The sequence below is a fragment of the Streptomyces sp. NBC_01498 genome, assembly GCF_036327775.1.
In the GTDB taxonomy this organism is placed as follows: Bacteria; Actinomycetota; Actinomycetes; order Streptomycetales; family Streptomycetaceae; genus Streptomyces.
Genome location: NZ_CP109598.1, coordinates 1,490,254 through 1,547,924, shown reverse-complemented (window position 1 = coordinate 1,547,924; position 57,671 = coordinate 1,490,254). Strand labels below are relative to the sequence as shown.

Genomic DNA, 57,671 nt, shown 5'->3' with positions numbered 1-57,671 from the left:
CCGTCCGTCCGGACATACGTCCGTGAGGAGCACCTCCGCCGTCGACGTACGGTGCACCAGCTCACGAGGCACGGTTCGTGACCAGCTCAGCCGGGCTTCACCCGTGACCGCACCCGCCAAATTCTCCATGTAATCAGAAGAACTCATACTCCACGGGTCTGCACTCCAGTCGTTTTCGATCATGACCGCGGTATGGGCTAGATTTCCCTGCGGAAACGCGACGGTGCGGCATCGGGGTGAATGTGCAAGGACGGGCGAAGGCAACACGGCGGTCTCTTCTGGAGACCGCTGCGCACCTGTTCGAGGAGCGGGGTTACGCGGGTACGAGCATCAGTGACATCAGCGCGCTCTCCGGCCGGACGAGCGGAGCGATCTACTTCCATTACGCGGGCAAGGAGAAGCTCGCACTCGCCCTCATGGAGGAGGTCTTCGCGACATGGCCCGCGCTCATCGCGCGCCACCGCGAGGTGGATCTCCCGGCGCTGGAGAGACTCGTCGGTCTGAGTTTCTCGGTCGCGCGCGCCTTCCGGGACGACGTCGTGGTCCGGGGAGGTTCCCGCCTGTGGGCCGAACGCAACTCCGTCGACGCGTCCTTGCCGTCTCCGTTCGAGGGATGGATCGAGACCGTGGTCGGCCTGCTGGAGGAAGCGGACGCCGAAGGCGCGCTCGCCCCGTCGGTCGATCCCCGGAAGGCGGGGAACGCCGTCGTCTACGCCTTCTTCGGACTGCACACCGTCTCCGACGCGTTGGACGGGCGGGAGCACATCGAGGAGCGACTGCACGACCTGTGGCTCCTTCTGCTGCCCGCGCTCCAGGCACGTCCCGACGCCGCCACCCTGCTCGACCGGGTGCGGGCCCACGCCCATGCCGGCGACGACGGAGCGGGGGCGACACCGCCGGGCGATTCCGCGGAGCGGGGCACCGCTCGGGGCGCGGCGGACCGCCGGTCCGCCGAATCGGCCGAATCGGCCGAAGCGGTCAACCAGACGCAATGACGGGCGACTTGCGCGGGCTTACGGCGCCCCCCGGTGCGGCGGCCCGCGGGGACGAGCACGAGCCTCGACCCATGGCGGGGCGGGCGGCGACCCACGCGGCGAGGCGGGGATCGACCCGTGTGACGAGGCGCGCGTCGAACCGTACGGCGAGGTGCGCGTCCTCCCGTACGGCCCCGCGCCGAGGGCGTGTTGGGGCGCCGGGCGCGCCGCCGCCGGGGCCGCGCACGGCTGGGGCACCCCGGGTGTCGGGCCGGGAGCCGGCGGCGTAACCTTGCCAGTGCCATGCCGTACGAACCACCCACCCACACAGTGGAGCGATCGCTCCGCGCCACCACCGGTGCCAGGATCATCGCTGGTGTCGACGAGGTCGGACGCGGCGCGTGGGCGGGACCGGTGACGGTCTGCGCGGCCGTCACGGGACTGCGCAGGGCTCCCGTCGGACTGACCGACTCCAAACTGATCACCCCCGGACGCCGGGCCGACATGGCGCGGGAACTCCGGTCCTGGGTGACCGCGCACGCCATAGGGCACGCCTCGCCGGAGGAGATCGACGACCACGGCATGACCGCGGCGCTCCGCCTCGCCGCCGAACGCGCCCTGAACGCGCTGCCGGTACGGCCCGACGCCGTGATCCTGGACGGCAAGCACGACTACCTCGGCACGCCGTGGCAGGTCCGCACGGTCATCAAGGGCGACACGTCCTGTGTCTCGGTGGCCGCGGCCTCCGTGCTCGCCAAGGTCCGCAGGGACGCCATCATGGCCGAACTGGGCGCCAGGTCCGAGGAGTGCGACGGGTTCGCCTTCCACGACAACGCCGGATACCCCTCGCCGGTGCACAAGGCGGCGCTCGCGGAACGGGGCCCGACCTCGCACCACCGGATGTCGTGGGCGTACCTCGACGCGCTGCCCCGGTGGCGCCACCTCAAGAAGATCCGTCTCCCCGCCGAAGCGGAATCGCCGGAGAGCGAGAGCGAGGGCCAGCTCGGCTTCGACTTCTGACCCCGACGACGTGCCCCCGACGTCCCGGTCCCGAACGGCGCGAGGTGACCGGTCTTTGTCCGATTATGTCCGATGCGGCCCGTGCGCCGCCCCGGTCGTATCCGACAAGGGCAACAGTTGGCACAGATGTGCCCACCCGACGGTGACTTGCGCGCCGACGTTTGATAGACATCCATCCATGCCTCTCATCCCCGAGGAGCCTCAGATTCACGAGAGCGCCCAGGGTCCTCACGCCACTTCGGCCACCGGCCGTAACGCGTCGACCCCCCGTCCCGTACCCGGTCCGCGTCCCCGTCCCGTTCCCGGGCCCCGGACCGCGGCCACACCGCGCCCCGGCCATCCGGGTCGCGGTCCCGCGAGGCCCGCACCGCCGGAGCACTCGCAGGTCCCCGCCGAGCGGCCGGCCGCCGCGGCGCCGGAGACCCGTACCGTCCCCCAGGTCCAGCTCGTCCCCGCCTCGGTGGACGGCGCGCTGGACGCCGCCGAGGAGGCGGTGGACCGGCTGCTGGACTCCGGCCACGCGCCGGGCGACATCCTCGTGCTCACCACGGGCGACCAGCACCCGTGGGCCACGCACGAACTGTCCTTCGGTGAGAACTCCTACTGGGAGCAGCACGACGCCGGCGAGGACGTGTTCTTCGCCGGTGCCCCGGCCGTCGACCGCGCGAAGGCGCGGCCCGTGGTCGTCGTCGCGCTGAACGGTGGCGGCGACGACACCGTCGCGCGTGTGCTGCCGACCGCGCGCGAGCGGGCGACGACGCTGCTCGTCGTGTGCGGTGACTCCGAGCGGGTCAACTCCGTGCTCGGCGCGGGCGTCTGACCCGTTCCCCGCCGGGCGGACCGGGATGACGACCCCCGGCTCCGCCGACCACGACCCGGTCGCCCCGATGCGGGCGGCCGGGCACGAGCCGTGGGACGTGAACGGTCAGCGCGCCGCAGTCCGCCGCAGCGTCTCCACCGCACCGCCTCCGGAGCGCACGGGCGAAGGAGCGGGGTCGGACACCGTGTCGGCCAGACTCTCGGGCACCGACTCCGAGTGGGGCCGCCGTCCGCCCCGGCCCTCACCCAGCACCTGCCAGCCGCCCCGCGTCAGGGTGATGTAGGCGCCGCAGCGCAGACCGTGCAGGGTGCAGGCGTCCCGCAGCCCCCACATCCACGCCCCGTCCTCCTCCGTCCAGCGCTCGTCGCCGTCACGGCAGTAGAGGAGCACGGCGGTACGCGCCGGTGTGCGTCGGCGCAGATCGTGCGGGATGACCCGGCGCAGATGCGCCAGCAGCGCGTTACGGAACTCCCAGCCGTCCACCGGTGCCGCCCGAGGGGTGAACGAGGCGCTGGCCGCGAGCCGTTCCTCGTGATCGAGCACGGCGACGACGGCGGTGGCCGGGAGCGGCCGGTGCCGGGAGTGCAGACCGCTGACGACTTCGCGAGGGTTGCGGAGCAGGGGTATGCCGGCCGCCGCCCACTCGGCGGGTTCGAGCATCCTGGCGAGGCGGGTGACGGAATCGGCTGTCGTGACGGAGGACGCTGTGGACGGAGCGAATCCGAAGGTCACGTTCCTCCCTTCGCATACGCGCCCACGGTGCGGGCAGGGTCGGATGAGGCGCGCCAGGGCACAGTCCCTCCGAACCACGAACGGTCCGACCGTGCGGGGGGCTTCCCCAATTCTTGCGGGCGGTCGGGCATGCGGCAACGAGCAATTGGCGCTCCTGGCCGGAATGGGAGGGAATGGCGCTCATATCCCTGCCCTGATTCTGCCCCGTCCGGGCCCCTCCGATACGTGGTCATGTCTGAACGGCCAGGACCAGCGGGAACACTCCCGCGGCGCCCGCCCGGCGCAGCAGCCGGGTGGCCACGGCCAGGGTCCAGCCGGTGTCGGAGAGATCGTCGACGAGCAGTACGGGCCCCGCCGCCGAGGTCAGGGCACCCGCCAACTCCGGTGACACGACGAACGCCTCGTGCAGCGCACGGACCCGTTGGGCGCTGTTCGTACGGGAGACAGCGGCGCCCTCGGTACCGGGCGCGTACTCCACCTCGCCCAGCAGGGGCATCCGGCCCACCTCGGAGATCCGGCGGCCCAGGGATCCCACGAGCCCCGGCCTGCTCCGCGAGGCCACGGTCACCACGCCCACGGGGCGCGCCGGTGCGTCCTGCGCACCGCTCGCCCAACCACCCGGCCCCCGCGCCCAGTCGGCGAGAACGCTCACCACGGCGTCCACCACGTCGTCGGGGACGGGGCCGTCCGGCGCCTGGGGAGCCAGCATCGGGCGCAGCCTGTTGCCCCACCCGATGTCCGAGAGCCGGCCGAGCGCCCGGCCGGGGAAGCTCCGCTCCCCGGCGGGAACGCGTCCCCTCAGATCGATGCCGATGGCGCTCAGCCCGGTCGGCCACATCTTGCGCGGCTCCACGTCCACGCCGGGCCTGCCCAACTCGCCCCGGGCGGCGTCCAGGGCGCGGTCCGAGACCTTGTCGGTGAACCTGGCCCCCGCGCAGTTGTCGCACCGTCCGCACGGCGCGGCCTCCTCGTCGTCCAGCTGGAGCCGCAGGAACTCCATCCGGCAGGCCGTCGTCGTCGCGTAGTCCCGCATGGCCTGCTGCTCGGCGTCCCGCTGGCGGGCCACCCACGCGTACCGCTCCGCGTCGTACGCCCAGGGCTGTCCGGTGCTGGTCCAGCCGCCCTTGACCCGGTGCACCGCGCCGTCCACGTCGAGCACCTTGAGCATCGTCTCCAGCCGGGTGCGGCGCAGCTCCACCAGCGGTTCGAGAGCCGGCAGCGAGAGGGGCCGGTCCGCATGCGCCAGGACGTCCAGCGTGCGCCTGACCAACTCCTCCGGCGGGAAGGCGACCGACGCGAAGTAGCGCCAGATGGCCTCGTCCTCCTTGCCGGGCAGCAGCAGCACCTCGGCGTGCTCGACCCCGCGCCCGGCGCGGCCCACCTGCTGGTAGTAGGCGATGGGGGAGGACGGGGAGCCGAGATGGACGACGAAGCCGAGGTCGGGCTTGTCGAACCCCATGCCCAGCGCGGAGGTGGCGACCAGCGCCTTGACCCGGTTGGCGAGCAGATCCTCCTCGGCCTGCTGCCGGTCCGCGTTCTCCGTACGGCCCGTGTAGGACGCCACGGTGTGACCGCACTGGCGCAGATACGCGGTGACCTCCTCGGCCGCCGCGACCGTCAGCGTGTAGATGATGCCGGAGCCCGGCAGCTCCACCAGGTGGTCGGCCAGCCACGCCAGCCGGTGCGCGGCGTCCGGCAGCCTGAGCACGTTGAGGCTCAGGCTCTCCCTGTCGAGTGCTCCGCGCAGCACGAGCGCGTCCGTGCCCGCGCCCGTGCCCAACTGCTCGGCGACGTCGGCCGTCACCCGCGCGTTCGCCGTGGCGGTGGTCGCCAGCACCGGGACACCGGACGGCAGTTCGGCGAGCATGGTGCGCAGACGGCGGTAGTCGGGGCGGAAGTCGTGGCCCCAGTCGGAGATGCAGTGTGCCTCGTCCACCACCAGCAGACCGGTGGCCGCCGACAGCGCGGGCAGGACCTGGTCGCGGAAGTCGGGATTGTTCAGCCTTTCGGGGCTGACCAGCAGCACGTCCACCTCCCCGGCGGACACCTCGGCCTGGATCGTGTCCCACTCCTCGGAGTTGGACGAGTTGATCGTGCGGGCGCTGATCCCGGCGCGGGCGGCGGCCTCCACCTGGTTGCGCATCAGCGCGAGGAGCGGGGAGACGATCACGGTCGGGCCGCTGCCCTGCGCGCGGAGCAGGGACGTGGCGACGAAATACACGGCGGACTTGCCCCAGCCGGTCCGCTGGACGACCAGTGCGCGCCGTTTGTCGGCGACGAGGGCCTCGATGGCCCGCCACTGGTCCTCGCGCAGGCGGGCAGCGCCGGTGGCGTCACCGACGAGGCGGGCGAGGACGGCGTCGGCCGAACCCCGGAGAGCTGCGCGTTCTGCGTTGGTCATGCCCCCATGCAACCCGATGGCCGGGACAAAGCGCGAATGCCGGAGCCGGCCTGTGGATAACGTTATCCACAGGGGTCGCGGGATTTCGGGTTCCGCGGGACGGTCGAGCCATGAACAAGCACAGCGAACCGACCCGTCCCGCCGCCGAGCAGCAGGTCACCCTGCGCAGCCCCGGAGAGCTCGCGGACGCCCTGCCGTTCCTGCTCGGCTTCCACCCGACCGACTCGATCGTGCTCGTCGCGCTCCATGGTGACGAGGGCCGATTCGGCGGGCGGCTGAGGCTCGGGATCCCGCGCTCGCCCCGCGAATGGGCTCCCGTCGCCGCGCAGTTGGCCGCCTGCCTGGTGGAGGGGAGCGAGCGGCGCGGTTCCCGCCCGGAGGGGATCGTGGCCTTCCTCTGCCAGGATCCGGAGCACGGTGCCGCAGGCCGGGGCGTACGCGACCGCCTGCGCCCGCTCGCGCAGGAGATCCGCACCAGCTTCGGGCGTCTCGACATTCCCGTGCACGAGGTGCTCTGCGTGTCCGGCGGTCGCTACTGGTCCTACTGCTGCCCGGACACCCGTTGCTGCCCGCCGGAGGGCAGTCCGCTTGCCCTGCCCGGCACATCGGTGATGGCCGCCGCCTCCGCCTACGCCGGAATCCGGGTGCGTGGAACGCTGCGGGAGATGGAGGCACGGCTGGAGCCCCGGCGCGACGTGGCGCACCGGGTGACGAACCAGCGACAGGCGCTCGACAAGGCGGCGGCCACGCTGGTGCCGCTGATCCTGGGCGGTGGCGACCGGGAGCGGATCGCCGCGTCGACGCTTCGCACCGCGCGTGAGCTGATGGACCGGTTGGCGGGGACCCGACCGGCCCCGGCGCGCCCGGACGAGGGCCGGCGGGCCGCCGTGGGCAGCGACGTGAGCCCCGACAGCGCCGACGACCGGCTCATCACCGACGACGAAGCGGCGGCGGTGATCATCGGCCTTCAGGACCGGGAGACCCGGGACCGGGCCGCCCGGTGGATGGAGGGCCCCGACGGTGAACCGGCACTGCGGCTCTGGCAGGCCCTGGCCCGACGCTGCGTCGGGCCCTACGAGGAGCACGCGGTCGCCCCGCTCACCCTGGCCGGCTGGGTGGCCTGGTCCTGCGGAGACGAACCGGAGGCCCGGGTCGCGCTCGGACTCGCCCTGCGCCTCGATCCCACCTACACGTTCGCCCTGCTTCTCCATCAGGCGTTCAACGAGGGGCTCGACCCGGAGACCCTCCGGCGCTGTCTGCGAGGCGACGAGGAGAGTGCGACGAGTCCCCGTCCACGCGCGCGGAGGCGGGCCGCGACGAAGAGGAGTACCCGGAAGCTGACGGAACGGGCGGTGGAACGGGCGGTGAGGAAGAGGGCCGACAAGAAGGCGACCGTCAAGAAGACCGCACCGGGGACGGTGTCGTCGCCGAGGCCCCGTCCGAGCCCGCAGACGGCGCGCGGTCCTGCTGCCGGTCGTGGCGGACAGCGGGAGACGACAACTGGCGGCTGACTGGGGTGCGGAACCGACGCGAAGCAGGACGGAGAAGCGATGGAGAAGCGATGGAGAGGAGGAGGGGAGCGGGGACGGGCGGAGGTGTGGCGGTGGCCGGGCGCCGCCCACCCCTCGGGGCTTGCGGAGCCGGGCCTGCGCCTGCCGTGTCCTCGCTCCGGCGGAGTCGGTCGGCCGGGTCCCCCGGAGCCGGGCGGCGGGGGAGGAGCGGCACCCGTTCTGCCACGGTGAGGGCCGGGACCCGGGGCGGGACGCGGGGGTGGGGAAGAAGTCGGCCGACCTGGCTGGAACGGATGTTTATCGTCAGGCAGACGACTAAGATCACCGGCATGTCGCCCTACGACCCGTCGGCTTACCCCGCGTTCGCAGTCACCGTCGACCTGGTCGTGCTCACCGTGCGGCGTCACGCCCTGTGCGCGCTGGTCGTACGGCGTGGTGAGACACCGTTCCAGGGGCGCTGGGCGCTGCCCGGCGGCTTCGTCAAGGGCGACGAGGACCTGGGCGCGGCGGCGGCCCGTGAACTGGCCGAGGAGACCGGCCTCCGCGCGCAGGACCCGGCGGCGCCCTCTCCCGCCAACGGCGCTCACCTCGAACAGCTCGCGACCTACGGCGACCCGGCACGGGACCCCCGGATGCGGGTGGTCAGCGTGGCGCATCTCGCGCTCGCGCCCGACCTTCCCGCACCTCGCGCGGGGGGCGACGCCAACAGTGCCCGCTGGGCGCCCGTGGAGGCGCTGCTGGATCAGGAGGGCGGCTTCGACCGGGACGGCGAGCAGCCCGTGCCGCTCGCCTTCGACCACGCGCGCATCCTCGGGGACGGGGTCGAGCGGGCCCGGTCCAAGATCGAGTACTCCTCGCTGGCCACCGCCTTCTGCCCGCCGGAGTTCACGGTCGGCGAGCTGCGACGGGTGTACGAGGCGGTGTGGGGCGTCGTGCTCGATCCCCGTAACTTCCACCGCAAGGTCACCGGCACCCCCGGCTTCCTGGTGCCGTCCGGGGGCACCACCACACGGCAGGGCGGGCGGCCCGCCCAGCTGTTCCGGGCGGGCGGGGCCACCGTGCTCAACCCGCCGATGCTGCGCCCCGAGGTCTGAGTTCGGCGCTCCGGGCCTGCCGAACGCCCGAGCCCGAACGCCCGAGCCCGGAGGACTCGGTCCGTGGCCGGGAGAGTCCCGCCCGGCGCCCGGCACGCGGCGCCCGGCACCTCCCCACCGACCACGGCGGAGCACGCCAAGGCGCTCGACGCCGGTAGTCCTCTCCGGCAGTCCTCTCCAGCGCGCCACGCCGCCACAGCGCCTCGCGAGGCGGCCCGGGGCGGCGGCGGAGCGCGCCCGCTTCGCCCCGTACGAATCCGTCCGCCGCCCCGCCGCCCCACCCCGCACCCCCGTCCCGTCACGCACCCCCCGTGACCCATGGCGTCGGCCGAACCGGTCCGCGTCCGGCGTCGGACACCCCCTGCCGAAGCCCTGCGCCGTAAGTCGGACATGTCGCGTTATCTTGCTGCGGTACCCATCCTGCCGCCGAGCGGTCCCACCTCCCGCGAGAGAAACGATGCTCCAGGCCATCGGACTCACCAGCACCTCCCGCCGCGACCTCCCGCCCGCCGTGGACGATCTGACCTTCGAGGCGCGGGCCGGACACGTCACCGCACTGCTCGGTGCGGACGGCGCCGGCAAGACCACCACCCTGCGGCTCATGCTCGAACTCGAATCCGGGCGCGGCATCACCTACTTCCGGGGCCGCCCCCTCCACCGCATCGCCCATCCCGCCCGCGAGGTCGGCGTCCTGCTCGGAGACGTGCCGGGCCATCCCGCCCGCACCACGAAGGGGCAGCTCCGCATGCTCTGCGCCGCGGCCGGTCTGCCCGCCTCGCGCGCCGACGCCCTGCTCGACCTGGTGGGCATCGGCGCCCTGCGCGACGAGCCGCTCGGCACCCTCTCCCTCGGTATGGACCGCAGACTCGGCCTCGCCGCCGCCCTGTTGGGCGACCCGCACACCCTCGTCCTCGACGAACCCGCCGCGGGCCTCTCCCCCCGCGAGAGGAGCTGGCTGCACGGGCTGCTCCGGGCGCACGCGGCCCACGGCGGCACCGTCCTCTGCGCCACCGGCGATCCCAAGGAGGCGGCCCGTATCGCCGATCGCGTCGTCACCCTCCACGAGGGCCGCCTCGTCGCCGACCAGGACGCCGCCGACTTCGCGCGGACCCGGCTGCGCCCGCGCGTCGTCATCCGCACCCCGCACGCGGCGCGCCTCGCCGAAGCCGTCAACCGCGAGGCCCGCGCGGACCGCCGTTCCGTCGAGGTCGTCACCGACGCGGGCGGACGGCTGACCGTCTTCGGCAGCAGCTGCGCCGAGTTGGGCGAGACCGCCTTCCGGCACGGCATCCTCGTCCACCAACTCGCCGACGAGACCGGCGACACCGGCCCGAGAGCGGCCGCGCATCTGGTGCCCCCCGCGCGCCCGGCGTCGGCGTCGGAGGCGCCACCACCGCCCGCCGGGCCGCGGAACGGCCTCCCGCCACCCCCGCTCGCCGCGCGCCCCGTACGAAGCCCGCTGCGCCCGTTCCGCTACGAGCTCCGACGCTTTCTCGGCGTACGGACCCCCTGGCTCGTGACCGCCGCCGTCCTGGTCGCCTCCGTCGCCCTGACCCTGCCGCTCGCCCGTACCGGCACCACCCCACTGCCCGGTCTGCTCGCGGCCTGGCCCGACTTCCTCCCACTGCCGCCCGCCGCCCTCGGCGCCGGTCTGCTCGGCGCGTTCGCCTTCGGTGACGAGTACCGCTACCCCGCCCTCGCCGCCGGGCGGGGCACCGTCCCGCGCCGTCTCGGCCTGCTGCTGGCCAAACTCACCGTCACCGGCACCGCCGCCCTGCTGCTCGCGGCCCTCACCGTCGTGGTCGCCTCACAGTCGATGCGACTGGTGTACGGCGCTGGAACGGACGTACTGCCACCGGACTGGCCCGCGCTCGCCGTCAGTTGGGCCGGACTCACCGTCGGCTGCGCCTGGGCGGGCCTGCTCGGGGCCGGGATCTTCCGGGTCACCGGCGCCGGGGTCGCCGCCGTCCTCGCCGTACCGGTCGTGGTCGTGCCCCTCGTACGGAAGGGACTCGCCGTTCCGTCGGCCCGTTCGATCGCCGGACTTCCGGCCCGGCTGCGCGAACTGGCCTGGCCGCGATGGCCGGAAGCGGCCGACCGCTGGCTCGTGGCGACCGGCCACGTCCTCGCCCAGCCCGTCGCCGCCGCGCTGACGTTGTCGTTGACGGGCCTGCTCTGCGCGTATCTGTTCACGAGCCTTCGCCGGAGGGCCCGTTGGTGATCGCCTGACGACCGAAGGAGGCACGCCCGCCCATAACTCCCCGATTACGCCCGCTTCTTTACGATAAGTCGTCAATCGAAGGGCGGGCGCCGATCACCCTTTCGTGTGCTTTTCACCAAAGACCTCAAGGGGCCGACGGACGGAGCCGACAAAGGATGCGTGAGTACCCTTGCGCACACCATGATGACCGCCGCCCGCTCCGTCGACTCCGGCCTCTCGGCCCCGGGTGGAATCGACCGCTACCCCTACGCGGAGGCGCCCGGCGCCGACCGCGTCCCCGTCCCCGCATGGGACGGCGGGGACAACGAGTTGGGCCGGGTGGGCCGGCGCTCGGCGGGGAGCCGGGGCCGTGGACTGCACGGCCAACTCGTCCAGCAGCTCGGCCAGATGATCGTCTCCGGCGATCTGGGCGCCGACCGCCCCCTCGTACCGGAGGAGATCGGCCAGCGCTTCGAGGTCTCCCGCACGGTCGTCCGTGAGTCGCTGCGCGTCCTGGAGGCCAAGGGCCTCGTCAGCGCCCGCCCCAACGTCGGCACCCGGGTCCGGCCGGTGAGTGACTGGAATCTGCTGGACGCCGACATCATCGAATGGCGGGCCTTCGGGCCCCAGCGGGACGACCAGCGCCGTGAGCTGACCGAGATGCGCTGGACGATCGAGCCCCTCGCCGCCCGGCTGGCCGCCGGCCACGGCCGCGAGGACGTCCAGCAGAGGCTGGCCGACATGGTCGAGATCATGGGGCACGCCATCGCCCAGGGCGACTCGATCACCTTCTCGCGCGCCGACGCCGAGTACCACTCGCTGCTGATCCAGCTCGCGGGCAACCGGATGCTGGAGCACCTCTCGGGGATCGTCTCCGCCGCCCTCCAGGTCTCCGGTGGCCCCGTCACCGGCTGTGACCGGCCCACCGACGTGTCGCTCTCCCACCACGCCCGGATCGTCGAGGCGCTGGCCGCCGGTGACGGGCAGGCGTCCGAATCCGCCATGCGGCAGCTCCTGATGGTGCACCCGGAAGTGGAACGCGTCGTTCCCGCGCCTCGCGAGCACTGAGCGCGTCCGGGTGCCGCGCCCGGACGCCGGACTCGGGTCGCGTACCCGGAGGCGCGACCCGGCCGCCGAGCCCGAGCCGCCCTGCGTGTGTTCCCCGCCGCCGAGCGGGAAGAACAAGGTCAGGACGGTCGGACGCGTACGTGTGGCGTGCCGCCGGCCCCCGGGTCCGGCGGCACGGACGTGCGATAGGACCGTTCTGGCCGCTTTGCCGCAAATGGGGTGTGACTCGGGCCACGTGGATTGGGCGTAACGCTCCACGAGGCAGGGCGATGACCTAAGAGGTGACAGCCACGGAGGGACAGCCGCCACGACAGTGGCGCCGACTCCGCTCCGAGGTCAAGCCCGCGCCGTCGGCACATCCCCAGTCGACGGTCGTCGGTTCCGCCCCGATCCTGGGGGGAGCCGGAAGCCGTTTCCATCGTTCCGAGAGGTTGTTCGTGTCGGCCAGCACATCCCGTACGCTCCCGCCGGAGATCGCCGAGTCCGAGTCTGTGATGGCGCTCATCGAGCGGGGAAAGGCTGATGGGCAGATCGCCGGCGACGACGTGCGTCGGGCCTTCGAGGCTGACCAGATTCCGCCAACCCAGTGGAAGAATGTTCTGCGCAGCCTCAACCAGATCCTCGAGGAAGAGGGTGTGACGCTGATGGTCAGTGCCGCGGAGTCGCCGAAGCGCGCCCGCAAGAGCGTCGCTGCGAAGAGCCCGGCGAAGCGCACCGCCACCAAGACAGTCGCCGCCAAGACCGTTCATACGAAGACCGTCGCGGCCAGCGCGGCCCCGGCCGCCGAGTCCGTGGAGACCCCCGCCGACGAGGCCGCCGCGCCCGCCAAGAAGGCGGCGGCGAAGAAGACCGTGGCCAAGAAGGCGGTGGCGAAGAAGGCCGCCGTCAAGAAGGTCGCGGCGAAGAAGACCGCCGGCAAGAAGGACGCCGACGACGCCGTGGACGGCGACGAGGCGGTCGAGGAGGTCCAGGCGGGCAAGGGCGACGAGGAGGAGCCCGAGGGCGAGAGCAAGGGCTTCGTCCTCTCCGACGACGACGAGGACGACGCGCCGGCCCAGCAGGTCGCCGTCGCGGGCGCCACCGCCGACCCGGTCAAGGACTACCTCAAGCAGATCGGCAAGGTCCCGCTCCTCAACGCGGAGCAGGAGGTCGAACTGGCCAAGCGCATCGAGGCGGGTCTGTTCGCCGAGGACAAGCTGGCCAACGCCGACAAGCTCGCCCCCAAGCTCAAGCGCGAGCTGGAGATCATCGCCGAGGACGGGCGCCGCGCCAAGAACCACCTGCTGGAGGCCAACCTCCGTCTGGTGGTTTCCCTGGCCAAGCGCTACACCGGCCGCGGCATGCTCTTCCTGGACCTGATCCAGGAGGGCAACCTGGGTCTGATCCGCGCGGTCGAGAAGTTCGACTACACCAAGGGCTACAAGTTCTCCACGTACGCCACCTGGTGGATCCGTCAGGCGATCACCCGCGCCATGGCCGATCAGGCCCGCACCATCCGTATCCCGGTGCACATGGTCGAGGTCATCAACAAGCTCGCGCGCGTCCAGCGCCAGATGCTCCAGGACCTGGGCCGCGAGCCCACCCCGGAGGAGCTGGCCAAGGAACTCGACATGACCCCCGAGAAGGTCATCGAGGTCCAGAAGTACGGTCGCGAGCCCATCTCGCTGCACACCCCGCTGGGCGAGGACGGGGACAGCGAGTTCGGTGACCTCATCGAGGACTCCGAGGCCGTCGTCCCGGCGGACGCGGTCAGCTTCACGCTTCTCCAGGAGCAGCTGCACTCGGTGCTCGACACGCTCTCCGAGCGTGAGGCCGGCGTGGTCTCCATGCGCTTCGGTCTCACCGACGGCCAGCCCAAGACGCTGGACGAGATCGGCAAGGTCTACGGAGTGACGCGTGAGCGCATTCGTCAGATCGAGTCGAAGACGATGTCCAAGCTCCGCCACCCGTCGCGTTCGCAGGTCCTGCGCGACTACCTGGACTAGTCCGCTTCTCCGCCCCTCGCGCGGCCCCTTCCTGAGGGCCCGGTATCCCGGTCGGGATACCGGGCCCTCAGGCGTTGCGGGGATGCGTTTGTCGGCTCAATGGGTGACTCTGTGTCAGTAGGTGTCACCGGAGAGTCAGGAGCCCTGTATGCGTCGCCCTATTGCCCGAGTGCTCACGGGAGGACTGGCCACGATCGCCGCGGGGGCGGTGCTGCCGCTCGTCTCTCCCGTGCCGGCCGCCGCCGACCGGGTGGTCGTCGGCGGCGAGCCGGCGCCGGCCGCGGAGAGTCCCTGGGTCGTGGCCCTCTCCAGCAGGGAACGGTTCGGGGACACCCGGGCGGGCCAGTTCTGCGGCGGTGTGGTGGTGGCGCCGACGAAGGTGCTCACGGCCGCGCACTGCATGGGCCGCGACGTGCTGGGGGTCAAGCCGGAGGACGTCACCGACCTGCGGGTCATCGCGGGCCGGGAGGAGCTGCGCGGGAAGGGCGGGTCCGAGGTCCGGGTCGGTTCCGTACGGATCGACCCGGCATACGACCCGGCGAGCCACGTCTCCGACCTCGCGGTGCTGACCCTGGCGCGGCCACTGCCCGCGCGTTACGCCGTCCGGCCCGCCGATCCGGGGACGGAGGCCCTGGCTCCGGGTACCTCCGCGACCGTGTACGGCTGGGGCGACACCACCGGTCAGGGCGCGTACGCCCCCTCGCTGCGCTCCGCCGCCGTGACGGTCCTGGCGGACTCCGACTGCGAGCGGGCCTATCCGGGGGGCTCAGGGGGCCGCTACGCGGCTTCCACGATGCTCTGCGCCGGCGACCCCCGGGGCGGGCGCGACGCCTGCCAGGGCGACAGCGGGGGGCCGCTGGTGGCCCGTGGGCGGCTCATCGGGCTCGTCTCGTGGGGCAGCGGCTGCGGGCGGGCCGGGAGTCCGGGGGTCTACACCCGGATCACCTCGGCGGTCGAGGAGGTGGCCGCGGCCACCGGGGAGCCCGGAACCGGCTGAACGGCGCCCCCGGCCCCGTGAGAGGGCCCGCGGGAGGGGTCCGCGGCGCAAGAGAACGGGCCGCCCTTCCGGTTTCCCGGAGTGGCGGCCCGTCGGCCGGTCCTGGATCGGCCCTCGGCTCGTCGTGGATGTCGAGGTGTCAGTGTTCCTCTTCACCGGCGGCGGCCTGCGCGGCCGTCAGTCGGTCGGTCTCATCCTGTATTTCCGCGGCGATCTTCTTGAGTTCCGGCTCGAACTTACGTCCGTGGTGGGCGCAGAAGAGCAGTTCACCACCGCTGGTCAGGACGACGCGCAGATATGCCTGGGCGCCGCAGCGGTCGCAGCGGTCAGCGGCCGTCAGCGGGCTCGCGGGGGTCAGAACAGTAGTCACGTCGCCTCTTCTCTAGCTCGACGAGCTGTCGTACCAGGGTCAACATCCAACCAGGCCGAAAACGTTCCCGCTCGCGGCCTTTCCTCGAAACTTCTTCCCGAGGCGGCTGTCTGTTGCCGGTTGGCGGCGAATGAGCCGTATTGCTTCGCTTTACGGTTTCGCGTTGCTTGTAGGGGTCGATCCTCCCCGGCCGGCTTGCCGGTTGTTCATGAGGACGTGCCCGGAGCCTAAATGGTTCATGCCTGGAAGGGAACGTGATGTGTGCTTCACTCCATCGAGGGATCGAACACCCATACGAGCCTCGGCTAGCATGAGAATTCAATAGGGTGGCGCTACAACGGCTCTACCAGGCCTCTGTACCCTCTGAGCGGCGACCGACGCCGGGCCCTTACCCAGCGGGCCAGATTTCAAATTCAGCGAGGAGCGAACCGCGTGACCGCCGATACGTCCCTGCCGTCGAGTGCGCTGCTGACAGCAGACCGTGACGGTTCCAACTACACCGCGCGGCATCTGCTCGTCCTGGAAGGGCTCGAAGCGGTCCGGAAGCGACCCGGCATGTACATCGGGTCGACCGACAGCCGGGGCCTGATGCACTGCCTCTGGGAGATCATCGACAACTCCGTCGACGAGGCCCTGGGCGGCTACTGCGACCGTATCGAGGTCACCCTCCACGAGGACGGTTCGGTCGAGGTCAGGGACAACGGCCGCGGCATCCCCGTCGACATCGAGCCCAAGACCGGCCTCTCGGGCGTCGAGGTCGTGATGACCAAGCTGCACGCGGGCGGAAAGTTCGGCGGCGGCTCGTACGCGGCCTCCGGCGGGCTGCACGGTGTGGGCGCCTCCGTCGTCAACGCGCTCTCCGCCCGGCTGGACGTCGAGGTGGACCGCAACAGCGCGACGCACGCGATCAGCTTCCGCCGGGGTGTCCCCGGCATGTTCACGGAGTCCGGCCCCGACGCCCCCTTCGACCCGGCCAACGGGCTGCTCAAGGGCAAGCGGGTGCCCAAGACCCGCACCGGCACCCGCATCCGTTACTGGGCGGACCGGCAGATCTTCCTGAAGGACGCCAGGCTGTCGCTGGAGACGCTGCACCAGCGCGCCCGCCAGACGGCCTTCCTCGTCCCCGGCCTGACCATCGTCGTCCGTGACGAGCGGGCGCCCGGCGAGAGCGAGGGCGACGGCACGGTCGAGGAGACGTTCCGCTTCGACGGCGGGATCAGCGAGTTCTGCGAGTACCTGGCGCGGGACAAGGCCGTCTGCGACGTGCTGCGTCTGTCCGGACAGGGGGTCTTCAAGGAGACCGTGCCCGTCCTGGACGACCGCGGGCACATGACGCCCACCGAGGTCACCCGTGAGCTCGGTGTCGACGTCGCGATGCGCTGGGGCACCGGGTACGACACCACGATGCGCTCCTTCGTCAACATCATCGCCACCCCCAAGGGCGGCACGCACATGACAGGTTTCGAGCGCGCGGTGACCAAGACGGTCAACGAGGCCCTGCGCTCGGCGAAGCTGCTGCGCGTCGCCGAGGACGACGTCGTCAAGGACGACGCTCTGGAGGGCCTCACGGCGGTGGTCACGGTGCGGCTGGCCGAGCCGCAGTTCGAGGGGCAGACCAAGGAGATCCTGGGGACGTCGGCGGCCAACCGGATCGTCGCCAATGTCATCGCCAAGGAGCTCAAGGAGTTCCTGACGTCGACCAAGCGGGACGCCAAGGCACAGGCCCGCGCGGTGCTGGAGAAGGCCGTCGCCGCCGCCCGTACGCGGATCGCCGCCCGGCAGCACAAGGAGGCGCAGCGCAGGAAGACGGCGCTGGAGACCTCGTCGCTGCCGGCCAAGCTCGCCGACTGCCGCAGCGACGACGTGGAGCGCAGCGAGCTGTTCATCGTGGAGGGCGACTCGGCGCTCGGCACGGCCAAGCTCGCCCGCAACAGCGAGTTCCAGGCGCTGCTGCCGATCCGGGGCAAGATCCTCAACGTCCAGAAGTCGTCCGTCTCCGACATGCTGAAGAACGCCGAGTGCGGCGCCATCATCCAGGTCATAGGGGCCGGGTCGGGCCGTACGTTCGACATCGACGCCGCGCGCTACGGCAAGATCGTGCTCCTGGTGGACGCCGATGTGGACGGGGCCCACATCCGCTGTCTGCTCCTCACCCTGTTCCAGCGCTACATGCGCCCGATGGTGGAGGCCGGCCGGGTCTTCGCGGCGGTTCCGCCCCTGCACCGGGTGGAGCTGGTGCAGCCCAAGAAGGGCCAGGACAAATACGTCTACACGTACTCCGACAACGAGCTGCGGCAGACGCTCCTGGAGTACCAGCGCAAGAACGTGCGCTACAAGGACTCCATCCAGCGCTACAAGGGCCTCGGTGAGATGGACGCCGACCAGCTGGCCGAGACCACGATGGACCCCCGCCACCGCACCCTGCGGCGGATCAACATCGGGGACCTGGAGTCGTCCGAGCAGGTCTTCGACCTGCTCATGGGCAACGAGGTCGCGCCGCGCAAGGAGTTCATCACCAGTTCCGCCGCGACGCTGGACCGTGCCCGGATCGACGTCTGACATCCGCCCTGTTCCACCGAAACGTCACCTGAAGGGGTGAAGCCGGGGGAGACCCGAGCCCGGCATCCCACTCTTCCGCCCATCCTTGGGGCGCGGCCGAAACGGCCAGCCGACAAGGAGAGTTGACCGGTGGACAAGCAGGACGGGCGTGACGCCGCGACAGTGCGGACCGACGACCCCTGGTACGACGCCCTCGCCTCGGGCTGGGGCGAACCGGACGGCGTGGGCATAGCGAGAAGCCCCGGAGCCGCCGTCGGCTCCGGGACCGCCGGGGCCTCCGTCGGCCCGGCGGGCGTGGGCGAGCACGGAGCGGGGCCCGGCGCGGCCGAGATCTACCGGGAGATCCAGCGCGGCGCCGCCTTCCAGGAGGTACGCCGCCGCTACCGCCGGTTCGTCGTCCCGGCCACCCTCGCCTTCCTGGCCTGGTATCTGGCGTACGTCGTCGCCGCGACCACCGCGCCGGGACTGATGGCACACCCGGTGGCGGGCGCCCTGAACGTGGCGATGGTAGCCGGGCTCGCCCAGTTCGCCACCACCTTCCTGCTGACCTGGGCCTACTCCCGGCATGCCCGGCTGTACCGGGACCGGGACGCGCTCGACCTGCGCTGGAGCGTCTTCGACCGTACGAGGAACCGGGACGGGGACGCCGCACGGGCGGAGGCGCGGCGATGAGAGGAGACCACCAGACGGCGGCCCTGCTGCTGTTCAGCGCGTTCGTCGCCGTCACCCTCGGCATCACCACCTGGGTGAGCCGCCACCGGCACGGCTCGGCGGACGAGTTCTACACGGGCGGACGCCTCTTCTCCCCCATGGAGAACGGTTTCGCCATCGCCGGTGACTACATGTCGGCCGCATCCTTCCTCGGTATCTCCGGCGTGATCGCCCTCTTCGGCTACGACGGCATGCTCTACTCCGTCGGATTCCTCGTCGCCTGGCTCGTCGTCCTGCTGCTGGTGGCCGAACTCGTCCGCAACTGCGGCCGGTTCACCCTCGCCGACGTCGTCGCCGCGCGGATGCGGGAGCGCCCGGTCAGGATCGCCGCGGGCACCTCGTCGATCGCCGTCTCGGTGTTCTACCTGGTGGCGCAGATGGTCGGCGCGGGCAGTCTGGTCGCGCTGCTGCTGGGCGGCACCAGCGAGGCGGCGCGCACCTGGACGGTGATCGGCGTGGGCGCGCTGATGGTCGTCTACGTGACGCTGGGCGGAATGCGGGGCACCACCTGGATCCAGATCGTCAAGGCCGTGCTGCTGATGGCCGGGACGCTCGCGCTGACCGTGCTCGTCCTGCTCCGTTTCCACGGCGACGTCAACGCGCTGCTCACCACCGCCGCCGAACGCAGCGGCCACGGCGCGGACTTCCTGTCACCCGGTCTCGCCTACGGCGGCGGCTGGACCGCGCGCCTGGACTTCATCAGCCTGGGTCTCGCGCTGGTCCTCGGTACGGCCGGGCTGCCGCACATCCTCTCCCGCTTCTACACCGTGCCCACGGCCCGCGCCGCCCGCCGCTCGGTCGTCTGGGCCGTCGCGCTGATCGGCGGCTTCTACCTGATGACGATCGTGCTCGGCTTCGGCGCGGCGGCCGTGGTCGGCACCGACGAGGTGCGCGCGTCGAGCGCGGCGGGGAACACGGCGGTGCCGCTGCTCGCCCTCGACCTGGGCGGCGGCGCGGGCTCCACCGGCGGCACGGTCCTGTTCGCCGTGGTCGCCGCCGTCGCCTTCGCGACGATCCTCGCGGTCGTCGCGGGCATCACGCTCGCCTCGTCGGCCTCCGTCGCGCACGATCTGTACGCCTCGCTCAAGCGGCCCACCTCCCGTGTGAAGTCCCGCGTCCGGAGCCGTACCGGTGCGCGGGCCGGCCGACGCGCCGGGCCGCGCGGCGAGGTCACGGTCGCCCGGTACGCGGCGGCCGGCATCGGCGCCGTCGCCATCGCGCTCGGACTGCTCGCCCGCGATCTCAACGTGGCCTTCCTGGTCGGCCTCGCCTTCGCCGTCGCCGCCTCGGCCAATCTGCCCGTGCTGCTCTACTCGCTGTTCTGGCGGAACTTCACCACGCGCGGAGCGGTCTGGTCGGTGTACGGCGGCCTGGTGCCCGCCGTGCTCCTCGTGGTGTTCTCCCCCGTCGTCTCGGGGAGCCCCGAGGCCATCTTCCCGGGGCGTGACTTCCAGCTCTTCCCGCTCCAGAACCCCGGCCTGGTCTCGATCCCGCTCGGCTTCCTGGCGGGTCTGCTGGGCACGGCCTTGTCGCGCGAACGCCCGGACGAGGCCCGTTACGCCGAGTCCGAGGTGCGGTCACTCACGGGCGCGGGAGCGGTCTGAGAGACCGTCCGGTCCCGCCGGATCACGGCCCGGGGGACCGGCCGACGCCCCCGGGCCCCGTACGAAACCGCCCGCCGGATCGCCCACGGGACCGGGACCGCCCGGCAGCTCGGATACGGCGCCGCCCGCCGGGTCGCGTACCAGGAGCCCGCCCGCGTCTACGGCGTCCCGTGGCACCGCCGCGCCCTCCGCCGCGCCGGCCAGGGCCTCGGGCAGGACGACGGTGAACTCCGCGCCCCCGTGGGCGGACGCGCCGACCCGCGCGCTGCCGCCCTGCCGTTCGGCGAGCCGGCGCACCATGGCGAGGCCCAGCCCGCGCCGGCCGTGCGCGGGGAGCTTCTTCGTCGTCCAGCCCTCCGTGAAGACCAGTTCGCGCAGGTCGGGCGGAACGCCGGGGCCGCTGTCGGAGATCCGCAGGACGACCGTACGGCCCTCGGCCCGTACCTCCACCTCGACCGTCGGGTCCTCGGAGCCGCCCGCCGCGTCCAGCGCGTTGTCCACCAGATTGCCCAGCACCGTGACGAGCCCCTGCGGGTCGACGACCCGGTCGGGCAGCAGTGTGGCGGGGGAGATGCGCAGCGACACGCCCCGTTCGGCGGCGACGGTGGCCTTGCCGACCAGCAGGGCGGCGGGCAGCGGGTCGTGGATCCGCTCGGTGACCTGCTCGGCGGTGGCCCGGTGCACGCCCACCACCTCGTTCACGAACTCCACGGCCTCCTCGTGCAACCCGAGCTCCAGCAGCCCCATCACCGTGTGCATCCGGTTGGCGTGCTCGTGGTCCTGGGCGCGCAGGGCGTCGATGAGACCCCGGGTGGCGTCCAGTTCCCGGCCGAGCCGTTCCACTTCCGTACGGTCACGGAGGGTGGCGACCGCGCCGCCGTCGTCGGTCGGCATCCGGTTGGCGATGAGCACTCGGCCGCCGCTCACGGTCACCAGGTCGTCGCCGGCCACCCGGCCCGCGAGCACGTCGGTGGTGCGCCCCGGTCCGAGCACCAGGTCGAGCGGCCGGCCGGTGGCCTCCGGCCCGAGGCCCAGCAGCCGCAGCGCCTCGTCGTTCATCAGCCGGATACGGCCCGCGCGGTCCAGGGCGATGACTCCCTCGCGCAGGCTGTGCAGCATCGCCTCGCGTTCGGCGAGGAGCGCCGCGATGTCGGAGAAGGCCAGGTCATGGGTCTGGCGCTGGATCCGCCGGGAGATCAGATACGCGCCGAGCGCGCCGACGGCGAGGGCGCCGCCCGCGTACGCGAGGAGTCCGGGGATCGTGGCCATCAGCCGTTCGCGGACGCTGTCGTACGCGATGCCCACCGAGACCGCGCCGATGATCCTTCCCGACCCGTCACGGAGCGGGACCTTGCCGCGCGCCGAGCGGCCGAGGGTGCCGCTGTCGATCTCCATGACATGGCGTCCGGCGATGGCCTCGCTGGGGTCGGTGGAGACGACCCGGCCGATCTGCCGGGTGTCGGTGTGTGACCAGCGGACCCCGCGCCGGTCCATGATCACGACGTATTCGGCGCCGGTGGCCCGCCGGATCCGCTCGGCCTCGTGCTGCACCGGCCCGTCGAGCGAGGGCCGGGACGCGAGCAGGGCCTCCGCGACCGGCCGGGAGGCAGTCGTCTCGGCGATGGCGAGCGCGCGGCGCATCGCCTGGTCGTCGAGGTGGTTGCCCAGTGGCCGGAGGAACAGTCCGGTGACGAGCACGGCGGTGCCCGCGGCGATCACCAGCTGCATCAGCAGCACCTGGGAGAAGGCGCGCCGTGGCCAGCCGAATCGCCGCCGTCGGGGGGAATGCGTCGGTCCGGCGCTCATGCGTACGAACGGTAGACCGTGCAGGTCTCTTTCTGGATTTTGCATTTTTACGCAAACTGCTTACGCGTTCTGCAAGCAACTTGCAGTCCGTTGGAGGGTCGCCCGACGGCTGACTGATAGGGCCTGGTGGGTCCGTCTTGGGTGTTTTCGCGCCAGAGAACGGCCGACTTGGTTCTGTCCGACCGGTGGACGCTCTCGCATTTCTCTGCAACTCTCTGACCGCACAACGCAAAAGATCCCGCTCCGCAGTGCAGAAACGCCTGTTGCACCAGCCAGGTGGCACCAGCCATGCAGACAGAGCCGCGCCTCGCCGCCCCGCGCCGAGGCCGAAGATCGGGGATACATGAGATCTCACCGCTGGAGATGGCGGGCGCTCTCCGCCGCCGTCACCACCAGTCTCCTGATGGTCGGCTGGCCGTCCCTCACCGCTTCGGCGGCCGACGGCCCCAACATCGCCGCGGGCAGTACCGCGGCGGCGAGCAGCGCGAAGAGCGACCACTCCGCCCGGATGGCCGCGGACGGCAACCCCTCGACGTACTGGCAGGGCTCCGGCAAGAGCCTCCCCCAGTGGGTCCAGACCGATCTCGGGTCCACCGCCCGGATCGACCAGGTCACGCTGAAGCTCCCCGCCGACTGGGAGACCAGGAAGCAGACCCTCGCCGTCCAGGGCAGCGCCGACGGAACCAGCTTCGCCACACTGAAGACCTCCGCCACGTACACCTTCGGTCCGGGCGGGGGCAACGAGGTCAGCATCTCGTTCCCCGCCACCCGGGCGCGTTACGTCCGCGTGAACATCACGAAGAACTCGGTCGCCGGCGCGGGCCAGCTCGCCGAGCTCCAGGTCCACAAGGCCGCCGCCGCGTCGGTCAACCTCGCCGCCGGGCGGACGCTCACCGAGAGCAGCCACACGGAGGTGTACGGCGCGGCCAACGCCAACGACGGCAACAAGGCCACCTACTGGGAGAGCGCCAACGGCGCCTTCCCGCAGTGGATCCAGGCCGACCTCGGCTCGTCCGTCGCCGTCAACAGCGTCGTCCTGAAGCTGCCCGACGGCTGGGGGGCCAGAAGCCAGACCCTCAAGATCCAGGGCAGCACCAACAACAGCGCCTTCACCGACCTGACCGCGTCCCAGGCGCACCAGTTCGCGCCCGGGTCGGGCAACACGGTGACGATCCCCTTCGACGCGACCACCACCCGCTACGTACGGGTCCTGGTCACGGCCAACAGCGTGCAGCCCGGCGCCCAGTTCTCCGAGCTGGAGATCTACGGTCCCGAGACGGGCGACACCCAGGCACCGACGGCGCCGACCGAGCTGGCGTTCACCGAGCCCGCCTCCGGTCAGATCCGGCTGACCTGGAAGGCGTCGACCGACAACACGGCGGTCACCGGCTACGACATCTACGCCAACAACGTCCTGCGGACGAGCGTCGCCGGGAACGTCACCACGTTCACCGACACCCAGCCCGGCAACACCACGGTCGCGTACTTCGTGCGGGCCAAGGACGCCGCGGGCAACGTCTCGGGCAACAGCAACACCGTGACCCGTACCGCCCAGGGCGGCGACACCCAGGCGCCGACCGCGCCCACCGGGCTGACCCACACCACGCCCGCGCCGACCCAGGTCCGGCTGGCGTGGCAGGCGTCGAGCGACAACACCGGGGTCACCGGCTACGAGATCTTCGCCAACAACGTGCTGCGGGACACGGTCGCGGGCAACGTGCTGACCTTCACCGACACCCAGCCGGCCGGGGCCACGGTCTCGTACTTCGTCCGGGCCAGGGACGCGGCGGGCAACCGGTCGGGCAACAGCAACACGGTCGTCCGCACCGGCAGCTCCGGTTCGGCCTCCAACCTGGCCGTCGGCAAGCCGATCAGCGCCTCCTCCGTGGTCCACACGTTCGTCGCGGCCAACGCCAACGACAACTCCACGTCGACCTACTGGGAAGGCGCCGGGGGCAGTTACCCCAACACGCTGACCGTGAAGCTCGGCTCGAACGCCTCGACCGAGAGCGTCGTCGTCAAGCTCAACCCGGACAGCAGCTGGGGACCGCGTACCCAGAACATCCAGGTGCTCGGGCGTGAGCAGAACGCGACCGGCTTCACCAGTCTGGCCGCCGCGAAGGACTACGCGTTCAGCCCGGCCTCCGGGAACCAGGTGACCATCCCGGTCTCCGGGAGCGTCGCGGACGTCCAGCTCAGGTTCACCTCCAACTCCGGCTCCGGCGCGGGGCAGGTGGCCGAGTTCCAGGTGCTCGGTGAGCCGGCGCCCAACCCGGACCTCCAGGTCACCGCGGTGACCGCGTCGCCCACCGAGCCGGTCGAGTCCAGCCCGATCACGCTCTCGGCGACGGTCCGCAACAACGGCACCGCCACCGCCGCGGCCAGCTCGCTCGAATTCCGCCTCGGCGACTCCAAGGTCGGCACGGCGTCCGTGGGGTCCCTCGCCCCCGGCGCGTCCGCCAACGTCAGCGCCGCGATCGGTCCGCGCGACGCCGGAAGCTACCAACTCAGTGCGGTCGCCGACGTGGCGAACGCGGTGATCGAGCAGAACGAGACCAACAACACCTTCACCGCGCCGGCGCCCCTCGTGGTGAAGCCGGTCGCCAGCTCGGACCTGGTCGCGACCGTCGGCACGTCCCCGTCCGCCCCGGCGGCCGGTGACACGGTCAACTTCTCCGTCTCGATCCGGAACCAGGGCACCGTCGCCTCCGCGGGCGGCGGCCACGGCGTCACCCTGACCGTCGTCAACTCCGAGGGCGCCACGGTGCGTACCCTCACCGGCACGCACACCGGGGTCATCGCCGCCGGCGCCACCACCGCGCCGGTCGCGCTCGGCACCTGGGCCGCCACCAACGGCTCGTACACCGTGAAGGTCGTCCTCGCGGACGACGCCAACGAGGTGCCGGTCAAGCGCGAGAACAACACCAGCACCCAGTCGCTGTTCGTCGGCCGCGGCGCCAACATGCCGTACGACATGTACGAGGCCGAGGACGGCACGACCGGCGGCGGCGCCACCAAGGTCGGTCCCAACCGGGACATCGGTGACATCGCGGGCGAGGCGTCCGGCCGCCGGGCCGTCAACCTCGACGCCAACGGCGAGTACGTCGAGTTCACCACCCGGGCCAGCACCAACACCCTGGTGACCCGCTTCTCCATCCCCGACGCCGCGGGCGGCGGGGGCCGCAACTCCACGCTCAACGTCTATGTGGACGGCGTCTTCCTGAAGGCGATCGACCTCACGTCCAAGTACGCCTGGCTGTACGGCGCCGAGGCGGGTCCGGGCAACTCGCCGGGCCAGGGCGCGCCCCGTCACATCTACGACGAGGCGAACATGATGCTGGGCAAGACCGTCCCGGCGGGCAGCAGGATCAAGCTCCAGAAGGACGCGGCCAACGACACCACGTACGCGATCGACTTCATCAACCTGGAGCAGGTCGCGCCGGTCGCCAACCCCGACCCGGCGACGTACACGGTGCCGACCGGATTCACCCACCAGGACGTGCAGAACGCCCTGGACCGGGTCCGGATGGACAACACCGGCACGCTCAAGGGTGTCTACCTGCCGGCCGGTGACTACCAGACGGCCAGCAAGTTCCAGGTGTACGGCAAGCCCGTCCAGGTGGTCGGCGCCGGGCCCTGGTACACCAAGTTCCACGCCCCGTCGACCCAGGACAACACCGACATCGGGTTCCGGGCCGAGGCCGCGGCGGCGGGTTCGTCGTTCAAGAACTTCGCGTACTTCGGCAACTACACGTCGCGCATCGACGGTCCCGGCAAGGTGTTCGACTTCTCGAACGTCCGGGACATCGAGATCGACAACATCTGGAACGAGCACATGGTGTGCCTCTACTGGGGCGCGAACACCGACGACATGACCATCAAGAACTCCCGTATCCGCAACATGTTCGCCGACGGCATCAACATGACCAACGGCAGCACCGGCAACCTCGTGACCAGCAACGAGGCACGGGCCACGGGAGACGACAGCTTCGCGCTGTTCTCGGCGATCGACGCCGGCGGCGCGGACATGAAGGACAACGTCTACGAGAACCTGACGTCGATCCTGACCTGGCGCGCGGCGGGTGTGGCCGTCTACGGCGGCTTCAACAACACCTTCCGCAACATCCACATCGCGGACACCCTCGTCTACTCGGGCATCACGGTCAGCTCGCTGGACTTCGGCTACCCGATGAACGGCTTCGGCACCCAGCCCACGACGATCGAGAACGTGTCGATCGTCCGGTCCGGTGGTCACTTCTGGGGCTCCCAGACGTTCCCCGGCATCTGGCTGTTCTCCGCGTCCAAGGTGTTCCAGGGCATCCGGATCAACAACGTGGACATCGTCGACCCGACGTACAGCGGGATCATGTTCCAGACCAACTACGTGGGAGGCCAGCCGCAGTTCCCGATCAAGGACACCATCCTGAACGACATCTCGATCACCGGTGCCAAGAAGAGCGGCGACGCCTTCGACGCCAAGTCCGGCTTCGGTCTCTGGGCGAACGAGATGCCGGAGGCGGGACAGGGCCCCGCGGTCGGTGAGGTCACGTTCAACGGTCTGCGGATGAGCGCGAACGCCGTGGACGTACGGAACGTCACGCCCAACTTCAAGATCAATATCAACCCGTAGCACCGGGTTGGCGAGGGTGAGGCGCTGAACCTGGTGCCGCCCGGGGGTCTTCCCCGGGCGGCATCGGGCCCGTGTCCGGCCCGGTGCCGGGGCCCTGCCCCCGCGGCGTACGGGTCTCGCCCGTACGGCGCCGGGAACCCCGCCACGCGGTACCCGGTCTGTGCAGGGACTTTACGCTCAGAAGTAAGTAGCTTGCATCGCTTGCGCTAGTCTTGCGTTCATGACGCGACGACTTGCTCAGGTGGCGAAGAAGGTTGGGGTCAGCGAGGCCACGGTCAGCCGGGTGCTCAACGGCAAGCCGGGAGTCTCCCAGGCCACACGGCAGTCCGTGCTGACCGCGCTGGACGTGCTGGGGTACGAGCGGCCGACCCAGCTGCGCGGCGAGCGCGCCAGGCTGGTCGGTCTGGTCCTGCCCGAGCTCCAGAACCCGATCTTCCCCGCCTTCGCCGAGGTGATCGGCGGCGCGCTCGCGCAGCAGGGGCTCACCCCCGTGCTGTGCACGCAGACCAAGGGCGGTGTCTCCGAGGCGGACTACGTCGAGCTGCTCCTCCAGCAGCAGGTGTCCGGCGTCGTCTTCGCCGGCGGTCTCTTCGCGCAGGCCGACGCGCCCCACGAGCACTACCGCCAGCTGCACGAGCGCCGGATCCCGGTCGTGCTCATCAACGCGCCCATAGAGAACCTGGACTTCCCGACCATCTCCTGCGACGACGCCGTCGCCGTCGAGCAGGCGTGGCGCCATCTGGCCTCGCTCGGCCACGAGCGCATCGGCCTGGTCCTCGGCCCGTCCGACCACGTACCGTCGCGGCGCAAGCTCGCCGCCGCGGTCGCGGCGGCCAAGGCGGCGGGGGAGTCGCTGCCCGACGAGTGCGTCGAGCGGTCGATGTTCTCCCTGGAGGGCGGCCAGGCCGCCGCCGCGCGGCTGCTGGACCGGGGGGTCACCGGCATCATCTGCGCGAGCGACCCGCTGGCGCTCGGCGCCGTGCGGGCCGCCCGCCGGCGCGGACTCGACGTGCCCGGCGAGGTCTCCGTGGTCGGCTACGACGACTCGGCCTTCATGAACTGCACCGAGCCGCCGCTGACGACGGTCCGCCAGCCCATCGAGGCCATGGGGCGGGCCGCCGTGGAACTGCTGTGCGCGCAGATCCAGGGCGGCGCCGTACCGCCCGGCGAGCTGCTGTTCGAGCCGGAGCTGGTGGTACGCGGCTCCACGGCGCAGTCGCCCCGCTGACGCCCGCGGCCCCGCCGCGCGCCCGCCCGCGACTTCTTCCCGCCGCGCGACGCTCCCGCGGCCCCGCAAGCCCCTTCCAGGGCCCCCTCGGGGGCCCTGTGGCCGTCCCGGGGGGTCTGTCCGGCAAATCCCGCCCTGTCCAACTCCGGTCCCCGGTACGGGCGGTGGACGATGCGGAAGACTGTCAAACTTTTACGAAAACGGCGCGACATCTTGCGGTCTCCTGTCGGCGGTGGTTGAGTGTGCCGCGCCCCGGCAGAGTTTCAGCCGCGGGCCTTCCACGCTCATGCCCGAAGGGGACCATCGATGAGAAGTGCTGGGTTCCGCCGTAATCGCCGTATCGACCGCACCGCCGCGGCCGCCATTGTCACCGTGCTCGCCCTGACTCTCGCCGCCTGCGGCACGAGCAGCAGCAGCAGCGACGACGACGGCGACTCCGGCGGCGGGTCGTCCGACCCGTCAGCGCCGTTGGACCCGAAGGCGAAGGTGACGCTCTCGATCGACTGCATGCCGCCGGCCGCCAAGGCGGCGGAGCTCAAGGAGTGGAAGGAGGACGTCAAGGAGTTCAACAAGACGTACCCGAACGTCACCATCGACGGGAAGTCCACCCCGGGCCAGTGCCTGGAGCCCCCGCGCTTCACCGCGATGCTCAAGGCGAAGTCCCAGCCCGACGTGTTCTACACCTACTTCACCGACCTTCAGCAGGTGCTGGACAACGACGGTGCCGCGGACATCTCCGCGTACGTCACCGACAAGACCGTCCCCGCGCTGAAGGACATCGACCCGGACGTCCTCGGTGTGCTGAAGCAGGACGACAAGCTCTACGGCCTGCCGACCAGCAACTACACCATGGGCCTGCTGGTCAACCGGAAGCTTTTCGACGAGGCCGGGCTCGACCCCAACTCGCCCCCGACCACCTGGGAAGACGTCCGTACGGCCTCCGACAAGATCGCCGGTCTCGGCGGCGGTGTCTCCGGCTTCGGCGAGTACAGCGCGGGCAACAACGGCGGCTGGCACTTCACCGCGTCCCTCTACGGTCTCGGCGGTGAGGTCGTCGACGCCACGGGCAAGAAGGCCGCGTTCAACACCGACCTGGGCAAGCAGGTCCTCCAGAACCTGCACACCATGCGGTGGGAGGACGACAGCATGGGCAAGACCCAGCTGCTCAAGTGGGGCGATCTCCAGAAGCGGATAGCCACCGACAAGCTGGGCATGTTCCTCGCCGCGCCCGACGACATCACGTACATGGTCCAGCAACTCGGCGCCAAGTACGAGAACTTCGGCATGGGACCGATCCCCGGCGCCCAGGCCACCCTCTTCGGCGGCAACAACTACATGATCAAGAAGGGCAGTTCGCCCGACAAGATCAAGGCCGCCATCGCCTGGCAGAACTTCAAGTTCCTCACCCCGGGCAAGGGCCAGTTCAACTGGGAGCGCAGCAAGGCCGACCAGCTGCCCGTCGGACTCCCGCAGCCGAACTTCTGGCTCGGCGACTCCAAGGCCAAGGACGACGCGCAGCGCGGCCAGCACGCGACGATGCCGGTCGAGAACTTCAAGCCCTTCATGGACAACCCGGTCAAGGGCAAGGCCGAGCCGCCGAAGGCGCAGGAGATCTACAAGATCCTCGACGTCGCGATGTCGGGAGTGCTGACCAACGAGGACGCGGACGTCGACAAGCTGCTGACGACCGCCGAGCAGCAGGTCAACCAAGTCCTGGCGACTCAGTGACGGACGGGCGGGACCGGGTCACGCGGACCCGGTCCCGCCCGCGGGCAGGTCCGCAGCGACCGGCCCGCAGCCGCGCTCCGTCCGTCCGCGCGTCACCGAGTCCGCGCACCGGCACCGAGGAGAGACCATGTCGGCCCCCACCCTGTCCAAGAGCAAGGCGACCCCGCCGCGCGAAGGACGCCCCGGCCCCGCCCGGACGGACTCCGCCCGCGAGGAGTTCCTCCGTTCCGTACGCCGCAATCTCTCGGCGCACGGATTCCTGATCGGAGCCGTGCTCTGCTTCTCGTTCTTCTCCTGGTATCCGATGGTCAGGGAATTCATCCTGGCCTTCCAGAAGACCGAGAACGGAGAGACCACCTGGGCCGGCTGGTCCAACCTCACGTACATCTTCAACGACCCCGCCTTCTGGCAGGCCTGGCGCAACACGCTCCTCTTCACCGCCCTCGCGCTGCTGCTCGGATTCGTCGTCCCGTTCGTCATCGCCGTCGTCATCAACGAATTCCGGCATGGCCAGGGATATCTCCGGCTGCTCGTCTATCTCCCCGTGATGCTGCCGCCGGTCGCGTCGGTACTGCTCTTCAAGTACTTCTACGACCCCGGATACGGCCTGTTCAACCGCATCCTGGAGACCTTCGGCCTGCCCGCACAGCAATGGCTCCAGGACACCGACACGGCCATGCTCTCCGTGGTCGTCGCGGCGACCTGGATGAACATGGGCGGGGCGACCCTCATCTATCTCGCCGCACTCCAGGGAATTCCCGGAGAGCTCTACGAGGCGGCCGAACTGGACGGCGCGGGAATCCTCCGCAAGATCTGGCACGTCACCATTCCGCAGACCCGGCTCATTCTCTCGCTGATGCTGCTCATGCAGATCATCGCGACCATGCAGGTGTTCACCGAACCGTTCCTGCTCACCAACGGGGCCGGGCCGGAAGGCTCCACGACAACGGTCGTCTATCTCATCTACCAGTACGCGTTCAACTTCAACAACTACGGCAGCGCCGCCGCACTCGGACTCGTCCTGCTCGTACTCCTCGCGGGCTTCTCCGCGGTGTACGTGCGGCTCAGTCGCGGTGGCGAGGACGAGTGAGGGGAGAGAAGGCATGACAGCGAACACGCTCGTACCCCGGCGCAATCGGGCCGCCACCGCCGAGGCCCGCCCGCGGACCCTGATCTCACCGGCCCAGCTGGGCAGATCCCGCGGCAGGGCCTTCTACTGGATCGCCTTCGCCCTGGTGGTCGCCCTCTTCACGCTGGTCTTCCTCGGCCCCCTCTACTGGATGGTCACCGGCGGTCTCAAGACCACCCAGGAAGTGGTGCAGAGCCCACCGACCGCCTTCCCGACCTCACTCCACCCGGAGAACTACGAGCAGGCGTGGAAGGTCATGGACCTCGCCAAGCTGCTTTTCAACACCCTGTACTACGCCTTCGGCGCGCTCGCCTTCCAGCTGATCTTCGACGTGGCCGCCGCCTACTCGCTCTCCAAGCTGCGGCCGGTCTTCGGAAAGGCCATCCTCGGGCTGATGCTGATGACACTGATGATCCCGGCGACCGTCCTCGTCGTACCGCAGTACCTGACCGTGCTCGACGTACCGATCGTCGAACGGAACCTCCTGAACTCGCCCTGGGCGATCTGGCTCCCGTCCGTCACCAACGCCTTCAACATCTTCCTCCTCAAACGGTTCTTCGACTCGATCCCCCGGGAGCTGCTGGACGCGGCGGCCATCGACGGGGCGTCGGCGACCCGCACCCTGCGCTCCGTGGTGCTGCCGATCTCCCGGCCCATCCTGGGAGTCGTGTCGATCTTCGCGGTCGTGGGCGTCTGGAAGGACTTCCTCTGGCCGATGCTCACCCTGCCCGACCCCGGCAAACAGACCCTCAACGTCGGTATCTACTCCCTCGCGAGCGGTGTACCGGAGAACGTCCTGATCGCGGCGCTCACCATCGCGTCCGTCCCGACGCTGCTCATCTTCCTGATCTTCCAGCGCAACATCATGAGCGGTCTGACCGCGGGCGGCCTCAAGGGCTGATCGTCCTCTCCGCTCCGTACGACCCACTCCCCACCAGCACTCCGCCGCCGGCCCTCCCATCCAGTGCCCCGTTGTCCGGGGCCGGCGGCGGAGTCCCACCTGCCCGAAAGGACCGTCACGTGGCAGCCATCGAGCCGGCCGAGGCCACCGTCGAATGGTGGCGCGACGCCGCCATCTACCAGGTCTATGTACGCAGCTTCGCCGACGGCGACGGCGACGGCACCGGTGATCTCGCCGGCGTGCGCTCCCGGCTGCCGTACCTCGTGGAACTGGGCGTGGACGCACTCTGGTTCACCCCCTGGTACCTTTCGCCGCTCGCCGACGGCGGCTACGACGTGGCCGACTACCGGACCATCGACCCGGCCTTCGGCACCCTCGCCGAGGCGGAGAAACTCATCGCCGAGGCCCGGGAACTGGGCATCCGGACGATCGTCGACATCGTGCCCAACCATGTCTCCGACCAGCACGCCTGGTTCAAGGCCGCGCTGGCCGCCGGACCGGGCAGCCCCGAGCGCGAACTCTTCCACTTCCGCCCGGGGCGCGGCGAGAACGGCGAACTGCCCCCGAACAACTGGGTGTCCGAGTTCGCCGGCGTCCCCTGGACCCGGGTGGCGGACGGCGAGTGGTACCTGCACCTCTTCGCCACCGGCCAGCCCGACCTCAACTGGGCCCACCCGGCGGTCCGCCGGGAGCACGAGGACGTACTGCGCTTCTGGTTCGACCGGGGCGTGACCGGCGTACGCATCGACTCGGCCGTCCTGCCCGCCAAGGACCCCGCCCTGCCCGACTTCACCCCCGGCACCGACCCCCACCCCTTCGTGGACCGCGACGAACTCCACGACATCTACCGCTCCTGGCGCGCCATCGCCGACGAGTACGGCGGCATCTTCGTCGGCGAGGTCTGGCTCCCGGACGCCGAACGGTTCGCCCGCTATCTGCGCCCCGACGAACTGCACACCGCCTTCAACCTCAGCTTCATGTCCTGCCGGTGGGACGCGGACCCGCTGCGGACCTCCATCGACGACACGCTCGCCGAGCACGCCCCGGTCGGCGCCCCCGCGACCTGGGTGCTCTCCAACCACGACGTCACCCGCACCGTGACGCGCTACGGGCGCGAGGACACCCGCTTCGACTTCGCGGCCAAGGCCTTCGGCACCCCCACCGACCTGGAACTCGGCACCCGCCGGGCGCGCGCCGCCGCGCTGCTCTCCCTCGCGCTCCCCGGCGCCGTCTACATCTACCAGGGCGAGGAACTGGGCCTGCCCGAGGCCGACATCCCGCGCGACCGCATCGAGGACCCGATGCACTTCCGGTCCGGCGGGACCGATCCGGGCCGGGACGGCTGCCGCGTCCCCCTGCCCTGGACGGCGGAGGCGCCGTACGCCGGATTCGGCGGGGACACCGAGCCGTGGCTGCCGCAGCCGGAGTCCTGGCCGAAGTACGCCGCCGACCTCCAGACGGACGACCCGCACTCGATGCTCAGCCTGTACCGGCGGGCACTGCGGCTGCGCCGTACGGAGCCGGGGTTCGCCGCCGCGCGGGCCGCCGGGGACGGCGAACCCCCGGCCGCCGGGGAGCTGTTGACGTGGCTGCCGTCCCCTCCCGGGGTGCTGTCCTTCACCCGGGGCGACGGACTGATCTGCGTCGTCAACCTCGGTGGCCCCCCGACGGAGCTGCCCGCCCACACGCACGTCCTGCTCACCAGCGGCCCCCTGGACGAGGAGGGCCGGCTGCCGCAGGACACGGCGGCGTGGCTGCGGAGCTGACGCGCGAACGAGGCGCCTTTCCGGCCTCCGGCCCGTACCTGTCGTGCGGGTCGGGCCGGACCGGGGGAGCGCCCGCCGCGCGGCATCCGGCCGGTGCGACGTGTCTCAAGGCGGAGTGCCGCGCGTGTACGTGGCGCGGACGCGCACGAGTCCTGAAGGGGGCCACCTCCCGTGGCCCCCGGGGGTGCCTGCGGTGGAGGGGCGCGGGGCGGCCCGCGCCCACGCGGCCCCGGTGGCCACGCCCGGAGCGGCCCGGTCGTCGCCGGTGCGAACTACCGTGCGGTGCGGAGGCGCCCGCCGCGCTCCGCCCGGTCCGGCCGCCGGAGAGCCCACCGGGCCGGAGCGGTCGTGAGTGCCGGACCGCCCGGCCCGGACCGGTCGTGAGTGCGCCGCGCTGCGCCCTACGTCAGGTCGCCGGGCCCGCCAGGACGGCGACGACCGTGGGCGGCGGCGTGCCCGAACCGTCCCTGCGCGGGTCCGGCTCCGGCAGCCGTGCCGGTGCTCCGTTCTTCTGCGCGGCCCGCGCCGGGGCCGCGCCCGCCCACGCGAAGACCAGCAGGTCCTCGCCCTTGAGGAAGCGCTGGCAGCGCACCCCGCCGGTGGCCCGGCCCTTGCGCGGATACTGGTCGAACGGTGTGAGCTTCGCCGTCGTCTCCGCGTCGTCCAGCGTGCCGTGCGAACCGGCCACCGTGTAGACGACCGCGTCCCCCGCCGGGTCGACCGCCGTGAAGGAGATCACCGAGGCACCCTCGGTGAGCTTGATGCCGGCCATGCCACCCGCGGGCCGCCCCTGTGGCCTGACCTGCGCGGACTGATAGCGCAGCAGCTGGGCGTCGGAGGTGATGAAGACCAGGTCCTCGTCGCCCGTGCGCAGCTCCGCCGCGCCCACCACCCGGTCACCCTCCTTCAGGGTGATGACCTCCAACTCGTCCTTGTTGGACGGGTAGTCCGGGACGACCCGCTTGACCACACCCTGGAGCGTGCCCAGCGCGAGACCGGGGGAGGACTCGTCCAGCGTCGTCAGACAGACGACCGCCTCGTCGGGCTCCAGCGTCAGGAACTCCGCGATCGGCGCCCCGCCCGACAGGTTCGGCGCCGACGCCGTGTCGGGCAGCTGCGGCAGATCGATGACCGGGACCCGCAGCAGCCGCCCCGCCGAGGTGACGGCGCCGATCTCGCCGCGCGCCGTCGCCGGCACCGCCGAGACGATCACGTCGTGCTTCACGCGCTTGCCGTCACCGGGGCCCAGCGGCCCCCCGTTGGCCGTACGCGCCAGCAGCCCCGTCGAGGACATCAGCACCCGGCACGGGTCGTCGGCCACCTCCAGCGGCACCGCCGTCACCGGCGAACTGCCCGACTCCAGCAGCACCGTGCGCCGGGGGGTGCCGAACTTCTTCGCCACCGTGGCCAGTTCGGCGGAGACCAGCTTCCGCAGCTCCGCGTCCGAGTCCAGGATCCCGGTCAGCTCGTCGATCTCGCCGTTGAGCCGGTCGCGCTCGCTCTCCAGCTCGATCCGGTCGAACCGGGTGAGCCGCCGCAGCGGGGTGTCCAGGATGTACTGCGTCTGCACCTCGCTCAGCGCGAAGCGCTCGATCAGCCGCTCCTTCGCCTGCGCCGAGTTGTCGCTGGACCGGATGAGCCGGATGACCTCGTCGATGTCGAGGAGCGCGACGAGCAGCCCCTCCACCAGATGCAGCCGGTCGCGCCGCTTGGTGCGCCGGAACTCGCTGCGCCGGCGCACCACGTTGAACCGGTGGTCGAGATAGACCTCCAGCAGCTCCTTCAGCCCCAGCGTCAGCGGCTGACCGTCCACCAGCGCCACGTTGTTGATGCCGAAGGTCTCCTCCATCGGCGTCAGCTTGTAGAGCTGCTCCAGCACCGCCTCGGGGATGAAGCCGTTCTTGATCTCGATGACCAGCCGCAGCCCGTGCTGCCGGTCGGTCAGGTCCTTGACGTCCGCGATGCCCATGAGCTTCTTCGCCGAGACCAGGTCCTTGATCTTGGCGATCACCTTCTCCGGACCGACGGTGAAGGGCAGTTCGGTCACGACCAGGCCCTTGCGGCGCGGCGTGACGTCCTCCACGGCGACCGTGGCGCGGATCTTGAACGTCCCGCGCCCGTTGTCGTACGCGTCCCGGATGCCCTGGAGGCCCACGATCCGGCCACCGGTGGGCAGGTCGGGCCCCGGCACGTACCGCATCAGCGTTTCCAGGTCGGCGCCCGGGTGCTTGATCAGGTGCCGGGCCGCCGCGACGACCTCGCCCAGATTGTGCGGCGCCATGTTGGTCGCCATGCCGACCGCGATCCCGGAGGCGCCGTTGACCAGCAGATTCGGATACGCGGCGGGCAGCGTGACCGGTTCCCGCTCCTGACCGTCGTAATTCGACTGGAAATCGACGGTGTCCTCGTCGATCGACTCCGTCATGAGTGACGTGGCGTCAGCCATCCGGCACTCCGTGTACCGCATCGCGGCCGGCGGGTCGTCATTGCCGAGGGAGCCGAAGTTGCCGTGCCCGTCGACCAGGGGCAGCCGCATCGAGAAGGGCTGTGCCATCCGGACCAGCGCGTCGTAGATCGACGCGTCACCGTGCGGGTGCAGCTTGCCCATCACCTCGCCGACGACACGGGCGCACTTCACATAGCCCCGGTCGGGCCGCAACCCCATCTCGTTCATCTGATAGACGATCCGGCGGTGCACCGGCTTCATGCCGTCACGGGCGTCCGGCAGGGCACGGGAGTAGATCACCGAGTACGCGTACTCAAGGAAGGAGCCCTGCATTTCATCGACCACGTCGATGTCGAGGATCTTCTCCTCGAAGTCCTCCGGCGGCGGGGTCTTCGTGCTGCGGCGGGCCATCGCTGCTGCGGCTCCTTCAGAGGTCTGTGCGGGTCCGGGCGGACTCTGGGGCGGACAACGTGCGGAACTGACGCGGACCATTGTGGACCGCCGTACTGACAACGCGGACCTCGACCCGTCGTTGGACCGGCCGGGGCGCCCTTTCCGGCGGCCCGCGGACGGGCCGGGGGAGGGCCGGGCGGACGAGGCGGACCGCGCGCCGACGGCAAGCCGTTGGCGAGTCCACGCCGCTTCGCCCGACACGGGAACGTCGCCAGGCGTCCGCACGCTTGCATACAGTGGCAGGACTTTTCCATATCGCGATCGAAGGGACGTACATGCCCATGGGTCACACGGCCACAGCGCAGGCCGGTTCCGGCGGCCTCACAGCGACCGAGCACCGGCTCGCCAACGGACTGCGCGTGGTGCTCTCCGAGGACCACCTGACCCCGGTCGCCGCGGTCTGCCTCTGGTACGACGTCGGCTCACGCCACGAGGTCAAGGGCCGTACGGGCCTGGCCCACCTCTTCGAGCACCTGATGTTCCAGGGCTCGAAGCAGGTCAAGGGCAACGGTCACTTCGAGCTGGTGCAGGGCGCCGGCGGCTCGCTCAACGGCACCACCAGTTTCGAGCGCACCAACTACTTCGAGACCATGCCCACCCACCAGTTGGAGCTCGCGCTCTGGCTGGAGGCCGACCGCATGGGCTCCCTGCTCTCCTCCCTGGACGACGAGGGGATGGAGAACCAGCGCGACGTCGTGAAGAACGAACGCCGCCAGCGGTACGACAACGTGCCCTACGGCACCGCCTTCGAGCGCCTCACCGCCCTCTCCTACCCCGAGGGCCACCCCTACCACCACACCCCGATCGGCTCGATGGCCGACCTGGACGCCGCGACCCTCGAAGACGCGCGCCAGTTCTTCCGTACGTACTACGCGCCGAACAACGCCGTGCTGTCCGTCGTCGGCGACATCGACCCCGGGCAGACGCTCGCCTGGATCGAGAAGTACTTCGGCTCGATCCCCGGACACGACGGCAAGCAGCCGCCGCGCGACGGCTCCCTGCCCGGCGTCATCGGCGAGGAACTGCGCGAGGAGATCCACGAGGACGTCCCCGCGCGCGCCCTGATGGCCGCCTACCGGCTGCCGCAGGACGGCACCCGCGAGGCCGACGCCGCCGACCTGGCGCTCACCGTCCTCGGCGGCGGCGAGTCCTCCCGCCTCCACAACCGGCTGGTGCGCCGCGACCGTTCGGCCGTCACCGCCGGATTCGGCCTGCTGCGCCTGGCCGGCGCGCCCTCGCTCGGCTGGCTGGACGTCAAGACGTCCGGCGGCGTGGAGGTGCCGCAGATCGAGGCCGCCGTCGACGAGGAGCTGGCCCGGTTCGCGGCCGAAGGCCCCACGGCCGAGGAAATGGAGCGCGCGCAGGCCCAGTTGGAGCGCGAATGGCTCGACCGGCTCGGCACGGTCGCGGGCCGCGCCGACGAACTGTGCCGGTTCGCGGTGCTGTTCGGCGACCCGCAGTTGGCGCTGACCGCCGTCGGACGGGTGCTGGACGTCACGGCCGAGGAGGTACGCGCGGTGGCCGAGGCCCGACTGCGCCCCGACAACCGGGCGGTGCTGGTCTACGAGCCGACGACCGCCGAGGACGACGCCGCCTCCGACGAGACCACCGACGAGCACGAGGGGGCGGACCAGTGAGCGACGCTGCCGTGACCATGGAGTTCCACCCGCAGCCGACCGCCGGGGAGGCCAGGCCCTGGGCGTTCCCGGCGCCCGAGCGCGGCGCGCTGCCCAACGGTCTGACCGTGCTGCGCTGCCACCGCCCCGGCCAGCAGGTGGTGGCCGTCGAGATCTCCCTCGCCGCGCCGCTGGAGGCCGAGCCCGAGGGCCTGGACGGCGTCGCCACGATCATGGCCCGCGCGCTGTCCGAGGGCACCGACAAGCACACCGCCGAGGAGTTCGCCGCCGAACTGGAGCGCTGCGGCGCCACCCTCGACGCGCACGCCGACCACCCCGGCATCCGGGTCTCCCTGGAGGTCCCGGTCTCCCGGCTGCCCAAGGCGCTCGGTCTGCTCGCCGACGCCCTGCGCGCGCCGCTCTTCTCGGAGAGCGAGGTCGGCCGGCTCGTCACCAACCGGCTCGACGAGATCCCGCACGAGCAGGCCAACCCGGCCCGCCGCGCCGCCAAGCAGCTCTCCAAGGAGCTGTTCCCGGCCACCTCGCGCATGTCGCGCCCGCGCCAGGGCACCGAGGAGACCGTCGGCCGGATCGACGCCAAGGGCGTCCGCGCCTTCTACGACGCGCACGTACGCCCCGCCACCGCCACGGCGGTCATCGTCGGCGACCTCACCGGCGTCGACGTGGACGCGCTGCTCGCCGGCACCCTCGGCGACTGGACGGGCGACACCTCCGAGCCCCGCCCCGTACCGCCGGTGACCGCCGACGACACCGGCCGCGTGGTGATCGTGGACCGCCCCGGAGCCGTCCAGACCCAGCTCCTCATCGGCCGGGTCGGCGCCGACCGGCACGACCGCGTGTGGCCGGCCCAGGTGCTCGGCACGTACTGCCTGGGCGGCACGCTCACCTCCCGGCTCGACCGGGTGCTGCGCGAGGAGAAGGGCTACACCTACGGCGTGCGCGCCTTCGCACAGGTGCTGCGCTCCGACCCGAACGGCACGGGCGCCTCCATGCTGGCCATCAGCGGTTCGGTGGACACCGAGTCGACCGGGCCCGCGCTGGACGACCTGTGGAAGGTCCTGCGGACGCTAGCCGCCGAGGGGCTGACGGACGCCGAGCGGGAGACGGCCGTACAGAATCTGGTCGGTGTCGCCCCGCTGAAGTACGAGACGGCGGCCTCGGTCGCCGACACGCTCGCCGACCAGGTCGAGCAGCACCTCCCGGACGACTTCCAGGCCCAGCTGTACGCCCGGCTGGCCGACGCCGGCACGGTGGAGGCGACGGCCGCCGTCGTCAGTGCCTTCCCCGGTGACCGGCTGGTCACGGTGCTCGTCGGGGACGCCTCGGTGATCCGGGAGCCGATCGGGGCCCTGGGCATCGGCGAGGTGAAGGTCGTCACCGGCTGACACCCGTGACGGCGTCGGCGGCCACCCCCGGGGGACTCCTCCGCACGCCCACGGCACAGGACAAAGGGAACCCCGGTGACGAATCCGTCACCGGGGTTCCTCCTATGTCCGTATTCATCCGGAGGTTGCCCGAATGCCCTGTGGCGTGCGCTACAAAAGGGCCTGTCTGTTTGGTGATTGGCGGATCGCCCGCCTAGCGTCGGTCCGGCTGTCCGGCGGACCCCGCCGCGACCGCGGCACCGGACAGCCGTCGCCGAGTCCCCGCCGGGCATGCGCCCCGGGGAGCCGGGGACCCGTGTCCCCGGGGCGGATCGGGGGCCTTCGCGCGATCCGCGGAGAGCCCCCGTAGGAGAAGGCCTTCCTGCTCCGAACCCGTCAGCCAGGCCCTGTCCGGCGGGCGAGAAGGAAGAAACGAAAGGACCCATCAGTTCATGGCGTTTACTCGTGCCACCGGGAAGCATCGTGCCCGGAGCCGGATGACCCGCCGCAGCGCCAACCTCGCCGGAGTCGCCGGCCTCACGGCCGCCGGAGTCATCGGCACTCTCGGATCGCCGGCACTCGCCGCCGAAGCCCACACGGCCGACCCGGCCCACGCCGCCCCCACGGCCCACGCCCAGGACGTCACCGAGCCCGCCCCGGTCACCCCGGTCCGCGCCATCGTCATCGACCACTCGCTCGCCGCGACGATCGACGCCCAGGCCGACGCCCAGTACGTGGCCGCCCGAGCGGCGGCGGAGCGGAAGGCGCGCGCCGAGGCGAAGCGCAAGGCCGAGGTCCGTGCCAAGGAGATCCGCCGGGCGAAGGAGCGCGCCGCCCGCGCCGCCGAGCGCAGGCGCCTCACCGCGTACCAACTCCCGGTCGGCGGCTCATCGACGAGCACCGGTTACCGGACCGGCGGCGGGCTCTGGTCCTCCGGCAGCCACTCGGGCGTCGACTTCCACGCCGCGTCCGGTACTTCGGTCGTCTCCGTCGGCGCGGGCACGGTCGTCGAGGCGGGCTGGGCCGGCGCGTACGGCAACAACGTCGTGATCCGGATGAACGACGGCACCTACACCCAGTACGCGCACCTCTCCTCGGTCGGCGTCTCCGCCGGGCAGAGCGTCGCGCCGGGCAGCCGGATCGGTCTCTCCGGCTCCACCGGCAACTCCACCGGCCCGCATCTGCACTTCGAGGCGCGGTCGAGCGCGGAGTACGGCTCCGACATCGACCCGGTCGCCTACCTGCGCGGCCACGGCGTGAACGTCTGACGGCGCGTCGGCCGTCGGACGGCCGCGACGTACGGCCGTACGAAGACGGTACGAGGACGGTACGGCGAAGGCCCCGGCAGCACGCCGGGGCCTTCGCCGTACCTCGTCCAGGCGAGCGCCCGCCGCCCAGACGGTCTCAGACGGTCTCGGGCAGCTCGTCCAGTCCCTCGGCCACCAGCTTCGCCAGCCGGTCCAGCGCCGCCTCGGCGCCCTCCGCGTCGGAGAACAGCACGATCTCGTCGCCGCCCTGCGCGCCCAGCCCCAGCACGGCCAGCATCGACGCCGCGTTGACCGGGCTGCCGTCGGCCTTGGCGATCGTCACCGGAACGCCGGACGCCGTGGTGGCGCGGACGAAGATGGAGGCGGGACGGGCGTGCAGGCCCTCGGCCCAGCCGACAAGGACGCGGCGCTCAGCCATGGTGTTGCCCTTCAAGTCACGGTTTCCGTACGGATCAGTGTCTCATGTGCCCCGGAACCGACCGGTGAGGCACCGTCGGCCCGCCCCGGACGTCGAGCCGCCATCGGCCGTGCGCGCGCCGTAGGCTCTCCCCATGACGACGCCGTCGCGGCACGCGTACCCCGCGCACTGGGAAGCAGACGTGGTCCTGCGGGACGGCGGCACCGCGCGCGTACGGCCCATCACCGCCGACGACGCGGGACGGCTGGTCAGCTTCTACGAACAGGTCTCCGACGAGTCGAAGTACTACCGGTTCTTCGCGCCCTACCCACGGCTCTCCGACAAGGACGTCTACCGCTTCACCCACCACGACTACGTGGACCGGGTCGGGCTCGCCGTCACCGTAGGCGGCGAGTTCGTCGCCACCGTCCGCTACGACCGCATCGACAGCCGGGGCATGGCCGCGTCGGCACCGGCCGACGAGGCGGAGGTCGCCTTCCTCGTCCAGGACGCGCACCAGGGCCGGGGGATCGCCTCCGCGCTCCTCGAACACATCGCCGCGGTGGCGCGTGAGCGCGGCATCCGGCGCTTCGCGGCGGAGGTGCTGCCCGCCAACACCAAGATGATCAAGGTGTTCCGGGACGCCGGGTTCACCCAGCGACGCGACTTCGAGGACGGGGCGGTCCGGCTGGTCCTCGATCTCGAACCCACCGCCGAGTCCCTCGCCGTCCAGCGGGGCCGCGAACAGCGCGCCGAGGCGCGCTCGGTGCAGCGGCTCCTCGGTCCGTCGTCGGTGGCTGTCGTCGGCGCCGGGCGCGCGGCGGGCGGCGTCGGCCGCACCGTCCTGCGCAACCTGCTCGACGGCGGCTACACCGGCCGTACGTACGCGGTCAACCACGCGCTGCCTGCCGGGCGCACCGAGATCGACGGCGTCCCGGCCGTCCGCTCCCTCGCGGAGATCCGCGAGCCCGTCGACCTCGCGATCGTCGCCGTCCCCGCCGAACGGGTGCCGGACGCCGTCACCGCCTGTGGCCACCACGGCGTCCAGGGCCTGGTGGTGCTGTCCGCCGGCTACGCCGAGACCGGGCCCGCCGGGCGCGAGCGGCAGCGCGAACTGGTGCGCCAGGCACGGTCGTACGGGATGCGGATCATCGGGCCCAACGCGTTCGGCGTCATCAACACCTCGCCACCGGTCCGGCTGAACGCCTCACTGGCACCCGCGCCGCCCGGCCGGGGGCGGATCGGTCTGTTCACCCAGTCGGGCGCGATCGGCATCGCCCTGCTCGCCGGGCTGGTACGGCGCGGGGCGGGCGTCTCCACCTTCATCTCGGCGGGCAACCGCGCGGACGTCTCGGGCAACGACCTGCTCCAGTACTGGCACGACGACCCGGACACCGACGTCGTGCTCATGTACCTCGAATCGATCGGCAACCCCCGCAAGTTCACCCGGCTGGCCCGGCGTACGGGAGCGGTGAAGCCGGTCGTCGTCGCGAAGGGCGCCCGGCACAGCGGCAGCGCGCCGCCGGGGCACGCGGTGCCGCTCACCCGGGTCCCGGAGGCGACGGTCTCCGCGCTGCTCAGCCAGGCGGGCGTGATCCGCGTGGACACCGTCACCGAACTGGTCGACGCGGGCCTCCTCCTCGCGACCCAGCCCCTGCCCGCCGGGCCGCACGTCGCGATCCTCGGCAACTCCGAGTCGCTCGGACTCCTCACGTACGACGCCTGCCTGACGGAGGGCCTGCGCCCGCGGCCACCCCTGGACCTGACGACCTCGGCCGGCCCGCACGACTTCCGCACGGCACTGGCGACCGCGCTGGCGGACCCGGGCTGCGACGCGGTCGTCGTCACCGCGATCCCCTCGGTCGCCGAGAACGGCTCGGCCGAGTCGGGCGACGGCGAGGCCCTGGCGGCGGCCCTGCGCGAGGCGGCGTCGACGTCCCCGGCGAAACCGGTGGCCGTGGTCCACGTGGAGATGGGCGACCTGGCGGAGGCACTCTCGGCGGCGACCACGACGGCCCCCCGACCGGGCCGGGCCGGCGCCCCCGCCGAGGCCCCACCGGGTCCCGCCGCCCCCTCCGGGACCGGCGGCCCACGCACCCCCACCCCCGCCCCCGCCGTCGACCGCCGGGAGCCCGGAGCGATCTCCGCCCCCGCCGCCCCCTCCGGCCAGGAGCCCTCCGACCCCTCCGACCCCTCCGGGACCGACGGTGCCGGGGCCGCCGGGGCCGCCGTCGGGCGGATTCCCGCCTATCCCTCCGCCGAGCGTGCCGTGCGTGCGCTCAGTCAGGCCGTCGTCCACGCGCGGTGGCGTCGGCGGAGTGCCGAGCCCGGGCGGGTCCCCGAGTACGACGACATCGACGAGAACGGGGCCGCCGCGCTCATCGACCGGCTGCTCGGCGCGGCCACCGACGATCCGCACGGCACCAGCCTCGGCGACGACGACGCCCGGGAACTGCTCGCGCGGTACGGGATCGCCGTACGGCCCACGCTGCCCGCACCCGGACCGGACGCCGCCGCCGAGGCCGCCGCGCGCCTCGGCTACCCCGTCGCGCTCAAGACCACCGCGCCGCATCTGCGCCACCGGGCCGACCTCGGCGGCGTACGGCTCGACCTCCCCGACGAGACCCGGCTGCGGGCGGCGTACCGCGAACTGACCGGGCTGCTCGGCGGACCCGGCGAACTGCGCCCCGTCGTCCAGGCGATGGCACCGCGCGGCGTGGACACCGTCGTACGCGCCGTCATCGACCCGGCCGCCGGTGCCGTGCTCTCGTTCGGGCTGGCGGGCGTCGCCTCCGAGCTGCTCGGCGATGTCGCGCACCGGCTCGTTCCGGTCACCGAACGTGACGCCACCGAACTGCTCCGGTCCGTCCGGACCGCGCCCCTCCTCTTCGGCTGGCGCGGTTCGGCGCCCGTCGACACCGCCGCCCTCGCAGAGCTGCTGCTCCGGGTGTCCCGGCTCGTGGACGACCACCCGGAGATCGTCTCCGTCGCGCTCGAACCGGTCGTCGTCGCCACCCACGGCCTCTCCGTGCTGGGCGCCCACGTCCGGCTGGCCCCGCCCCCGTCCCGCGACGACCTCGGTCCCCGGCGGCTGCCCAGCTACTGAGGGATGTCCGAAAAGCCCTGTTCCGCAGGCCGGCGCCGCCGTCCGTCCGGACCGCTCCGGGCGATCCGCGCGCGGAGAGTTCCCTGTTCCGCACGGTCCTGGCCACGCGTCCCACCCCCGTAGGATGGGGGCCATGGCGAAGACCGGTACGACGACCCAGGGGCTGCGCACGGCGATCGAGCGCAGCGGCTACTACCCGGCTCTCGTGGCCGAGGCGGTGGAGGCCGCCGTCGGAGGGGAGCCGATCGCCTCGTACCTGGTGCACCAGGAGACGACGTTCGACTCCAACGAGGTCCGCCGGCACGTCACCGTCCTCGTCCTCACCGCCCACCGCTTCATCGTCAGCCACACCGACGAGCAGGCCGCCGACACCAGTTCGCCGACCCCGTACGCCACCACCTCGACCGAGTCGGTCAAGCTGGACCGGATCTCGTCCGTCGTGGTCAGCCGCGTCGTCGCCAACCCGGAGTCGTACACCCCCGGCACCCTGCCCCGCGAGGTCGTCCTGACCATCGGCTGGGGGGCCGTCTCCCGTATCGATCTTGAGCCCGCCGCCTGCGGCGACCCCAACTGCGACGCCGATCACGGCTACACCGGCAACTCCACCGCCGACGACCTGAGCCTGCGCGTCAGCGAGGCCGGTGACGGCCCCGACACCGTCCGCCAGACGCTCGTCTTCGCCCAGTCGCTCTCCGAAGCCACCGCGGCCACCGCCTCCCCGACCGGCCGCTGATGCCCACCCCGCCCGCCGCCTGGCACGATCCGGAACCGCTCGCGCTGGACACCGCGCCCGTCCCGGAGTACGGCGGCGGCTCGCTCGCCGATCTGCTGCCCACCCTCCTCGCGGGCCAGGGCGTGCCCCTCCCGTCCGGAGCGCGAGGCGCTTCGGCCGCCGTCATACCCGAACTCACCCCGGCCGACCGCAACTGCGTCTTCCTGATCGACGGCCTCGGCTGGCAGCAGATCAAGGACCACCCGGACGAGGCGCCCTATCTGACGTCGCTGCTGGGCAGTTCGCGCGGCGGCACCGGCCGGCCGATCACCGCCGGATTCCCCGCCACCACCGCGACCTCCCTCGCCTCCGTCGGTACGGGCCTGACCCCCGGCGCCCACGGTCTGCCCGGGTACACCGTCCGGGACCCCGCGACCGGCGCGCTGATGAACCAGCTCCGCTGGCGCCCGTGGACCGACCCGCACGTCTGGCAGCCGTACCCGACTCTTTTCCAACTCGCCGACGCGGCCGGGGTGCACACCGCGCAGGTGTCCTCCCCGACCTTCGAACGCACCCCGCTCACCGACATCGCCCTGAGCGGCGGCACCTTCCACGGGCGTCTCTCCGGCGAGGAGCGGATGGACCTGGCCGCCGCCCAACTGGCCGCCGGGGACCGCTCGCTCGTCTACACGTACTACAGCGAGGTCGACGGCAAGGGCCACAAGTTCGGTATGGACTCCGACGCCTGGCGCGGCCAGCTGATGTACGTGGACCGGCTCGCCCAGCGTCTGGCGGAGCAACTGCCGCCCCGTTCCGCCCTGTTCGTCACCGCCGACCACGGCATGATCGACATCCCCTTCGACGAGGAGTCGCGCGTCGACTTCGACGAGGACTGGGAGCTGCGTGCCGGCGTGGCCCTCCTGGGCGGTGAGGGACGCGCGCGGCACGTGTACGCGGTGCCGGGCGCCGAGGCGGACGTCCTCACCGTCTGGCGCGAGGTGCTGGGGGACCGGTTCTGGATCGCGAGCCGTGACGAGGCGGTGGCGGCGGGCTGGTTCGGCCCGCCCGGCGCGTTCGAGGAGCGGGTGTACGGCCGGATCGGCGACGTGGTGGCCGCGGCCCACGACGATGTGGTGATCACCGCCTCCGTCCGGGAGCCGCGCGAGTCCGCGATGGTCGGGATGCACGGGTCGATGACCCCCGTCGAACAGTTGGTCCCGCTCCTCGAAGTACGCTCGTAGCCGCCCGCCGGAGCCCTCCGGCGTGCGACGAGCAGCCCTGTCCGTATCTGAAAGGCCGTCACTTCCTCATGCCCGAGCTGGTGTTCTTCTCCGGAACGATGGACTGCGGAAAGAGCACCCTGGCTCTTCAGATCGAGCACAACCGCTCGGCGCGCGGTCTCCTCGGCATGATCTTCACGCGCGACGACCGCGCGGGCGAGGGCAAGCTCTCCTCCCGGCTCGGCCTGGTGACCGACGCCGTCGAGGCGGCCGGGGACTTCGACTTCTACGCGTACATCGTGGACCGCCTCTCGCAGGGCGGCCGTTGCGACTACGTGATCGCCGACGAGGCGCAGTTCCTCGCCCCCGTACAGATCGACCAGCTCGCGCGGATCGTGGACGACCTCGAACTGGACGTCTTCGCCTTCGGGATCACCACCGACTTCCGCACCAAGCTCTTTCCCGGCTCGCAGCGGCTGGTGGAACTCGCCGACCGCGTCGAGGTCCTCCAGGTCGAGGCGCTGTGCTGGTGCGGGGCACGGGCCACGCACAACGCCCGTTCGGTGGGCGGGGTGATGGTGGTCGAGGGCGCCCAGGTCGTCGTGGGCGACGTGCATCAGTCCGAGGACGAGATCGGCTACGAGGTGCTGTGCCGCCGCCACCACCGGCGCCGGATGACGGCGGCCACGGCGCGGGCGGCGACGCTGTCGCCGGATGTGCTGCCGGTCGAGATCGGCGGCGGGGCGCACCGTACGGCCTGAGAAGCACGGTACGGCCTGAGGCGCACCGTACGGGCGCGGGACGACCGGCCCGACCGGAGCGGCACGGCCCGGCCCGGCCGACCGGGTCGTACGACCGGACCCTCCGCCGGGCGGGGGCGGCCCGCGTCGTACCACCGGAGCCCCGCCCCGCGTACGGCCCGGGACACCCCGCCACGAGCCGTACCCGCCCTGGCACCCCGGGCGTTGCCGCCCGTTCCCCCGCCGTCCCCGCTCAGCGGCCCGCCGACCGCACCACGCCGAACACCGCGCCCTCCGGATCGGCCACCGTCGCGGCCCGCCCGGCCGCCGTCTCCCGTGCCGGGACGATCACATGGCCGCCCGCCCCGGCGACCAGCCGTACCGCGGCGTCGGTGTCGTCCACCTCGAAGTACGTCGTCCAGTACGAGCCCCGGACCGGGCCCGGCGCCTCGCCCACCCCGTGCACCGTGGCCACCGCGCGCCCCCCGAGGCTCAGCGTCACCGTGCCGTCGGCCCGGCCGCCCGCGCGCGTCACCTCGTAGCCGAACACCGACCGGTAGAACGCGGTCGCCCACCCGGGCTCGCGGGTCACCAACTCGCGCCGCACCGGCGTCCCGTGCCCGTCCGCCGCGGTGACGGCGGAACGCTCCCGGGCCTGCCGGATGCCGAACGTCGCGCCGGCCGGGTCCGACACGAGCGCGAGTCGTCCGTCCTCGCCCGCGTCCAGCGGCCCCACCCCGACGGTGCCGCCCCAGCCCCGGATCGCCGCCGCCGTCGCGTCCGCGTCGTCCGTCGCGAGATAGGTCGTCCAGGCGATCGACTGCCGTCTTCCCGAGGGCAGTTGACCGATCCCGGCGACCTCCTGGCCGTCCAGGAAGGCGCGCACCTGATGGCCCAGCCGCTCGGACCCCGCCATCTGGGCGAACTTCCAGCCGAACAGACCTCCGTAGAAGTCCTGTGTCCTGCCGAGGTCGCGCACCATCAGACTTACTCGGCACGGAGTGCCGGGCTCTCGGCAGGTCGCCTCGGTCATCGTCGCACTCTCCTAGGGCCGTTCGGGGACGGCATTGAGCGGGTCGGCCCTGTTCGGGACGGCCCGTGATCGGGATGGACACGCGGGGGGACAGGCGGTGCGCCTCGGTACGGCGTGGCACTGGGTGCCTGAGCAGATGGTTCCACTCCCTGTCGCATATAGCGCCCCGGCCGCGCCGCTTTTGGCGTGATCCAGCAAGAGGATGACTGTTTTGACATTCACGTCACATTCCCGCGACATCCCGCACCGGGTCCCGGCCGGACGTCCCGGCCGGTGCGCGAGGATGGCACGCATGACAGCGATCATCTCCGCCTCCGAACTCGCCGACGCGTCCGCCGGCCCCCGGCCGCCCGTCCTGCTCGACGTCCGTTACGTGCCCGGCGCCCCGCCCGGACGTCCGGAGTACGAGGCGGGCCATCTGCCGGGCGCCGTCTTCGTCGATCTGGACGCGGAACTGGCCGGCCCGCCCGGCGCCGGCGGCCGTCACCCCCTCCCGGACGTCGCGGAGTTCGGCGCCGCGATGCGCCGCGCGGGTGTCTCGTCCGGCACCCCCGTCGTCGTCTACGACGCGGGTCTCGGCTGGGCCGCGGCCCGTGCCTGGTGGCTGCTGCGCTGGACCGGCCACCCGGACGTACGGGTGCTGGACGGCGGACTCGCCGCCTGGGACGGCCCGTTGACGACCGAGGTCCCGGCACCGGCGGCGGGCGACTTCCGTCCCGTGCCGGGCGGGCTCCCGCTGCTGGACGCGGACACCGCCGCCGCGCTGGCCCGCGACGGGCTGCTGCTCGACGCGCGCGCGGCCGAACGCTACCGGGGCGACGTCGAGCCGCTGGACCGGGTCGGCGGGCACATTCCGGGCGCGGTCTCGGCGCCCACCTCCGAGAACGTCGGCGCGGACGGCCGCTTCCTCCCGGCCGGGGCGCTCGCCGAACGGTTCAGGTCGCTGGGCGTGACGGCCGGCAACACCGGCCCCGGGACCGGTGTCTACTGCGGCTCCGGTGTCTCCGCCGCCCACCAGTTGCTGGCCATGGAGATCGCGGGCCTGCCGGCCCCGGCGCTCTACGCCGGTTCCTGGTCGGAGTGGACGTCGGACCCCGGGCGCCCGGTGGCGACCGGCCCCGAGCCGAGCTGACACCCGGAGCCCCCGCCCGACGCAGGGGGCCGACGCCAGGGGCCGGGGCCGTATCGCGTCGTACGCGTACGGCCCCGGCCCCTGGCGATCTCAGTCCTCCACGGGTCCGGTCCGGCCCCGCCGCCGAGTCCCGCCCCGGCTCAGTCCTGCTTCTTGCGGCGCGTGCCGAACACGATCTCGTCCCAGCTCGGCACGGCGGCCCGGCGCCCCGGCCGTACGCCGTCGGCCTCCGCCTGACGGTCCGTCGTCCCGGTCAGCCGGTCGCGGTGTCCCGCGACCGAACGGGGCATCAGCACGTCCGCGTACGCCGACCCGGCGCCCGCCGAGGCGGCCGGTGCCACCGGTTCCTCGTCGTCGTCCATCTGGCCCGGCTCGATCGCCGGCGGCTCGGGCTGCGTGGGCCGCTCCGGGACCACCATGTCGCCCCGGAAGCTCGGCACCGCCTCCAGCAGGCTGGTCAGGGTGTCGCGCTCGCTGGTGTCGTCGTCCGGATCGGGCGCCGACTGCCGCTCCAGGGCACGGTCCAGGGGCCGTTCGCGATCCCGCGGCAGCCGCGCGATACGCGGCACGAACGGGAAGCTCGGCTCCTTCGTCCCCAGGGCGAGCGAGTCGTCGGTCTCGCCGATCAGCGAGCGCGCCTCGTCGTCCACGGCCTGGACGAGCCGCCGGGGCGGGTCGTACGTCCAGCTCGCCGAGTGCGGTTCGCCCGCGACCCGGTAGACCAGCAGGACTTCCCAGGTGCCGTCGTCACGCCGCCACGAGTCCCACTGCGCGGTCTCCTTCTCGGCGCCGCGCATCATCAGCCGCTCGTTCACGGCCTCGCCCAGCTGGGGACCGGTGTTCTCGCCCGGCCGGCGCACCGGCGTCTTCCTGGCGCGCTCGGCCATGAAGGCGCGCTCGGCCAGCACGGGACCCTCGAACCGCCGGACCCGGTCGACCGGGATCCCGGCCATCTGGGCGACCTCCTCGGCGGAGGCTCCGGAACGTATCCGCGCCTGGATGTCACGGGGCCTGAGGTGGCTCTCCACCTCGATCTCGATCTGGCCGAGCCGGGCACGGTCGTTGCGCACGGCCGCGCGCAGCCGCTCGTCGATGGGGAGCGTGTACTCCGTGCTGTCGGCAGCCTTGAGCACCAGTCGTGTGCCGTCGTTGGAGACGGCCACGACACGCAGTTCGGGCATGGGAACCTCCCGGGTGGTGCCTGCCGACGTCACGTGCGTCGCTGCTTCCGCTAGTCGAGTGTGACCTGCCCGGGTGCAGCCTGCCACAACCTTGCCGAGTTGCCCGGCGTGTCGGGCACGGGCCCTGGAACGCCGTCATGACACGGTTGCCAGTTTACGACGCAGAGTGACAGACCTGGTCACGCTGTGTAGCAGGCGCCCGTGCGGTGCCCTCGCGCCGCCGGATCGAGTGCCACGTGGCCCCCTCCCGAAAGGCCCGGACACCTGTGAAGGAGTCCGGCCCCAGGGCTCGCCACAGTACTCCATTCGGGCCATCGGGGTGGACTGCCACGCCACCGAAGTTCTGGCGGCTTCCGGGAGTTGAGGGAGCGTCGGTATGCCGCCCCGGTGTGCCCATTCACACAACCTACCGAAGCGGAGCCGACCTTGCCGATTGCCGTGCCCGCCGGCCCGATCCCCGCGACCGGCCCGGCCCGCCGATCACCCGCCGACGACCCGCCGCAGATACGGATTCCCGAACAGCCGCTCCGGGTCCAGCCGGTCGCGTACCGACGTGAACTCCTCGAAGCGCGGATAGACCCCCGCCAGATACGCCGCGTCCCGCGTGTGCACCTTGCCCCAGTGCGGCCGGCCGCCGTGCGCGGTCATGATCCGCTCCACCGCCGTGAAGTACGACCGGTAGGGCGTGCCCCGGTACAGATGGACCGCGATGTACGCCGTCTCCCGGCCCGACGCCGTCGACAGCGGGATGTCGTCGGCGGGCGCGGTCCGCACCTCCACCGGGAAACTCACTCGTAGTGGTGAGCGCTCAATCATGGCCTTGACCTCGCGCAGTGCGGTGACGGCGCTCTCGCGGGGCAGCGCGTACTCCATCTCGACGAAACGCACCCGGCGCGGGCTCGTGAAGACCTTGTAAGGGATGTCCGTGTACAGACGGGCGGACAGGGCGCGGCTGGAGAGCCTGGCGATCGCCGGAATGGCACCGGGCACCGCCCGGCCGAGCGAACACGCCACCTGGAAGAGCCCGTTGGAGAGGAACTCGTCCTCGATCCAGCCGCTCACCGTGCCGGGAGGGGCCGCCGGGCCCGCGCTGCGGTTGTTGCGCTTGGTGTTGCAGTTGCCGGTGTGCGGGAACCAGTAGAACTCGAAGTGTTCGTTCTCGGTGACGAGCGCGTCGAAGTCGGACGTCACCCGGTCGAAGGACATCGGCTCCTCACGCGCCGTCAGCAGGAACACCGGCTCCACGGCGAAGGTGACCGCCGTGACGACCCCCAGCGCGCCGAGCCCGATCCGCGCGCTGGCGAAGACGTCCGCGTGCTCCGTCGGTGAACACGTCAGTACGGAGCCGTCCGCCGTGACCAGTTCCAGCGCCCGGATCTGCGCGGCGATCGACGCCGACTCGCGGCCCGTGCCGTGCGTGCCCGTGGAAGTCGCCCCGGCCACGGTCTGATCCATGATGTCGCCCATGTTGGTGAGCGACAGGCCCTCCCGCGCCAGGGCCTCGTTCAGCCGTCTGAGCGGGGTGCCCGCCTCGACGGTGACGGTGCCCGCCGCCCGGTCGATCTCCCGGATGCCGGTGAGGAGTTCGGGCCGTATCAGCAGACCGTCGGTGGCCGCCACGGAGGTGAACGAGTGCCCCGTGCCGACCGCCTTGACCCGCAGTCCGTCCGCCGCGGCCGTACGGACCGCCTCGGCGACCTCCTCCACGGAGGCGGGGGAGAGCACACGGGCGGGACGCGCGCCGACGTTCCCCGCCCAGTTACGCCAGGTGCTTGTCGGGTTCCTCGTCGTCGCGCCTGTACCGGAGTTGGTCATCCGTCCCGTACCCCTCCCGATCCGTGGGCCGCTCCCGCAGCCGGCCGTGCCCCAGCAGCGCGACCAGGGCCGCGAGCACTCCCGCCAGGACGGGCACCGTGAACCCCGCCCGCGCCCCGGAGGCGTCCACCACCCATCCCGCGGCGGAGGAACCGAGCGCCACCCCGACGGCGAGCCCGGTACCGGTCCAGGTCATGCCCTCGGTGAGCTTGGTACGAGGTACGTGCGCCTCGACGAGGGCCATGGTCGTCACCATCGTGGGTGCGACCGAGAGGCCGGCGACGAAGAGTGCCACGGCCAGGATCGGCAGACTCCCGGCCAGTTGGAGGGGGATCATACTCACGGCCATCGCACAGACGCCCACCAGCCACCGTTTCGACGCGCTGCCGCGCGGGTGCAGCAGCCCGAAGGCGGCGCCCGCGAGGCACGACCCGAGCGCGTACACCGCGAGCACCAGGCTCGCCGCCGTCTTGTTCCCCCGCTCCTCGGCGAAGGCCACGGTCACCACGTCGACGGCGCCGAAGATCGCGCCGGTCGCCACGAACGTCACCACGAGCACCTGGAGTCCGGGGGAGCGCAGCGCGCTGCCCCCGGTGTGGTGCTCACGCGGGTGCGGAACGGGCTCGGTGGCCCGCTGCGCCGTCAGCCAGAAGACCCCGGTCACCAGGAACACCACCGCGAGCAGCGGGCCCGCCGCCGGGAACCAGGCCGTGGACAGCCCGATCGCGACGATCGGGCCGAAGATGAAGCACACCTCGTCGACGATCGACTCCCACGCGTACGCCGCGTGCAGCTCACGGGGCGACCCCCGGTAGATCGCCGCCCAGCGCGCCCGGACCATCGCCCCCACGCTCGGCATGCAGCCCGCGCCCGCCGCGAAGACGAACAGCGTCCACTCCGGGGCCGACCACTGCGCGCAGACGAGCAGTCCGGTGCCGGCCGTCACGGCGGTCAGCGCGGTGGGCCGCAGCACCCGCCGCTGCCCGTGCCGGTCCACGAGCCGCGAGATCAGCGGCCCCATCCCGGCGGCGGACAGCGCGAGGGTGGCCGCCAGCGCGCCCGCCAGCCCGTACCGGCCGGTGATCTGGGAGATCATCGTCACGACGCCGATGGCCAGCATGGAGAGCGGCATCCGGCCGACGAGACCGGCCGCGCTGAACCGCACGGTGCCGGGCGCGGCGAAGATCGCGCGGTAGGGACTGGGCACGTGACGCTCCGATGTGCGCTGTCGCCGGGGAGGACCGCCGCCGGGCACGGGCGGGCAGGAGCGTGCGGGCGGTCGGGCAACGCGGGGCGGTAAGGAATGAACAGGCGCGGACAGCTTACGGTCCGGCGGTCCGCCCGCGCGCCGCGATTTATCGCCGCACGACCGCCGGTGGCAGGATCGTGGTATGTCCGAACCGCGTGCCAGCTCCCCCTACGACGCCCTTCTCCTGCTGTCCTTCGGCGGCCCCGAGGGCCCGGACGACGTGGTCCCGTTCCTGGAGAACGTGACCCGCGGCCGGGGCATCCCCACGGAGCGCCTGAAAGAAGTCGGGCAGCACTACTTCCTGTTCGGCGGGATCAGCCCGATCAACGAGCAGAACAGGACGCTGCTGGAGGCCCTGCGCGAGGACTTCGCCGACCACGGTCTCGACCTGCCCGTGTACTGGGGCAACCGCAACTGGGCGCCCTACCTCACCGACACCCTGCGGGAGATGACCAAGGACGGCAGGCGCCGCGTCGCCGTCCTCGCCACCAGCGCCTACGCCTCCTACTCCGGCTGCCGCCAGTACCGCGAGAACCTCGCCGACGCGCTCGCGACGCTCACCGCCGAGGGACTGGAGCCGCCGCGCGTCGACAAGCTGCGGCACTACTTCAACCACCCCGGTTTCGTCGGGCCCATGGTCGACGGCGTCCTGGCGTCCCTCGCCGACCTGCCGCGGGACGTACGCGACGGGGCGCGCCTCGCCTTCACCACCCACTCCGTCCCGGTGGCCGCCGCCGACACCTCGGGCCCCGTCCAGGACCACGGCGACGGCGGCGCGTACGTCGCCCAGCACCTCGACGCGGCGCGGCTGATCGCCGGCGCGGTACGCGAGGAGACCGGCGTCGACCACCCCTGGGAGCTCGTCTACCAGTCCCGCAGCGGCGCCCCGCACATCCCCTGGCTGGAGCCCGACATCTGCGACCACCTGGCGGCCCTGCACGGCGCGGGGGCCCCGGCGGTCGTCATGGTGCCCATCGGGTTCGTCTCGGACCACATGGAGGTGCTGTACGACCTCGACACCGAGGCCCTGGCGAAGGCCGCCGAACTCGGCCTGCCGGTGCGGCGCTCGGCGACCGTGGGCGCCGACGAGCGGTTCGTCGGCGCCGTACGCGAACTGCTCCTGGAGCGCGCGGCGGCCGAGCGGGGGAGTGCGGTGGAGCGCTGCGCCCTCGGGGCGCTCGGGGCGAGCCACGACGTGTGCCCGGTCGGCTGCTGCCCGGCCCGTACGCCCCGCCCGGCCGCCGCCGGAGCGGACAGCCCGTACGCCCCGTAACGCCCGTCTTCCTGAGGAGGAGTACCCGCCCGTGACCCTGCCCGGCACCGACACCCCCACCGACCCCCTCGCCACCGAACTGCTCGCCCTCGCCCTGGAGGCGGCCCGCCGGGCCGGGGCGCTGCTGCGGGACGGCCGCCCCGCCGACCTGGGCGTGGCCGCGACCAAGTCCAGCCCCATCGACGTCGTCACGGAGATGGACATCGCGGCCGAGAAACTGATCACCGGTTTCCTCGCGGAGCACCGCCCCCACGACGGCTTCCTCGGTGAGGAGGGCGCCAGTTCGGCGGGCACCAGCGGGGTGCGCTGGGTGATCGACCCGCTGGACGGCACCGTCAACTACCTTTACGGGCTGCCGACCTGGGCCGTCTCCATCGCCGCCGAACGCGACGGCGTCACCGTCGCCGGCGTGGTCGAGGCCCCGATGCGCCGCGAGACCTTCCGGGCGGTGCGCGGCGGCGGCGCGTACCTCAACGACCGCCCGGTGCGCTGCCGTCCCGCCCCGTCGCTGGACCAGGCGCTCGTCTCGACCGGCTTCAACTACGTCACCACCGTCCGTACCCGCCAGGCGGCGATCGCCGCGCGGCTGATCCCGCGGCTGCGGGACATCCGGCGCGGCGGCTCCGCGGCCGTCGACCTCTGCGACGTCGCGGCGGGCCGCCTCGACGGCTACTACGAACGCGGGCTCCACCCCTGGGACCTCGCCGCCGGGGCCCTCGTCGCCCGCGAGGCGGGCGCGCTCACCGGCGGGCGTCCGGGCACCCCGGCCGACGGCGACCTGACGGTGGCGGCCGCCCCCGGCGTCTTCGAACCCCTCCAGGCGCTGCTGGAGGAGTACGGAGCCTGGCACGACTGACCGGCCGGTCCCGCCGCCGGTCGGCGCCGTACGGGCGGTCGGTACGGCCCGGCCGTACCGACCGCGGACAGGAAAGGACCCCGGCGCCGTCCCGTGGCGCCGGGGTCCTCTCCGTTCAGGTCACACGTTCGCGGCGCCGAACTGAACGCCGTGTTCCTCGGCCAGGCGGTGCAGGTCGTCCAGCTCCTCCTGCTCGACCTCCGCGAGGAAGTCGTCGCCCGTCTCCCGGGCCCGTGTGAGATCGGATTCCGTGGCCCTTATGCGCTGTAGAAGACCTGCGGTGAATGCGTCCATTGCGCCCCCTCGGCGTGGGTCGATGGCACGGGGGTGTGCCGGCGTCGTGGTCACGTGGCACCTGGAAGTGCCGACTGCGGTCGATCACGCACCACTCCCTCTGGGGGACAGAGCGGGTAGTGGAATGCCACGTAAGGGGCGTGATCTCGGGTGTGCACACCTCATCCCCAGGGGGTGCCGGGGAGAAACCTCTCGACATTCAAGAATCTTGCGTATTCCTCCCGTATGCCCGGTGGTCGGCATTGTCTTACCGCCGGTTTATGCGCGTAGCGGGCAGGATGGGCCCGCACACCATCAGTGCTACGACCTGCCCGGTTCCCCGGATCTCCGGCGCGAGGGCCCCACAGGAAGGACAGCGACGTGCGCGTACTCGTCGTCGAGGACGAGCAACTGCTCGCCGATGCGGTGGCCACCGGCCTGCGCCGGGAAGCCATGGCCGTCGACGTCGTGTACGACGGCGCCGCGGCCCTGGAGCGGATCGGCGTCAACGACTACGACGTCGTGGTGCTCGACCGCGATCTCCCCCTGGTCCACGGCGACGACGTCTGCCGCCGGATCGTCGAACTGGGCGTGCCCACACGGGTGCTGATGCTCACCGCGTCCGGCGACGTCAGCGACCGTGTCGAGGGCCTGGAGCTGGGCGCGGACGACTACCTCCCCAAGCCGTTCGCCTTCACGGAGCTGACCGCGCGGGTCCGGGCGCTCGGCCGCCGTACGACCGTCCCGCTGCCGCCGGTCCTGGAACGGTCCGGCATCAAGCTCGACCCCAACCGCCGCGAGGTCTTCCGGGACGGCAAGGAGATCCAGCTCGCGCCCAAGGAGTTCGCCGTCCTCGACGTGCTGATGCGCAGCGAGGGCGCCGTGGTCTCCGCCGAGCAGCTCCTCGAGAAGGCCTGGGACGAGAACACCGACCCCTTCACCAATGTCGTGCGCGTCACGGTCATGACGCTCCGCCGCAAGCTCGGCGAGCCGCCCGTGATCGTCACCGTGCCCGGCTCCGGCTACCGGATCTGATGCCCGTGGCAACGACCCCGGCGCCGCCCACGGCGCCCCCCAAGCCGACCTGGGACCCCAGGCGCCCGGACCAGGCGCTGCCCTGGGTCCGGCCGACGATCCGGATACGGCTGACGCTGCTGTACGGCGGGATGTTCCTGATCGCCGGCATCCTGCTGCTCTCGATCATCTATCTGCTGGCGGCCCAGGCCATCCACGAGGGCAGCCAGCTCGCGCTGGAGGTCCGGGGCGACAACATCCAGCTGTCGAGCCCGACCTGTCCCGCGCTGAACGACGCCGTCAACAACGACCAGTTGAACGCCGCACTCAAGACGTGTCTGTCCGCACAGCGCCAGCAGGCGCTGGACGACCTGCTCACACGTTCGCTGTTCGCCCTGACCGGTCTGTCCATCATCGCCTTCGCGTTCGGTTACGCGATGGCGGGCCGGGTCCTGTCACCGCTGGGCCGGATCACCCGGACCGCCCGCCGGGTGGTCGGTTCCGACCTGGCCCGCCGGATCGAACTGGACGGTCCGGACGACGAACTGAAGGAGCTGGCCGACACCTTCGACGAGATGCTGGAGCGCCTGGAGCGGGCGTTCACGGCGCAGCAGCGGTTCGTCGCGAACGCCTCCCACGAACTGCGTACGCCCCTGGCGATCAACCGCACGCTCCTGGAGGTCCAGCTCTCCGACCCGGCGGCGCCCGTCGAGCTCCAGCAGCTCGGCCGGACGCTGCTGGCGACCAACGAACGCAGCGAACAGCTGGTGGAGGGCCTGCTGCTGCTGGCCCGCAGTGAGAACCAGCTGGTCGAGCGCAAACCCGTCGACCTCGCCGAGGTCGCCACCCGCGCCGTCGACCAGACCCGCGGCGAGGCCGAGGCGAAGGGCGTCGAGCTGCGCGGCGAGCGCGCCGAGGCGGTCGTGCAGGGCAACGGCGTCCTGCTGGAGCGGATCGCGCTCAACCTCGTACAGAACGCCGTCCGCTACAACGTGAAGGAGGACGGCTGGGTCGAGGTCACGACCCGGGTCGAGCACGGGGCGGCGGTACTGCTGGTGTCGAACACGGGGCCGACCGTTCCCGCGTACGAGATCGACAACATCTTCGAACCGTTCCGGCGCCTCCGTACGGAGCGGACCGGCAGCGACAAGGGCGTGGGCCTCGGGCTTTCCATCGCCCGCTCGGTGGCGCGGGCCCACGGGGGCCGTATCATCGCGGAGCCCCGCGAGGGAGGCGGGCTCGTGATGCGCGTCACTCTGCCACTCTGA

Annotated in this window: 42 protein-coding genes (1 of these 42 running past the window's edge); 30 read left to right on the top strand and 12 right to left on the bottom strand. The window is 71.9% G+C overall.

Annotated features, from left to right (window positions below; genetic code table 11):
- A protein-coding gene (locus OG875_RS06390; protein WP_330173261.1) for a ScbA/BarX family gamma-butyrolactone biosynthesis protein crosses the window boundary here: on the bottom strand, positions 1 to 72 show its 5' portion. It extends 786 nt beyond the left edge of the window; only the first 72 of its 858 coding nucleotides appear in the window; it begins with the start codon at positions 70 to 72; the stop codon falls past the left edge of the window.
- Between the two features lie 170 nt (positions 73 to 242).
- On the opposite strand from OG875_RS06390, the gene OG875_RS06385 reads away from it, so the two are divergent.
- The 3 genes from OG875_RS06385 to OG875_RS06375 all read left to right on the top strand — a co-directional run bounded on the left by OG875_RS06385 (position 243) and on the right by OG875_RS06375 (position 2,814).
- Positions 243 to 995, top strand: coding sequence for a ScbR family autoregulator-binding transcription factor (locus OG875_RS06385; RefSeq protein ID WP_330177617.1), 753 nt, complete (start codon positions 243 to 245; stop codon positions 993 to 995).
- 282 nt (positions 996 to 1,277) lie between these two features.
- Complete coding sequence (locus OG875_RS06380; RefSeq protein WP_330173260.1) at positions 1,278 to 1,994, top strand: ribonuclease HII; 717 nt, start codon at positions 1,278 to 1,280, stop codon at positions 1,992 to 1,994.
- 178 nt (positions 1,995 to 2,172) lie between these two features.
- On the top strand, positions 2,173 to 2,814 hold the full coding sequence (locus OG875_RS06375; protein ID WP_330173259.1) for a hypothetical protein: 642 nt from the start codon (positions 2,173 to 2,175) through the stop codon (positions 2,812 to 2,814).
- Between the two features lie 105 nt (positions 2,815 to 2,919).
- Here the strand turns inward: OG875_RS06375 and OG875_RS06370 are convergent, their stop codons facing one another.
- Positions 2,920 to 3,546: a hypothetical protein gene (locus tag OG875_RS06370; protein ID WP_330173258.1), complete on the bottom strand. Its 627-nt coding sequence runs from the start codon at positions 3,544 to 3,546 to the stop codon at positions 2,920 to 2,922.
- Positions 3,547 to 3,775: 229 nt separating this feature from the next.
- On the bottom strand, positions 3,776 to 5,947 hold the full coding sequence (locus OG875_RS06365) for a RecQ family ATP-dependent DNA helicase (RefSeq protein ID WP_330173257.1): 2,172 nt from the start codon (positions 5,945 to 5,947) through the stop codon (positions 3,776 to 3,778).
- Between the two features lie 110 nt (positions 5,948 to 6,057).
- Here OG875_RS06365 and OG875_RS06360 point away from each other — a divergent pair, with 110 nt between their 5' ends.
- The 6 genes from OG875_RS06360 to OG875_RS06335 all read left to right on the top strand — a co-directional run bounded on the left by OG875_RS06360 (position 6,058) and on the right by OG875_RS06335 (position 14,802).
- Entirely contained in the window at positions 6,058 to 7,458 is a 1,401-nt protein-coding gene (locus OG875_RS06360) for a DUF4192 domain-containing protein (protein WP_330173256.1), read from the top strand.
- A gap of 329 nt (positions 7,459 to 7,787) precedes the next feature.
- A complete protein-coding gene (locus OG875_RS06355; RefSeq protein ID WP_330173255.1) occupies positions 7,788 to 8,552 on the top strand; it encodes an NUDIX hydrolase in 765 nt (254 codons plus the stop codon).
- A gap of 457 nt (positions 8,553 to 9,009) precedes the next feature.
- On the top strand, positions 9,010 to 10,773 hold the full coding sequence (locus tag OG875_RS06350) for an ABC transporter ATP-binding protein (RefSeq protein ID WP_330173254.1): 1,764 nt from the start codon (positions 9,010 to 9,012) through the stop codon (positions 10,771 to 10,773).
- Positions 10,774 to 10,932: 159 nt separating this feature from the next.
- Entirely contained in the window at positions 10,933 to 11,820 is an 888-nt protein-coding gene (locus OG875_RS06345; protein ID WP_330173253.1) for a FadR/GntR family transcriptional regulator, read from the top strand.
- 437 nt (positions 11,821 to 12,257) lie between these two features.
- A complete protein-coding gene (locus OG875_RS06340; RefSeq protein ID WP_330173252.1) occupies positions 12,258 to 13,805 on the top strand; it encodes an RNA polymerase sigma factor in 1,548 nt (515 codons plus the stop codon).
- A 148-nt stretch (positions 13,806 to 13,953) separates the two neighbouring features.
- Positions 13,954 to 14,802 (top strand): S1 family serine peptidase, encoded by an 849-nt coding sequence (locus tag OG875_RS06335; protein WP_330173251.1) that lies wholly within the window; start codon positions 13,954 to 13,956, stop codon positions 14,800 to 14,802.
- A 139-nt stretch (positions 14,803 to 14,941) separates the two neighbouring features.
- Here OG875_RS06335 and OG875_RS06330 read toward each other — a convergent pair whose 3' ends face one another.
- Complete coding sequence (locus OG875_RS06330) at positions 14,942 to 15,172, bottom strand: DUF7455 domain-containing protein (RefSeq protein ID WP_330173250.1); 231 nt, start codon at positions 15,170 to 15,172, stop codon at positions 14,942 to 14,944.
- A 432-nt stretch (positions 15,173 to 15,604) separates the two neighbouring features.
- On the opposite strand from OG875_RS06330, the gene OG875_RS06325 reads away from it, so the two are divergent.
- The 3 genes from OG875_RS06325 to OG875_RS06315 all read left to right on the top strand — a co-directional run bounded on the left by OG875_RS06325 (position 15,605) and on the right by OG875_RS06315 (position 20,046).
- Positions 15,605 to 17,731 carry a DNA gyrase/topoisomerase IV subunit B gene (locus OG875_RS06325; protein ID WP_330173249.1) on the top strand — a complete coding sequence of 709 codons (2,127 nt, stop codon included), beginning with the start codon at positions 15,605 to 15,607 and terminating at the stop codon, positions 17,729 to 17,731.
- Between the two features lie 129 nt (positions 17,732 to 17,860).
- Positions 17,861 to 18,403, top strand: a complete 543-nt coding sequence (locus tag OG875_RS06320; protein WP_330173248.1) for a DUF485 domain-containing protein — start codon at positions 17,861 to 17,863, stop codon at positions 18,401 to 18,403.
- The gene (locus OG875_RS06315; RefSeq protein WP_330173247.1) at positions 18,400 to 20,046 is read left to right on the top strand and encodes a solute symporter family protein; all 1,647 of its coding nucleotides are present in this window, start codon (positions 18,400 to 18,402) and stop codon (positions 20,044 to 20,046) included. The genes OG875_RS06320 and OG875_RS06315 overlap by 4 nt, the downstream gene beginning before the upstream one ends.
- Here OG875_RS06315 and OG875_RS06310 read toward each other — a convergent pair.
- Positions 20,020 to 21,852, bottom strand: a complete 1,833-nt coding sequence (locus OG875_RS06310; protein ID WP_330173246.1) for a sensor histidine kinase — start codon at positions 21,850 to 21,852, stop codon at positions 20,020 to 20,022. The genes OG875_RS06315 and OG875_RS06310 overlap by 27 nt on opposite strands.
- Before the next feature lie 343 nt (positions 21,853 to 22,195).
- Here OG875_RS06310 and OG875_RS06305 point away from each other — a divergent pair, with 343 nt between their 5' ends.
- The 6 genes from OG875_RS06305 to OG875_RS06280 all read left to right on the top strand — a co-directional run bounded on the left by OG875_RS06305 (position 22,196) and on the right by OG875_RS06280 (position 33,234).
- On the top strand, positions 22,196 to 26,482 hold the full coding sequence (locus OG875_RS06305; RefSeq protein ID WP_330173245.1) for a galactose-binding domain-containing protein: 4,287 nt from the start codon (positions 22,196 to 22,198) through the stop codon (positions 26,480 to 26,482).
- Between the two features lie 220 nt (positions 26,483 to 26,702).
- Positions 26,703 to 27,710: a LacI family DNA-binding transcriptional regulator gene (locus OG875_RS06300; RefSeq protein ID WP_330173244.1), complete on the top strand. Its 1,008-nt coding sequence runs from the start codon at positions 26,703 to 26,705 to the stop codon at positions 27,708 to 27,710.
- 306 nt (positions 27,711 to 28,016) lie between these two features.
- Positions 28,017 to 29,438 carry an ABC transporter substrate-binding protein gene (locus OG875_RS06295; RefSeq protein ID WP_330173243.1) on the top strand — a complete coding sequence of 474 codons (1,422 nt, stop codon included), beginning with the start codon at positions 28,017 to 28,019 and terminating at the stop codon, positions 29,436 to 29,438.
- A 127-nt stretch (positions 29,439 to 29,565) separates the two neighbouring features.
- Complete coding sequence (locus tag OG875_RS06290; protein ID WP_330173242.1) at positions 29,566 to 30,528, top strand: carbohydrate ABC transporter permease; 963 nt, start codon at positions 29,566 to 29,568, stop codon at positions 30,526 to 30,528.
- A gap of 13 nt (positions 30,529 to 30,541) precedes the next feature.
- A complete protein-coding gene (locus OG875_RS06285) occupies positions 30,542 to 31,468 on the top strand; it encodes a carbohydrate ABC transporter permease (RefSeq protein ID WP_330173241.1) in 927 nt (308 codons plus the stop codon).
- Positions 31,469 to 31,587: 119 nt separating this feature from the next.
- Positions 31,588 to 33,234 (top strand): glycoside hydrolase family 13 protein, encoded by a 1,647-nt coding sequence (locus tag OG875_RS06280; protein WP_330173240.1) that lies wholly within the window; start codon positions 31,588 to 31,590, stop codon positions 33,232 to 33,234.
- Between the two features lie 406 nt (positions 33,235 to 33,640).
- Here OG875_RS06280 and OG875_RS06275 read toward each other — a convergent pair whose 3' ends face one another.
- On the bottom strand, positions 33,641 to 36,091 hold the full coding sequence (locus OG875_RS06275; protein WP_330173239.1) for a DNA gyrase/topoisomerase IV subunit A: 2,451 nt from the start codon (positions 36,089 to 36,091) through the stop codon (positions 33,641 to 33,643).
- 317 nt (positions 36,092 to 36,408) lie between these two features.
- Between OG875_RS06275 and OG875_RS06270 the strand changes: the two genes are divergently transcribed.
- The 3 genes from OG875_RS06270 (at position 36,409) to OG875_RS06260 (ending at position 40,402) form a co-directional block, all read left to right on the top strand.
- Positions 36,409 to 37,770 carry a M16 family metallopeptidase gene (locus tag OG875_RS06270; protein ID WP_330177616.1) on the top strand — a complete coding sequence of 454 codons (1,362 nt, stop codon included), beginning with the start codon at positions 36,409 to 36,411 and terminating at the stop codon, positions 37,768 to 37,770.
- Positions 37,771 to 37,787: 17 nt separating this feature from the next.
- Positions 37,788 to 39,155, top strand: a complete 1,368-nt coding sequence (locus OG875_RS06265) for a M16 family metallopeptidase (RefSeq protein ID WP_330177615.1) — start codon at positions 37,788 to 37,790, stop codon at positions 39,153 to 39,155.
- 431 nt (positions 39,156 to 39,586) lie between these two features.
- Positions 39,587 to 40,402, top strand: coding sequence for a M23 family metallopeptidase (locus OG875_RS06260; RefSeq protein WP_330173238.1), 816 nt, complete (start codon positions 39,587 to 39,589; stop codon positions 40,400 to 40,402).
- A 136-nt stretch (positions 40,403 to 40,538) separates the two neighbouring features.
- Here OG875_RS06260 and OG875_RS06255 read toward each other — a convergent pair whose 3' ends face one another.
- A complete protein-coding gene (locus OG875_RS06255) occupies positions 40,539 to 40,820 on the bottom strand; it encodes an HPr family phosphocarrier protein (protein ID WP_330173237.1) in 282 nt (93 codons plus the stop codon).
- Between the two features lie 133 nt (positions 40,821 to 40,953).
- Between OG875_RS06255 and OG875_RS06250 the strand changes: the two genes are divergently transcribed.
- The 4 genes from OG875_RS06250 (at position 40,954) to OG875_RS06235 (ending at position 46,598) form a co-directional block, all read left to right on the top strand.
- Complete coding sequence (locus tag OG875_RS06250) at positions 40,954 to 43,905, top strand: bifunctional acetate--CoA ligase family protein/GNAT family N-acetyltransferase (protein WP_330173236.1); 2,952 nt, start codon at positions 40,954 to 40,956, stop codon at positions 43,903 to 43,905.
- A 133-nt stretch (positions 43,906 to 44,038) separates the two neighbouring features.
- Positions 44,039 to 44,638 (top strand): DUF5998 family protein, encoded by a 600-nt coding sequence (locus tag OG875_RS06245; protein WP_330173235.1) that lies wholly within the window; start codon positions 44,039 to 44,041, stop codon positions 44,636 to 44,638.
- Positions 44,638 to 45,858, top strand: a complete 1,221-nt coding sequence (locus tag OG875_RS06240) for an alkaline phosphatase family protein (RefSeq protein ID WP_330173234.1) — start codon at positions 44,638 to 44,640, stop codon at positions 45,856 to 45,858. The genes OG875_RS06245 and OG875_RS06240 overlap by 1 nt, the downstream gene beginning before the upstream one ends.
- 68 nt (positions 45,859 to 45,926) lie before the next feature.
- Positions 45,927 to 46,598: a thymidine kinase gene (locus tag OG875_RS06235; RefSeq protein WP_330173233.1), complete on the top strand. Its 672-nt coding sequence runs from the start codon at positions 45,927 to 45,929 to the stop codon at positions 46,596 to 46,598.
- Between the two features lie 232 nt (positions 46,599 to 46,830).
- Here the strand turns inward: OG875_RS06235 and OG875_RS06230 are convergent, their stop codons facing one another.
- Positions 46,831 to 47,559, bottom strand: coding sequence for a VOC family protein (locus tag OG875_RS06230; RefSeq protein WP_443079071.1), 729 nt, complete (start codon positions 47,557 to 47,559; stop codon positions 46,831 to 46,833).
- A gap of 343 nt (positions 47,560 to 47,902) precedes the next feature.
- Between OG875_RS06230 and OG875_RS06225 the strand changes: the two genes are divergently transcribed.
- Positions 47,903 to 48,742 carry a sulfurtransferase gene (locus OG875_RS06225; protein ID WP_330173231.1) on the top strand — a complete coding sequence of 280 codons (840 nt, stop codon included), beginning with the start codon at positions 47,903 to 47,905 and terminating at the stop codon, positions 48,740 to 48,742.
- Between the two features lie 140 nt (positions 48,743 to 48,882).
- On the opposite strand, the gene sepH is transcribed toward OG875_RS06225, so the two are convergent.
- The 3 genes from sepH to OG875_RS06210 all read right to left on the bottom strand — a co-directional run bounded on the left by sepH (position 48,883) and on the right by OG875_RS06210 (position 52,945).
- Positions 48,883 to 49,923, bottom strand: coding sequence for a septation protein SepH (sepH, locus tag OG875_RS06220; protein WP_330173230.1), 1,041 nt, complete (start codon positions 49,921 to 49,923; stop codon positions 48,883 to 48,885).
- Between the two features lie 480 nt (positions 49,924 to 50,403).
- Positions 50,404 to 51,738, bottom strand: a complete 1,335-nt coding sequence (locus OG875_RS06215) for a D-arabinono-1,4-lactone oxidase (RefSeq protein ID WP_330173229.1) — start codon at positions 51,736 to 51,738, stop codon at positions 50,404 to 50,406.
- A complete protein-coding gene (locus OG875_RS06210; protein ID WP_330173228.1) occupies positions 51,683 to 52,945 on the bottom strand; it encodes an MFS transporter in 1,263 nt (420 codons plus the stop codon). Before OG875_RS06210 ends, OG875_RS06215 begins: the two co-directional genes overlap by 56 nt.
- Positions 52,946 to 53,129: 184 nt before the next feature.
- Between OG875_RS06210 and OG875_RS06205 the strand changes: the two genes are divergently transcribed.
- Both OG875_RS06205 and OG875_RS06200 read left to right on the top strand, forming a co-directional pair.
- A complete protein-coding gene (locus tag OG875_RS06205; RefSeq protein WP_330173227.1) occupies positions 53,130 to 54,260 on the top strand; it encodes a ferrochelatase in 1,131 nt (376 codons plus the stop codon).
- A 31-nt stretch (positions 54,261 to 54,291) separates the two neighbouring features.
- Positions 54,292 to 55,116: an inositol monophosphatase family protein gene (locus tag OG875_RS06200; protein ID WP_330173226.1), complete on the top strand. Its 825-nt coding sequence runs from the start codon at positions 54,292 to 54,294 to the stop codon at positions 55,114 to 55,116.
- A gap of 120 nt (positions 55,117 to 55,236) precedes the next feature.
- Here the strand turns inward: OG875_RS06200 and OG875_RS06195 are convergent, their stop codons facing one another.
- Positions 55,237 to 55,410: a hypothetical protein gene (locus OG875_RS06195; protein WP_330173225.1), complete on the bottom strand. Its 174-nt coding sequence runs from the start codon at positions 55,408 to 55,410 to the stop codon at positions 55,237 to 55,239.
- A gap of 360 nt (positions 55,411 to 55,770) precedes the next feature.
- Here OG875_RS06195 and OG875_RS06190 point away from each other — a divergent pair, with 360 nt between their 5' ends.
- Entirely contained in the window at positions 55,771 to 56,424 is a 654-nt protein-coding gene (locus OG875_RS06190) for a response regulator transcription factor (protein WP_330173224.1), read from the top strand.
- 5 nt (positions 56,425 to 56,429) lie between these two features.
- Positions 56,430 to 57,671 carry a sensor histidine kinase gene (locus OG875_RS06185; protein WP_330173223.1) on the top strand — a complete coding sequence of 414 codons (1,242 nt, stop codon included), beginning with the start codon at positions 56,430 to 56,432 and terminating at the stop codon, positions 57,669 to 57,671.

Bases quoted from the DNA above. Each gene is read 5' to 3' on its own strand.
- OG875_RS06355 (WP_330173255.1), top strand. From the start codon at position 7,788: ATGTCGCCCTACGACCCGTCGGCTTACCCCGCGTTCGCAGTCACCGTC.
- OG875_RS06350 (WP_330173254.1), top strand. From the start codon at position 9,010: ATGCTCCAGGCCATCGGACTCACCAGCACCTCCCGCCGCGACCTCCCG.
- OG875_RS06270 (WP_330177616.1), top strand. From the start codon at position 36,409: ATGCCCATGGGTCACACGGCCACAGCGCAGGCCGGTTCCGGCGGCCTC.
- OG875_RS06360 (WP_330173256.1), top strand. From the start codon at position 6,058: ATGAACAAGCACAGCGAACCGACCCGTCCCGCCGCCGAGCAGCAGGTC.
- OG875_RS06315 (WP_330173247.1), top strand. From the start codon at position 18,400: ATGAGAGGAGACCACCAGACGGCGGCCCTGCTGCTGTTCAGCGCGTTC.
- OG875_RS06375 (WP_330173259.1), top strand. From the start codon at position 2,173: ATGCCTCTCATCCCCGAGGAGCCTCAGATTCACGAGAGCGCCCAGGGT.
- OG875_RS06235 (WP_330173233.1), top strand. From the start codon at position 45,927: ATGCCCGAGCTGGTGTTCTTCTCCGGAACGATGGACTGCGGAAAGAGC.
- sepH (WP_330173230.1), bottom strand. From the start codon at position 49,923: ATGCCCGAACTGCGTGTCGTGGCCGTCTCCAACGACGGCACACGACTG.
- OG875_RS06290 (WP_330173242.1), top strand. From the start codon at position 29,566: ATGTCGGCCCCCACCCTGTCCAAGAGCAAGGCGACCCCGCCGCGCGAA.
- OG875_RS06260 (WP_330173238.1), top strand. From the start codon at position 39,587: ATGGCGTTTACTCGTGCCACCGGGAAGCATCGTGCCCGGAGCCGGATG.
- OG875_RS06365 (WP_330173257.1), bottom strand. From the start codon at position 5,947: ATGACCAACGCAGAACGCGCAGCTCTCCGGGGTTCGGCCGACGCCGTC.
- OG875_RS06380 (WP_330173260.1), top strand. From the start codon at position 1,278: ATGCCGTACGAACCACCCACCCACACAGTGGAGCGATCGCTCCGCGCC.
- OG875_RS06265 (WP_330177615.1), top strand. From the start codon at position 37,788: ATGGAGTTCCACCCGCAGCCGACCGCCGGGGAGGCCAGGCCCTGGGCG.
- OG875_RS06205 (WP_330173227.1), top strand. From the start codon at position 53,130: ATGTCCGAACCGCGTGCCAGCTCCCCCTACGACGCCCTTCTCCTGCTG.
- OG875_RS06305 (WP_330173245.1), top strand. From the start codon at position 22,196: ATGAGATCTCACCGCTGGAGATGGCGGGCGCTCTCCGCCGCCGTCACC.
- OG875_RS06215 (WP_330173229.1), bottom strand. From the start codon at position 51,738: ATGACCAACTCCGGTACAGGCGCGACGACGAGGAACCCGACAAGCACC.
- OG875_RS06245 (WP_330173235.1), top strand. From the start codon at position 44,039: ATGGCGAAGACCGGTACGACGACCCAGGGGCTGCGCACGGCGATCGAG.
- OG875_RS06310 (WP_330173246.1), bottom strand. From the start codon at position 21,852: ATGAGCGCCGGACCGACGCATTCCCCCCGACGGCGGCGATTCGGCTGG.
- OG875_RS06300 (WP_330173244.1), top strand. From the start codon at position 26,703: ATGACGCGACGACTTGCTCAGGTGGCGAAGAAGGTTGGGGTCAGCGAG.
- OG875_RS06275 (WP_330173239.1), bottom strand. From the start codon at position 36,091: ATGGCCCGCCGCAGCACGAAGACCCCGCCGCCGGAGGACTTCGAGGAG.
- OG875_RS06195 (WP_330173225.1), bottom strand. From the start codon at position 55,410: ATGGACGCATTCACCGCAGGTCTTCTACAGCGCATAAGGGCCACGGAA.
- OG875_RS06250 (WP_330173236.1), top strand. From the start codon at position 40,954: ATGACGACGCCGTCGCGGCACGCGTACCCCGCGCACTGGGAAGCAGAC.
- OG875_RS06225 (WP_330173231.1), top strand. From the start codon at position 47,903: ATGACAGCGATCATCTCCGCCTCCGAACTCGCCGACGCGTCCGCCGGC.
- OG875_RS06335 (WP_330173251.1), top strand. From the start codon at position 13,954: ATGCGTCGCCCTATTGCCCGAGTGCTCACGGGAGGACTGGCCACGATC.
- OG875_RS06255 (WP_330173237.1), bottom strand. From the start codon at position 40,820: ATGGCTGAGCGCCGCGTCCTTGTCGGCTGGGCCGAGGGCCTGCACGCC.
- OG875_RS06295 (WP_330173243.1), top strand. From the start codon at position 28,017: ATGAGAAGTGCTGGGTTCCGCCGTAATCGCCGTATCGACCGCACCGCC.
- OG875_RS06285 (WP_330173241.1), top strand. From the start codon at position 30,542: ATGACAGCGAACACGCTCGTACCCCGGCGCAATCGGGCCGCCACCGCC.
- OG875_RS06230 (WP_443079071.1), bottom strand. From the start codon at position 47,559: ATGGTGCGCGACCTCGGCAGGACACAGGACTTCTACGGAGGTCTGTTC.
- OG875_RS06240 (WP_330173234.1), top strand. From the start codon at position 44,638: ATGCCCACCCCGCCCGCCGCCTGGCACGATCCGGAACCGCTCGCGCTG.